This is a genomic window from Mesorhizobium sp. B2-4-3 (assembly GCF_006442815.1).
Taxonomy (GTDB): domain Bacteria; phylum Pseudomonadota; class Alphaproteobacteria; order Rhizobiales; family Rhizobiaceae; genus Mesorhizobium.
On the sequence record NZ_VFVL01000017.1, the window covers coordinates 1 to 57,671 of the forward strand.

At 64.0% G+C, this 57,671-nt stretch carries 43 protein-coding genes and 1 tRNA gene (1 of these 44 running past the window's edge); 28 read left to right on the top strand and 16 right to left on the bottom strand.

Translation table 11 applies throughout. The features are described from left to right. Nucleotides 1–247 precede the first annotated feature (247 nt). From FJ956_RS17080 to FJ956_RS17100, 5 genes are all read left to right on the top strand, one after another. Complete coding sequence (locus FJ956_RS17080) at nt 248–2,740, top strand: glycosyltransferase (protein WP_140676727.1); 2,493 nt, start codon at nt 248–250, stop codon at nt 2,738–2,740. 61 nt (nt 2,741–2,801) lie between these two features. After that, a complete protein-coding gene (locus tag FJ956_RS17085; RefSeq protein WP_140676730.1) occupies nt 2,802–3,926 on the top strand; it encodes a glycosyltransferase family 1 protein in 1,125 nt (374 codons plus the stop codon). Beyond that, a complete protein-coding gene (locus FJ956_RS17090) occupies nt 3,923–5,041 on the top strand; it encodes a glycosyltransferase (RefSeq protein ID WP_140676734.1) in 1,119 nt (372 codons plus the stop codon). Before FJ956_RS17085 ends, FJ956_RS17090 begins: the two co-directional genes overlap by 4 nt. A gap of 258 nt (nt 5,042–5,299) precedes the next feature. Further along, entirely contained in the window at nt 5,300–7,333 is a 2,034-nt protein-coding gene (locus FJ956_RS17095; RefSeq protein WP_181170184.1) for a nucleoside-diphosphate sugar epimerase/dehydratase, read from the top strand. Nucleotides 7,334–7,564: 231 nt separating this feature from the next. Next, nucleotides 7,565–8,095: a sugar transferase gene (locus FJ956_RS17100; RefSeq protein WP_140676737.1), complete on the top strand. Its 531-nt coding sequence runs from the start codon at nt 7,565–7,567 to the stop codon at nt 8,093–8,095. A 19-nt stretch (nt 8,096–8,114) separates the two neighbouring features. Here the strand turns inward: FJ956_RS17100 and FJ956_RS17105 are convergent, their stop codons facing one another. After that, on the bottom strand, nt 8,115–9,086 hold the full coding sequence (locus FJ956_RS17105) for an NAD-dependent epimerase/dehydratase family protein (protein WP_140676740.1): 972 nt from the start codon (nt 9,084–9,086) through the stop codon (nt 8,115–8,117). Then, a complete protein-coding gene (locus tag FJ956_RS17110; RefSeq protein ID WP_140676743.1) occupies nt 9,083–10,375 on the bottom strand; it encodes an O-antigen ligase family protein in 1,293 nt (430 codons plus the stop codon). The genes FJ956_RS17105 and FJ956_RS17110 overlap by 4 nt, the downstream gene beginning before the upstream one ends. A 457-nt stretch (nt 10,376–10,832) precedes the next feature. On the opposite strand from FJ956_RS17110, the gene cysD reads away from it, so the two are divergent. The 3 genes from cysD to cysQ are packed head-to-tail and all read left to right on the top strand — an operon-like array spanning nt 10,833 to nt 14,468. After that, nucleotides 10,833–11,738 (top strand): sulfate adenylyltransferase subunit CysD, encoded by a 906-nt coding sequence (cysD, locus tag FJ956_RS17115; RefSeq protein ID WP_246672055.1) that lies wholly within the window; start codon nt 10,833–10,835, stop codon nt 11,736–11,738. Nucleotides 11,739–11,740: 2 nt separating this feature from the next. Then, nucleotides 11,741–13,678, top strand: coding sequence for a sulfate adenylyltransferase subunit CysN (gene cysN / locus FJ956_RS17120; protein ID WP_140676750.1), 1,938 nt, complete (start codon nt 11,741–11,743; stop codon nt 13,676–13,678). A gap of 10 nt (nt 13,679–13,688) precedes the next feature. Then, the gene (cysQ, locus tag FJ956_RS17125) at nt 13,689–14,468 is read left to right on the top strand and encodes a 3'(2'),5'-bisphosphate nucleotidase CysQ (protein WP_181170189.1); all 780 of its coding nucleotides are present in this window, start codon (nt 13,689–13,691) and stop codon (nt 14,466–14,468) included. 99 nt (nt 14,469–14,567) lie between these two features. Here cysQ and FJ956_RS17130 read toward each other — a convergent pair whose 3' ends face one another. The 4 genes from FJ956_RS17130 to FJ956_RS17145 all read right to left on the bottom strand — a co-directional run bounded on the left by FJ956_RS17130 (nt 14,568) and on the right by FJ956_RS17145 (nt 18,607). Next, nucleotides 14,568–15,710: a DegT/DnrJ/EryC1/StrS aminotransferase family protein gene (locus FJ956_RS17130; RefSeq protein WP_140676755.1), complete on the bottom strand. Its 1,143-nt coding sequence runs from the start codon at nt 15,708–15,710 to the stop codon at nt 14,568–14,570. Between the two features lie 305 nt (nt 15,711–16,015). After that, nucleotides 16,016–16,939, bottom strand: a complete 924-nt coding sequence (locus tag FJ956_RS17135; protein WP_140676758.1) for a carbohydrate kinase — start codon at nt 16,937–16,939, stop codon at nt 16,016–16,018. Beyond that, entirely contained in the window at nt 16,936–17,382 is a 447-nt protein-coding gene (locus tag FJ956_RS17140; protein ID WP_140676761.1) for an RbsD/FucU domain-containing protein, read from the bottom strand. Before FJ956_RS17140 ends, FJ956_RS17135 begins: the two co-directional genes overlap by 4 nt. Nucleotide 17,383: 1 nt before the next feature. Continuing rightward, entirely contained in the window at nt 17,384–18,607 is a 1,224-nt protein-coding gene (locus tag FJ956_RS17145) for an ROK family transcriptional regulator (RefSeq protein WP_140676764.1), read from the bottom strand. 268 nt (nt 18,608–18,875) lie between these two features. Between FJ956_RS17145 and FJ956_RS17150 the strand changes: the two genes are divergently transcribed. From FJ956_RS17150 to FJ956_RS17195, 10 genes are all read left to right on the top strand, one after another. Continuing rightward, nucleotides 18,876–19,853 carry a sugar ABC transporter substrate-binding protein gene (locus FJ956_RS17150; protein ID WP_167448946.1) on the top strand — a complete coding sequence of 326 codons (978 nt, stop codon included), beginning with the start codon at nt 18,876–18,878 and terminating at the stop codon, nt 19,851–19,853. Nucleotides 19,854–20,015: 162 nt separating this feature from the next. After that, entirely contained in the window at nt 20,016–21,077 is a 1,062-nt protein-coding gene (locus FJ956_RS17155) for an ABC transporter permease (protein ID WP_140676767.1), read from the top strand. Between the two features lie 2 nt (nt 21,078–21,079). Then, nucleotides 21,080–21,862: an ATP-binding cassette domain-containing protein gene (locus FJ956_RS17160; protein WP_181170185.1), complete on the top strand. Its 783-nt coding sequence runs from the start codon at nt 21,080–21,082 to the stop codon at nt 21,860–21,862. 142 nt (nt 21,863–22,004) lie between these two features. Then, nucleotides 22,005–24,467, top strand: a complete 2,463-nt coding sequence (locus tag FJ956_RS17165) for a glycogen/starch/alpha-glucan phosphorylase (protein ID WP_140676770.1) — start codon at nt 22,005–22,007, stop codon at nt 24,465–24,467. Nucleotides 24,468–24,586: 119 nt separating this feature from the next. Then, entirely contained in the window at nt 24,587–26,800 is a 2,214-nt protein-coding gene (gene glgB / locus FJ956_RS17170; RefSeq protein WP_140676773.1) for a 1,4-alpha-glucan branching protein GlgB, read from the top strand. Nucleotides 26,801–26,863: 63 nt separating this feature from the next. Then, nucleotides 26,864–28,132: a glucose-1-phosphate adenylyltransferase gene (gene glgC / locus FJ956_RS17175; RefSeq protein ID WP_140676776.1), complete on the top strand. Its 1,269-nt coding sequence runs from the start codon at nt 26,864–26,866 to the stop codon at nt 28,130–28,132. Nucleotides 28,133–28,350: 218 nt separating this feature from the next. Further along, a complete protein-coding gene (gene glgA, locus FJ956_RS17180) occupies nt 28,351–29,796 on the top strand; it encodes a glycogen synthase GlgA (RefSeq protein WP_140676779.1) in 1,446 nt (481 codons plus the stop codon). Between the two features lie 3 nt (nt 29,797–29,799). Continuing rightward, on the top strand, nt 29,800–31,428 hold the full coding sequence (locus tag FJ956_RS17185) for an alpha-D-glucose phosphate-specific phosphoglucomutase (RefSeq protein ID WP_140676783.1): 1,629 nt from the start codon (nt 29,800–29,802) through the stop codon (nt 31,426–31,428). A gap of 196 nt (nt 31,429–31,624) precedes the next feature. Further along, a complete protein-coding gene (gene glgX, locus FJ956_RS17190) occupies nt 31,625–33,622 on the top strand; it encodes a glycogen debranching protein GlgX (protein ID WP_140676787.1) in 1,998 nt (665 codons plus the stop codon). Continuing rightward, a complete protein-coding gene (locus FJ956_RS17195) occupies nt 33,622–35,277 on the top strand; it encodes an alpha-glucosidase family protein (protein WP_140676790.1) in 1,656 nt (551 codons plus the stop codon). Before glgX ends, FJ956_RS17195 begins: the two co-directional genes overlap by 1 nt. A gap of 8 nt (nt 35,278–35,285) precedes the next feature. Here FJ956_RS17195 and FJ956_RS17200 read toward each other — a convergent pair whose 3' ends face one another. Together FJ956_RS17200 and FJ956_RS17205 are read right to left on the bottom strand one after the other, a co-directional pair. Then, on the bottom strand, nt 35,286–37,016 hold the full coding sequence (locus FJ956_RS17200) for a pilus assembly protein TadG-related protein (protein ID WP_140676793.1): 1,731 nt from the start codon (nt 37,014–37,016) through the stop codon (nt 35,286–35,288). Between the two features lie 122 nt (nt 37,017–37,138). After that, nucleotides 37,139–37,504 (bottom strand): TadE/TadG family type IV pilus assembly protein, encoded by a 366-nt coding sequence (locus FJ956_RS17205; RefSeq protein ID WP_246672056.1) that lies wholly within the window; start codon nt 37,502–37,504, stop codon nt 37,139–37,141. Nucleotides 37,505–37,879: 375 nt separating this feature from the next. Here FJ956_RS17205 and FJ956_RS17210 point away from each other — a divergent pair, with 375 nt between their 5' ends. From FJ956_RS17210 to FJ956_RS17225, 4 genes are all read left to right on the top strand, one after another. Next, entirely contained in the window at nt 37,880–39,472 is a 1,593-nt protein-coding gene (locus tag FJ956_RS17210) for a peptide ABC transporter substrate-binding protein (protein WP_140676796.1), read from the top strand. Nucleotides 39,473–39,646: 174 nt separating this feature from the next. After that, complete coding sequence (locus tag FJ956_RS17215; protein ID WP_140676799.1) at nt 39,647–40,570, top strand: ABC transporter permease subunit; 924 nt, start codon at nt 39,647–39,649, stop codon at nt 40,568–40,570. Then, a complete protein-coding gene (locus FJ956_RS17220; RefSeq protein WP_140781977.1) occupies nt 40,563–41,687 on the top strand; it encodes an ABC transporter permease subunit in 1,125 nt (374 codons plus the stop codon). The genes FJ956_RS17215 and FJ956_RS17220 overlap by 8 nt, the downstream gene beginning before the upstream one ends. Before the next feature lies 1 nt (nt 41,688). Continuing rightward, nucleotides 41,689–43,305, top strand: coding sequence for an ABC transporter ATP-binding protein (locus FJ956_RS17225; protein ID WP_140676802.1), 1,617 nt, complete (start codon nt 41,689–41,691; stop codon nt 43,303–43,305). A 27-nt stretch (nt 43,306–43,332) separates the two neighbouring features. Here FJ956_RS17225 and FJ956_RS17230 read toward each other — a convergent pair whose 3' ends face one another. Continuing rightward, nucleotides 43,333–43,668, bottom strand: a complete 336-nt coding sequence (locus FJ956_RS17230) for a hypothetical protein (RefSeq protein WP_140676805.1) — start codon at nt 43,666–43,668, stop codon at nt 43,333–43,335. Between the two features lie 213 nt (nt 43,669–43,881). Here FJ956_RS17230 and FJ956_RS17235 point away from each other — a divergent pair, with 213 nt between their 5' ends. Both FJ956_RS17235 and FJ956_RS17240 read left to right on the top strand, forming a co-directional pair. Further along, on the top strand, nt 43,882–44,175 hold the full coding sequence (locus FJ956_RS17235; RefSeq protein WP_140676974.1) for a type II toxin-antitoxin system ParD family antitoxin: 294 nt from the start codon (nt 43,882–43,884) through the stop codon (nt 44,173–44,175). A gap of 4 nt (nt 44,176–44,179) precedes the next feature. After that, entirely contained in the window at nt 44,180–44,545 is a 366-nt protein-coding gene (locus FJ956_RS17240; protein WP_140676808.1) for a type II toxin-antitoxin system RelE/ParE family toxin, read from the top strand. A gap of 59 nt (nt 44,546–44,604) precedes the next feature. Here the strand turns inward: FJ956_RS17240 and FJ956_RS17245 are convergent. Continuing rightward, a tRNA-Pro gene (locus FJ956_RS17245) sits at nt 44,605–44,681 on the bottom strand. 191 nt (nt 44,682–44,872) lie between these two features. Here FJ956_RS17245 and FJ956_RS17250 point away from each other — a divergent pair. Beyond that, nucleotides 44,873–47,110 (top strand): mannose-1-phosphate guanylyltransferase/mannose-6-phosphate isomerase, encoded by a 2,238-nt coding sequence (locus FJ956_RS17250; protein WP_140676811.1) that lies wholly within the window; start codon nt 44,873–44,875, stop codon nt 47,108–47,110. A 228-nt stretch (nt 47,111–47,338) separates the two neighbouring features. Here the strand turns inward: FJ956_RS17250 and betB are convergent, their stop codons facing one another. Genes betB through betI form a run of 5 tightly spaced genes read right to left on the bottom strand, consistent with a single transcriptional unit; the run spans nt 47,339 to nt 53,631 of the window. Then, nucleotides 47,339–48,802, bottom strand: a complete 1,464-nt coding sequence (gene betB, locus FJ956_RS17255) for a betaine-aldehyde dehydrogenase (protein WP_140676814.1) — start codon at nt 48,800–48,802, stop codon at nt 47,339–47,341. Between the two features lie 49 nt (nt 48,803–48,851). Next, complete coding sequence (gene betA / locus FJ956_RS17260; protein WP_140676817.1) at nt 48,852–50,504, bottom strand: choline dehydrogenase; 1,653 nt, start codon at nt 50,502–50,504, stop codon at nt 48,852–48,854. 3 nt (nt 50,505–50,507) lie between these two features. Then, the gene (locus FJ956_RS17265; protein ID WP_181170186.1) at nt 50,508–51,518 is read right to left on the bottom strand and encodes a threonine/serine dehydratase; all 1,011 of its coding nucleotides are present in this window, start codon (nt 51,516–51,518) and stop codon (nt 50,508–50,510) included. Continuing rightward, complete coding sequence (betC, locus tag FJ956_RS17270) at nt 51,515–53,044, bottom strand: choline-sulfatase (protein ID WP_140676820.1); 1,530 nt, start codon at nt 53,042–53,044, stop codon at nt 51,515–51,517. The genes FJ956_RS17265 and betC overlap by 4 nt, the downstream gene beginning before the upstream one ends. Further along, nucleotides 53,041–53,631 (bottom strand): transcriptional regulator BetI, encoded by a 591-nt coding sequence (gene betI / locus FJ956_RS17275; RefSeq protein ID WP_140676824.1) that lies wholly within the window; start codon nt 53,629–53,631, stop codon nt 53,041–53,043. Before betI ends, betC begins: the two co-directional genes overlap by 4 nt. 189 nt (nt 53,632–53,820) lie before the next feature. On the opposite strand from betI, the gene FJ956_RS17280 reads away from it, so the two are divergent. The 3 genes from FJ956_RS17280 (at nt 53,821) to FJ956_RS17290 (ending at nt 56,957) form a co-directional block, all read left to right on the top strand. Next, the gene (locus FJ956_RS17280) at nt 53,821–54,987 is read left to right on the top strand and encodes an acetyl-CoA acetyltransferase (protein WP_140676827.1); all 1,167 of its coding nucleotides are present in this window, start codon (nt 53,821–53,823) and stop codon (nt 54,985–54,987) included. 53 nt (nt 54,988–55,040) lie between these two features. Next, nucleotides 55,041–56,045, top strand: a complete 1,005-nt coding sequence (locus tag FJ956_RS17285) for an asparaginase (RefSeq protein ID WP_140676830.1) — start codon at nt 55,041–55,043, stop codon at nt 56,043–56,045. A gap of 99 nt (nt 56,046–56,144) precedes the next feature. After that, on the top strand, nt 56,145–56,957 hold the full coding sequence (locus tag FJ956_RS17290) for a class I SAM-dependent methyltransferase (RefSeq protein ID WP_140676833.1): 813 nt from the start codon (nt 56,145–56,147) through the stop codon (nt 56,955–56,957). Here the strand turns inward: FJ956_RS17290 and FJ956_RS17295 are convergent. Further along, nucleotides 56,954–57,671: the 3' portion of a TIGR03808 family TAT-translocated repetitive protein gene (locus FJ956_RS17295; RefSeq protein WP_140676837.1), read on the bottom strand. The gene runs 659 nt beyond the window's last position; only the last 718 of its 1,377 coding nucleotides appear in the window; the start codon falls outside the window, past its right edge; its stop codon occupies nt 56,954–56,956. The two genes, FJ956_RS17290 and FJ956_RS17295, sit on opposite strands and share 4 nt — an antisense overlap.

A 57,671-nucleotide genomic window follows, 5' to 3' on the forward strand; every position in this document is an offset into this window, starting at 1 on the left:
TCGAAACTTATCGCAATACGGACTTTTGCCCGCGAAACCGAAAGCCTCCCCAAAACAAAGGTTTGGGCAACTGTCTCCGGACTCACAGATGGAAACGAAAACGCAGTCATTGACTAAGAGAAAATATCTATCTCTTTATCGGCCCATGTCCCTTATGCGCGCCGTCCCCTTGGCATTCAAAACCGCCCATTTGACAATTGATGGTGCGCTGCAATACCAGACACCGCCCCCTTAGAATCGGAAGCGGATGAAAAAGAAGCGCATTTTCTGGCTGGGCATGCATCAGGTGCTCTCGCAGACCGAACTCCCCCGCCTGCGGGCTCTCGGCTACGAGGTTTTCAACCCGCCTTATCTGAGCGACGTCTACGATCAATCCGCCGTCTACGATTGGGTTGCGCCCGACTCCAGTCTGCCGAACGAGGCCCTGGAGATCCTGGCAAGGACCAACTTCTTTTATGATGAGATTCCGCCAGAGGCAGCGGAGGTTCTGAATGCATATTTCGACGCCGCGATTGTAACGATCAATCCGCTATGGCTGGCCCATTTCCTGAAAGCCTATCATGGCAGGGTTATCTATCGCACATATGGCCAGCCTCACAGTCTGTCGGATGAACTGGCCAATTTGGGAGCGCTGCCGCTCATCACCGAGCGGAACGACTTCTGGTTCATGCCGAACACCGAAAAGGTGACCGATATAGAGGACGATTGGCTGCGATCACGCATGATGATCGTTCCCTACTGCCTCACGCCGGACGTCGTCGATCGACGAGACACGTGGGATCCCGAAGCGTCGGGGGCTGAACTGGGATTGCTCTGCCCGAGGGTTGCGGACATTCCTTACTACACCACCAATTACCGCCACCTGAAGCGCTATTTCCCTGCGAAGGGTTACAGGATCTTCGGCGCACAGAACGTGCCTGTCCGCGATGAGCAGGTGATAGGCACGGTCGAACGATCCGAGTTCATCAGACGGTTATCCCAGATGCGCGGCTTTGCCTATCACTATGAGGAGCCTACCGTTTGCTATCTGCCACCCATAGAGTTCATGACACTTGGCGGCCCGGTGATCTTCAAAAAGGCATCCCTGCTTTCCCGGTATTTCCCAGCCGATGCACCCGGCAGGACCGACAGCATCGAAGAGCTGGTGAAGCGGTCGGAGCAGTTGCGGAAGGGCGACCGTGCTCTCTCTCGCGAACTCATCGAAAGTCAGGCCGAGGTCCGGAAACTGTACCAGCCGGAATATGTGTGGCCCATTTTCGACGAGGCTATAACGAGGGTGCTCGGCGATGCGGGAACGAACCAGGCGCCTGAGTTGATTTATACGCCAACGGTAAAAATGGAGGCACCGGCAGCCGAAACCGTTCTTGTAGCCTTTCATGGTTTTGGGCCGCTCGTTGTTCACCAAAACGGCGAATACCACTGTGCGGAGGGGATCGCGCGGGTCATCCGCCAAGTCATTCGTGCGCTGGCCGACCTTGGATTCAGGGTCGTCGTCACGAGCCGGAAAGAAGACGTCGGTCGCATCCATGGCTTCCTCAATTCCGCCGCCGGCCGCAATCTGAAGATCATGGTGATTGACAAGGACGTTCCCGTCGGAAGCGGAGCGATGACGGCGATAGGACGCCTTCGCCAGATTGCCCGGACGCGACCATTTTCAGCCAATATCGACCATCTCAAAGGGCTTGGCCGAGCAAGAGATATCAAGAACATGCCCCGTGCGCTGGCATCAACAGCAGCGGTAGCAATTTTCAAGGCACTGCGCAGAGTGGAGCAACAGGTCGATAATTTCAAACTTGCGAATGGCGCCACGCCACGTGCCGAATATGTTGACCTGATAAATGCAGACACGAATATCGACCATGTGCTGATATCGCACTACTACATGTTTCCCGAGCTTGCTCACCTGGAGGGCAAGAACGTCGTGTTATATCTTCCTGACTATATGCCCCATTTCTACAAAGCCTCGATTGAGATGGGTGCTACACGGCAATCGGCCATGGTCGGCAGAAAGATGGTCGCCAAGGCCCGACGCATTCTGACGAACTCCGCATTTACGGCATCGTATCTGCCGAAGACCACGTTGGCCGCACGCCCGGAAAACATCGTGCCCGTTCCCCTGCCATACCTGAACGGCGACCCAGGCAACGCGGAGGCGCCCGGCCGGCTCGGGGTACTGCCAAAGTACTACGCATTTTACCCCACTCGAGATCGGCCTTCAAAGCGGCTCGCGGACTTCGCAAGAACTGTGGCGATTGTTAACGAGCGACTGAAGGCAGCCGGGAGCGAGGACCGGCTCATTGGACTTCTGACCACCCCGTTAACAGGCAAGTCGGCGGCTGGGGCGGAAGAGCATCTGGTTTCGTTGCCCGAGATCACGGACGTGGAACTCGGATATCTTTATAAGAACGCGCTCTGCCTGTTGTTCACGTCTGAGATGGAGGGGAACTTCCCGACCCAGATAACTGAAGCGTTGCATCTGGGCGTGCCGGTGGTCGCGACGAATATCCCGCTCATTACATTGGAGCTTGGAGAAGCATCTGATTGCCTGGATCTGGTCGATGTCGGCGACTGCGAGGGGTTCGCGAACCGAGTGGTGTCGATCCTTGAAGATCACGCAGCGGCAGTGCTGCGACAGAAGGAGGCCCAGGAAACCGCGTCCCGGAAATTCGCCTATGATAACTTCAAATACGGATTGTCTGAGTTGTTCAGGCGAGTCCCTGTCGCGAACGATCGCCGTTGATATGCCCAGCTAGCGGCCGTCCTTCGGTCCCGCCAAGAAAGACGAAATTCCGGAGACGCGGTTGAAAATTGCCATCGACGGCAGAAACCTCGCATCGGCCACCGACGGCATCGGCCGGTTCGTCTACAATGCGGTCAAGGCTCTGGCGGCGCAGGGCGCCGATGTGGTGGTCTACGCGCCTGACGTGGTCAGCGAAAGCTACGACATTCCGCCTGGTGTTTCCGTACGGTCTGCTGGCTTCAAGGGACCTCTCGCCAGGACCCTCTGGGGGCAGTCGCGGCTGCCTTCCCTGGCACGGCGCGACCGGGTGGAGGTCCTCTGGGGGCCTTCGCATCGGCTGCCCTTCGTTCTCGATGGCCGCATCGCGCGTGTTGTCACTATCCACGATCTCGTCTGGTTGCACACGCCTGAAACCATGCGAGCCAGGACTTTGATCGGCGAGCGCCTCCTGATGAAACCCGCTTTGCGAAAGGCTGACATCGTGGTCGCGGATTCGACGGCTACGGCAAGCGCGTTGACGGTCGAGTTTCCCTGGCTGAAATCGCCAATCAGGATGGTCTTTCCCGGCACGGCTACCCTGCCGGTTCCCGGCGATGTTTCGAGCCTTGGGCCGCTCGGCATCACCAGGCCCTACGCGCTTTTTGTCGGCACGCTCGAGCCGCGGAAGAATCTCGCCAATCTGATAAGGGCCTATGGCCTGCTTTCGGCCGACGCCTGTGCGGGCTGCGACCTGGTCATCGTCGGCGGCAAGGGATGGAAACAGACGGATCTGGCCGATCTCGTGCGCGCCGGTGGGCTCGAGGCGAATATCAGGTTTACCGGCTTCGTCGACGATGCCGTGCTCGCCACGCTTTACGCGAATTGCCTGTTCCTGGCGATGCCGTCGCTCTATGAGGGGTTCGGCTTTCCGATCGTCGAGGCCCACTCCTTCGGCAAGCCGGTGCTGACGTCGAACACATCCTCAATGCCTGAAGTCGCCGGAGACAGTGCCGTCCTTGTCGACCCGAACGACCCGGCGGGGATCGCCGCGGCATTCGGCCGGCTGTGTATGGATGCCGAGTTCCGCAACCGGATCGCCGCCGGCGCGCGGAGCAATGCCGGGCGCTTCACCTGGGAAAATCACGCCAAGGGCATGCTGCAGATTTTCGAAGAGGCCATACGGCAAAGACGAAAGACCGACGCGTGAAAGTCCTGCATTTCTTCAAGACATACTGGCCCGATACGTTCGGCGGGGTGGAACGGACGATCCATGCCATCGCCCAAAGCACGGCTGCCTATGGCATCGAAACCGAAGTGCTGTCGTTGAGCCCGACACCAGAGGAAAACACCCGACGCCTTGACGGACATATGGCCGTGAAGGCCAGGCTCGATTTCGAGCTGGCGTCGACCGGATTCTCGCGCGAAGCCTTTCGCAAGTTCCATGTGCTCGCCGGAGGAGCCGACCTGGTCCACTACCATTTCCCCTGGCCGTTCATGGATATCGTCCATTTCCAATCCGGCCACGGCAAGCCGGCCGTCGTCACCTATCACTCCGACATCGTCAAACAGCGGCTCATCCTGCCCCTCTACCGGCCCTTGATGATGCGCTTCCTCGGGGCTGTCGACGCGATCGTGGCGACATCGCCGAACTACCTCGAGTCAAGTCCTGTTCTCAGGACATTCAAGGCCAAATCGAAGGTCATCCCCATCGGCATCGACGAGAGCGCCTATCCGACGCCAAGCGAGGCCGATGACGCCTGGTGCCGATCGATGGTCGCACGGCCCTTCGTGCTGTTCGTCGGCGTCCTGCGCTACTACAAGGGGCTGGATGTCCTGATCCATGCAGCCGGCAAGACGCGGTGCAAGATCGTCATTGCCGGCTCGGGCCCGGTCGAGCGCGAACTTGAACAACAGGCAGAGACGCTGGGCCGTGATAACGTGATTTTCCTTGGCGAGGTAGCCGAGCCGCGCAAGATGGCGCTTCTCCGCAACTGCCTCGGCTTTGTCTTTCCTTCGAATCAGAGATCGGAGGCCTACGGTCTTTCGCTTGCCGAGGCCGCCATGTGCGGCAAGCCGATGATTTCTTGCGAAATCGGCACGGGCACAAGCTATGTTAACGAGGCTGGCCGGACCGGGCTGGTCGTGCCCCCATCGGACCCGGTACAGCTTGCCGAAGCGATCAACCGGCTGGTCGAGCAGCCGACCGAGGCGGCCAACTGGGGACGAGCCGCGCGCGAGCGCTACGTTCGCCTGTTCACCGCCGACAGGATGGGGAAATCCTATGCCGAACTCTATCGCCAGCTCGAGAACCGCAAAGGTTGAACGGCAAGGCCGAGCATCGTCTGCCCGGTTCAATGAAGAGCCCGGCATTTTACTGTCGCACTATCGCCCGCTGAGCTCATGACACTTGGCGGATCGGCACTTCGCCAAAAAAACTCTGGCTCTCCCGCTCGCTCCGCGCTAAGGCGATGACCGGGTGACGGGGTTGGGGATTTTGCAATCTAGCGTGGTGGCGGACGATGGTCGGTCCGGCGCGGTTCTGGTATGCATGTCCCCACGCCTGGAGTTCAGTACTGCCCAATGACCGCCTATGTAGAAGCCGTATCGGAACTCAGACCGAGGATGCGGCGCGCCATCATCATGGTCCAGGATCTCGTCATGGTCCTGGTCGCGGTGGCTCTTAGCCTGACCCTGTCGCAGTCGCGGCTGTCGTTCGACGCGTTCTCCTCCGGCGGGCTGGCCTGCTGGGCGCTCATCGTGCTCATCGCCCATCTTTTGTTCCGCACTTGCGGTCTTTACAACACCGTCTGGCGCTTTGCCTCCACGCCCGACTTCTTCAACATCCTCAAGGGCTGCGGCAGCCTGACGGTGGTCCTCTATCTGGCCTCGCTTGGCTTCCGCTTCTTCTTTCAGCCTGTCATGGGCCTCAACGAGCGCCAGTTCATCGTCTTCTTCCTGGTCTCCTTCACCATCATCTCGGCGCCCAGGCTCTATTATCGCTTCCTGCGCGACGGCGCGAGCTGGCGCATCCTGCGCCGTGCTGCAGGCGATGCCTCGACCAAGCAGGCGCTGTTCATCGGCCGGCTGGGCGAGGCGGACCTGATCGTCCGCTTCACCCGCACGGCCATGCCTGCCGAATACGCCATCGCCGGCATCATGGCCACCGAGAGCGACGCGCCGCTCGGCACGCAGATCCAGGGCGTTCCGGTCGTGGCGCTGCGGCCGCGCCTGGTCGAGGTGCTGGAGGAATATGTCAAGGGCACGGAAAACCTCGACCTCCTGATCTTCGGCCAAGGGGTCGAGCGCGAGATCGAGGACTATGCCGAGCTGGTGCGCGTCGCCCGCCACAGCGGCATCGCCGTCGTCCAGTTTTCCGGCCTGTCGGAACTGGGGCAGGGAGGCAAGCTGGTTCTCGATGCCGTCGAGATGGAAACCATCATGCGCCGTTCGGCGGTCGCCACCGACATCACGCGCATCGGCGCCTTCGTCGGCGGCAAGCGCGTGATGGTCACCGGCGGCGCCGGCTCCATCGGCCGCGTGCTGGTCAAGCGCGCGCTGGAGCTGGGCGCCGAGGCGGTGCTGGTGGCCGACAATTCCGAGTTCGGCATTTTCCAGCTCGATCAGCAGACCGAAGACGGCGACCGCGACCGGCTGACCAGCCGCATCGTCGACGTCACCGACCGGCCTCTCATGACGCGCCTCGTCAGCGAGTTCAAACCCGCGATCATCTTCCATGCCGCGGCGCTGAAGCACGTGCCGCTGCTGGAGGAGAACTGGGAAGCGGCGATCGAGACGAATGTCTTCGGCACGCTCGCCTGCGCCGAGATCGCCGCCGAATGCGGGGTGCCGCAGTTCCTGCTGATTTCCAGCGACAAGGCCGTCGACCCGACTTCGGTGCTGGGCGTCACCAAGCGGGCGGCCGAACAGGTCGTCTCCTCGCTGCATGAAACCCAGGCGGCGGCGTCGCCGCCGCGTGCCGGCGCGGCGAACGGCCATGCCGGCGCCGCCGATTTGCGTCATTCGGGCACGAAATTCGTCGCCGTGCGCTTCGGCAACGTCTTCGGCTCCAACGGCTCGGTGGCGACCATCTTCCAGGCGCAGATCGAGGCCGGCGGGCCGGTGACCATCACCGACCGGCGCATGACCCGCTATTTCATGACCGTGGCCGAGGCTGTCGACCTCGTCATCATGTCGGCCGCCGATGCCGAGCAGCGCCGGGGCGCGGATGACTACGCCATCTACATGCTCGACATGGGCAAGCCCGTGCAGATCCTCGAAGTCGCCGAAACCATGATCCGCATGGCTGGCAAAAGCCCCTACACCGATATTCCGATCCGCTTCACCGGCATCAGGCCCGGCGAGAAGCTGCACGAGACGCTGCACGCCGAGAACGAGGAAGTGGTCAAGCTCGACATCGCCAAGATCTTCGGCCTCAGGACCGGCGTCATCGAATGGCCGAAGATCGAGGCGGCCCTGCCCGCGCTGGTGGCCGCGATGCACGATCGCGACAAGGCGGCAGCCCTTGCCATACTGGCCGGGCTCTACCGGGCGGAAGAAGACATGGGCGGCCTGCGCGAAGAGGCGGCGCCGAAAACGGCCGGGCAGGTCGGCTAAGCATGTCTCCCGAAAGTGGAAACCGGTTTCGGGATAAAGACATGCATAAAATCAAAGACTTAAAGCGCATAATGCGCTTTAAGCCTGTGCCGGGTGCCCGCAATTGGCCATTGAAGCCTGCTCAAACGCCCGCACTTGAATGGTTCTGAAGCCGTGACCAGACAAGATCAGAGTGTGGCCGTTCTCACGGGCATCATGGATGTCGCTTTCCTTTGGCGACGGATCTGAGCCATGACCGCGAAGCGCGCGCTCGACCTCGCGGTCGCTGTTCCGATGCTGGTGGCGGCGGCTCCCGTCCTGCTTGTCGCGTTGCTGGCAATCCGGGCGACGTCGCCCGGCCCGGCCATCTTCTCGCAGACCCGCGTCGGCCGGGGAGGGGCCCTCTTTGCCTGCCGCAAATTGCGCACGATGTATCGCGCAACGCCTTCCTTGCCCACGCACGAAGCGCCGGCCGGTTCGGTCACCGCGGTCGGCAAGGTGCTGCGGGCAACCAAGATCGACGAATTGCCGCAGCTCTGGAACGTGCTCAAGGGCGAGATGAGCCTTGTCGGCCCTCGTCCATGCCTGCCGACGCAGACGGAACTGATCGAACGGCGCAGGGAATTGGGCGTGCTCACCGCACTTCCAGGCATCACAGGGCTCGCGCAGATCAAGGGGATCGACATGTCCGATCCAAGACTTTGCGCGGAAACCGACGCGGCCTACATCAATGCCGCCTCGACCGGCCTGGACCTCAAGATATTGCTGGGCACGCTCTTTTGAAGCGCTTGTGGACGCAAAGCTACGGCGAAGGCGCCGAGCCTGGCCGCTTTACGGAATCGCTCCGGCCGGCCTGCCGCGCCAGTTCCTCAAGCCGGCCGAGCGTGTCGGTTTCCGGCATCCAGCCCTCCGAAGCCAGCAGGGACGGGTCACAGATCTGCGTCGCAATGAAGGCTTGCCATGACGCCTGCCGGCCAACCAACGTGGCCAGCAGCCGCAGCGGCCTGGCCGGCATGGGGAAAAGCCGGGCCGGCCGGCCATATCCGCGCCGGAACGCGGTGATGATTTCGGCCATCGCAACCGGCGAAGCATCGCTGAGCACATAGATCGGGCGCGGCGGCGCGGCTCGGATCAGAAGATGCATCACGGCGCCGGCCACGGCGTCTTGCGAGGCGAGCGAGCGAACCGCTGTCAGGGCGGCTGCTGGCAGCGGCAGGCCGGTGGCCGCGAGCCGCGCCAGCCCGCGCAGATTTCCCTTCATGCCTTCGCCATAGACCGGCGGCAGCCGCAGCGCCGTCGCTCCGGCGCGCCCAGCCGCTGCGAAAGCCTCCAGCGTTTTGATCTCGCCTTCGCGCTTGGAACGCCCATAGGCGCCTTGCGGGGCAGGGGGCGTGGCCTCGTCGATGGTGCCGCTGAAACCGGCGCCCACCACGGCGCGGATCGAGGAGAGATAGATGAAGCGCCCGGCGGAGCGCGCGGCCGCCGCCTGGGCGAGCCGTCCGGTCAGCATCGCATTGACGGCCTGGAAGTCGGCCTCGCCGGCGTTGCGGTCATTGTTGAGCGCCGCGCAGTAGACGACATGCGTCACCTCGCGCATCAGCGTCAGGAAGGCTTCGTCTGGCGCATCGGCGGCGGGCAGCGCGACGGCATCGTCCACGCCCGCCAGCCGTTGCGGCAGGCGGGATGCGATCCGTATGCCGAATCCGGCCTCGCGCAACCGGCTGACGACCCGGCGTCCAATGAAGCCTGTCGCGCCAGTGACCAGGACCTTCATGGTTGCGGGCAGGCGTCCCGCGCCGCCGCAGGCGCGCTTTTCGCGGTTGGCGCCACCGTCCGCCCGGATGCAAGGTAGGTCCCCGAGATCAGGAACACCATCAGCGTTGCGTCGAGGATGTCGTGGCCGACCAGGATGCCGGCCATTCCGCCGGTGAGATAGGTGATGACCGCGACAAGGACCATCGTCGCGCCGAACCGCTCCACCGGATCGACGCTGAGGCGCAGCGCCCGTGCCGCGTTCCAGGCGGCGACGACGAAAATCGACGCCAGGGCCAGCGCCCCCAGCAGGCCGGCCTGGACCAGCGCGGTCAGGAAGCCATTGTGAAAATGGCTGAAACCCGCGCTTAGGCCGAACTGCTCGTGAAAACCCTGCTTCATGAGCGCCCGGCTCGCCGAGATGCCATGGCCGAAAATCGGCATCTCGCGAAACGCGGCAAAGCCGATTTCCCACATCGCCACGCGCAGGCCGAGCGCCGTCGAATGGTCGCCATTGGCGTTCAGTGCATCCCAGTCGCTGACCAAGAAGTCGGTTCTATCCAGCACGGCGCGGGAGCCGATGGCGGCGATCACAAGGGCGACCACGACGCCGATCGCCACGAAGCGTGCCAGGCTGGCGCCGGTGTACCGGCGGCGGTTGATGAGAAGCACGACGATGCTGGCGATCGGCACGGCCACCCAGATCATGCGCGACCCCGAATAGACAATCGCAATGGCTCCGGCGATCGCCGCCATGACCAGCAGCTTCCAGCGTTTCTCGATGCCCGACAGCGCGCCGGCAAGGCATGTCATGACAGCAAGGCACGTAACGGTCGCGAAGACGATCGGATTGCCGGCGCCGCCCTCCGCCCTCACACCGAGCCGATGATACTGGAACACGGCCATCGCCAGCGCGCCGAAGCAGGCCGCGGTGCTGGCCAGAATGGCGATGCGTGCCAGCGCGCTCTTCTTGGTGATGCTCCAGGTCGAATAGGAGATGGGGAACAGCAGGAAGGTGATCAGCGGCAGGAAAAACCGCAAATCGGCGGCCAGCGTGCCGTTAACGATCGAAGCCAGAACCATGGCCGCGCAATAGGCATAGATCGCCACCGTGATGGCGAGCACCGGCCGGTCGATGTTGAAGCGCCGACGTTTCGCAGCCAGAAGCATCGCGGACCACACACCACCGGCATTGAAGGTGATGCTGACCAGCGATCCAAGCACCGGCGGCGAGAAAAAGCAGACGATCGAGAAATAGATGTTGATCTGTGCGGGCGTGAGGTGGCGCCGGAGCGTTGTAAACGGGTTCAAATGCTTGCTTCGCAATTTTCCAGGTTGCGCCCGGATCCATGGAGCCAGCCAGAGGCCGCCTCGCCGATCTCCGTTTGCCGCGCCTTGCCCGTTCCCCGAGCCCGTATAGCGGCTGGCGCCGCTCCGCGATAGTGCGGTCGACGATGTTGCGGCAGAAATCCCCGATCCGGCGAGGATCGGGGAGCTCCGGAATTCCCCTGACGCCACGGTCTTTCCTCGCTTCCGCGTTTTCGATGGCTCCGGGCAGGATTTTTCCGCTTTGCCGGCCGTGCTTGGAAAATTCGTTCCCTAATCACCTCGCGCCGCGCGGGTCTTGCATTGTTATCGGCGGCGCCGATCTGTTAGAACGCCCGCACGAAACAGTTTGTCCGAAGTGAAATTTGCGCCCGGGCGGCATGGAATTGCGCCTGCAATGCAAGTTTTCCGCTCCACGGCACGAGAGAACGCTCGACGCTCCATGAATATCGCGCTCACGCATCTGCAGCGGCTCGAGGCCGAATCCATCCACATCTTCCGCGAGGTCGCGGCATCTTTCTCCAAGCCGGTGATGCTCTATTCGGTCGGCAAGGATTCGTCCGTGCTGATGCATCTGGCGATGAAGGCCTTCTATCCGGCCAAGCCGCCTTTCCCGTTCCTGCATGTCGACACCACCTGGAAGTTCCGCGAGATGATCGCCTTTCGCGATCAGATGGCGCAGAAGCTTGGCTTCGACCTCCTGGTCCACGTCAATGAGGATGGCGTGCGCGAGGGCATCAACCCCTTCGATCATGGCTCCAACACCCACACCCATGTGATGAAGACGGTCGCGTTGCGCCAGGCGCTCGACAAATACGGCTTCGATGCCGCATTCGGCGGCGCCCGCCGCGACGAGGAGAAGTCGCGCGCCAAGGAGCGCATCTTTTCCTTCCGCAACGCCCAGCACGCCTGGGACCCGAAGAACCAGCGGCCCGAAATGTGGAAGGTCTTCAACACCCGCATCGCGCCGGGTGAGTCGATCCGCGTCTTCCCCCTGTCCAACTGGACCGAGCTCGATATCTGGCAGTACATCCTGCAGGAGGACATCCCGATCGTGCCGCTCTATTTCGCCAAGGAGCGGCCGGTGGTCGAGCGCGACGGCATGCTGATCATGAAGGACGATGACCGCATGCAGCTGCGCCCCGGCGAGGCGATCGAGGACCGGCTCGTGCGCTTCCGCACGCTGGGCTGCTACCCGCTGACCGGCGCGATCGAGTCCGACGCCGACACGCTGGAGGCCATCGTCGGCGAGATGCTGACTGCTCGCACCTCCGAGCGCCAGGGCCGCCTCATCGACCGCGACGAGGCAGGTTCCATGGAAAAGAAGAAGCGCGAGGGCTATTTCTGATAATGCGCCACATCATGGCCAAGAGCCTCGCCCCGACCGATTCGTTTCGCGACTACATGGCCGCGCAGGAGAAGAAGTCGCTGCTGCGCTTTCTCACCTGCGGCTCGGTCGACGACGGCAAGTCGACGCTGATCGGCCGCCTGCTCTCCGACACCAAGCAGATCTTCGAGGACCAGCTTGCAACGCTCGAAAAGGATTCGCGCAAGCACGGCACCACCGGCGACGACATCGACTTCGCGCTGCTGGTCGACGGACTGGAAGCTGAGCGCGAGCAAGGCATCACCATCGATGTCGCCTATCGCTTCTTCGCCACGCCGAAGCGCAAGTTCATCGTCGCCGACACGCCCGGTCATGAGCAGTACACGCGCAACATGGCGACGGGCGCCTCGACCGCCGATCTCGCCATCGTGCTGATCGATGCGCGCCAGGGCGTGCTTCGCCAGACCAGGCGTCATTCGATCATCGCTTCGCTGCTCGGCATCCGGCACATCGTGCTTGCGGTCAACAAGATCGACCTGGTCGACTTCGACGAGACCATTTTCGACCGGATTGTCATCGACTACGCCGAGTTCGCCAAGGAGCTCGGCTTCGTCAGTGTCGCGCCGATCCCGATGTCGGCGCGCTTCGGCGACAACGTCACCAGCCGCTCGGAGCGCACGCCCTGGTATTCCGGGCCGTCGCTGATCGAGCATCTCGAAACCGTGTCGGTCGACGAGGCCGCCGTCGAGCTGCCTTTCCGCTTCCCGGTCCAGTATGTGAACCGCCCAAACCTCGATTTCCGCGGCTTCGCCGGCACCATCGCCTCGGGTGTGGTCTCGCAGGGAGACGAGGTCGTCGTCGCCAAGTCGGGCAAGGCGTCCCGGGTCAAGCGCATCGTCGCGCAAGGCGGCGATCTCGAGCAGGCGGTCGCCGGCCAGGCGATCACGCTCGTTCTCGAGGACGAGGTAGAGGTGTCGCGCGGCAACCTGCTGGTGTCGCCGGCCGCGCGCCCGCAGGTCGCCGATCAGTTCGCCGCCAACATCGTCTGGTTCGACGAGCAGGCGCTGCTGCCCGGCCGCTCCTACGTCCTGCGCACCGAAACCGATCAGGTCAGCGCCACCGTCACCGAGCTGAAATACCGGGTCAACGTCAACGATTTCGCGCATGAGGCGGCGAAGTCGCTCGACATCAACGAGGTCGGCGTCTGCAACCTCTCGACCCGCGCGCCGATCGCCTTCGATCCGTTCGCCGAGAATCGCACCACCGGCGCCTTCATCCTGATCGACCGCATCACCAACGCCAGCGTCGGCGCCGGCATGATCCTGCATTCGCTGCGCCGTGCCGAAAACATCCACTGGCAGTCGCTCGACGTCGGCAAGCGCGGCCGTTCCGACCTGAAGAACCAGCGTCCGGCCGTGTTCTGGTTCACCGGGCTGTCCGGCTCAGGCAAGTCGACCATCGCCAACCTGTTCGAGAAGAAGCTGTTCGCGTCCGGGCGCCACACCTACATCCTCGACGGCGACAATGTCCGCCACGGCCTCAACCGTGATCTCGGCTTCACCGATGCTGACCGCGTCGAAAACATCCGCCGCGTCGCCGAGGTGGCGAAGCTGATGGCCGATGCCGGCCTGATCGTCATCGTCTCCTTCATCTCGCCCTTCGCCGCCGAGCGGCGCGTGGCGCGCGAGTTGATGGCCGAGGGCGAGTTCGTCGAGGTGTTTGTCGACACGCCGTTCGAGGAATGCGCAAGGCGCGATCCAAAGGGCCTTTACGCGCGCGCCTTGAGTGGCGAGATCAAGAATTTCACCGGCGTCGATTCTCCCTACGAGGCGCCGCAGAACCCGGAAATCCACCTGAAGACTCTCGGCAGGAGCCCGCAGGAGATGGCGGAAGCCCTGGAACACTGGCTGACCGAGCGCGACATTGCCGAGGAGCAGTACGACAATGGCGGCGGTATCTGACGACGAGGCGATGCTCGGCGTCTTCGAGCGCCTGGCGCTCGAGGCCGGGCGCGAGGTGATGCGCGTCTTCCACGTGGGCTGCGCCGTCGACAGCAAGGCCGACTCTTCACCGGTGACGGAAGCCGACCGCGAAAGCGAGAAGATCATCCTCGCCGGCCTGCGCGCCGCCTATCCGGAAATCCCTTGCGTGGCCGAGGAGGAGGTCGCGGCGGGCATCGCAACGCCCGATCTCGACGGCGCTTTCTTCCTGATCGATCCGCTCGACGGCACCAAGGAATTCGTCAACCGTCGCACCGATTTCACCGTCAATATCGCGCTGGTCCGCCATGGCGTTCCGGAAGTCGGCGTCGTTTTCGCGCCGTGCACGGGACGCTTTTTCTCCGGGCGACCCGGCAAGGCCGAGGCGCTCGAGGTCGACGCCGATTATCGCATCGCCGGCCGCCGGCCGATCACGGTGCGGCAAGGCGGCTCGCCGCTCGCCGTCGTCGCCAGCCGCTCGCACAACACGCCGGAAACCGACGCCTTCATCCGCGACCTCGGCGCCGCCGAGATCGTCTCGATCGGCTCGTCGCTGAAATTCTGCCTGCTCGCCGCGGCGGAAGCCGACGTCTATCCGCGCTTCGGCCGCACCATGGAATGGGATACGGCGGCGGGCGACGCGGTGCTGCGCGCCGCCGGCGGCATGACACGCACCCTGGACGGCGAGCCGCTCGTCTACGGCAAGCGCAACCAGGCGAGCGACAGCGATTTCGCCAACCCGCATTTCGTCGCAACGGGAAAGAGCGCGTAGTCAGCGTCGCTGCTTAGAAACTTCGATATGCCGGCAGGACAGAGGGGGCGCGAAGGATCGCGACCTCTCCATCTAGCCTTGAAGGCTTATAATCCGCGCTTACGCCGCCACAACATGCGCCGAGTTCGAGCCGATATAATTGCGGATCGTCTCGATAATCCGATCCTGATCTGCCTCGCTCAAATAGGCGTGCATCGGCAGGCAGAGGATCTGCTTCGGCAATGCCTCCGAGACGGCGAGGCCGGTCGGCGTGCGCGGATAATCCTTGTAGGCGACCTGCTCGTGCAGCGGCTTCACGTAATAGATCACCGACGGGATGCCTTTTTCGCCGAGATGGGCCTTGAGCCCGTCGCGCTTCGGCGTCTCGATGGCGTACTGCGCCCAGGCCGAGCGGCCGTGGCCGAGATTGCGCGAGGCCTTGACGATATCGCCGAGGCCCTTGGCATAGCGGTCGGCGACCACCTGGCGCGCCACCATCTCATCCTCGAGGATGGCGAGCTTTTCGATCAGGATCGCCGCCTGCAGCGTGTCGAGGCGCGAATTGATGCCGACGCGGACATTGTCGTATTGCGTCTCGCCCTTGCCGTGGAAGGCGAAGGAGCGGAGCTTGTCGGCCAGTAGGCCGTCATTGGTGAACATGGCGCCGCCGTCGCCGTAGCAGCCAAGCGGCTTGGCAGGGTAAAAACTGGTCGAGCCGACATGGCCGAAAGCGCCGCACATCTTGGCGTCGGCGGAACCGCCCATCGACTGCGCGGCGTCCTCGATCACCAGGAGGTTCTCGCGCTTTGCGATCGCCATGATCGCCTCATAGTCGGCGGCAAGGCCGAACAGGTCGACGGGAATGATCGCCCTCGGCTTCAGCCTTCCTTCCTTCTTGATCATCTCGATCGCCGCCTCGAGGCTGGCGATATCGATGTTGTAGGTGTCGCGGTCGACGTCGACGAAGACGGGCTCGGCCTTGGTCAGCGCCACCACCTCGGCGGTGGCTGCGAAGGTGAAACTCGGCACGAACACGGCATCGCCCGGGCCGATGCCGGCGGCAAACAGCGGCAGAAGCAGCGCGTCGGTGCCGTTGGCGCAGGCGACCACATGCTTGACGCCGATATAGGCCGCCAGCTTGTTCTCGAATTCGGTGACCTGCGGGCCGAGGATATAGCGGCCTTCCTCGACGACTTTGTCGATAGCGACCTTCAGCCGGTCGCGGATACGTTCGCGCTGCGCGCCAAGATCGATGAACTGCATGTCGGCCTCAATGGGTTCACAAATTCTTGGAGCGTACTTCTGTGCGGCCGGCCGGACGCACGTCGCTCCAATAAAACCGGCCCGCTGGTAACAGACTTGAACCGGCTGAGAAAGCCGGCGGCGGCCGGTGCAAATTGCCTATGTGTCGCAGCGTGTTACCGATTTTGCCGGCGCAATGCCCGAAAAAGCCGGAAATCCGAGCTTTGAGAGGTGTTTTCCGGCCTCTCCTATTGCGTCGTTCCACCGATGGGAAACATAAAGTGATCGGCCGCGAAGGGCGGGCTCACGTCCGTCATCGCGCCGGATCAGGCGATTTCGTGCCGCCAGGGCGGATTGGCGCCGGCCCGCGAAACCGTTACCGCCGCCGCGCTGGCGCCAAGTTCCAGCGCCTTGCGGATCGCTTCTTCCGGAAGGTTACCGATCGCCGCCTTGGTGAGCAGACCCTGCTCATGCAGGGAGGCCAGGATGCCGGCATTGAAGGTATCGCCGGCACCGACCGTGTCGACCACCTTCACCTTCTGCGGCATGACCGTGACCTTGTGTTCCCTGCTGTAGCCGACGGCGCCTTCGCTGCCATGGGTGACGACGATCAGGCTGGGCCCGCGATCCAGCCAGTTGCGCACGACATCCTCGTGCGAGCCGGCCTCGTCGAACCATTTGAGGTCCTCGTCCGAGAGTTTCACGATGTCGGCCATCGCCATCATCTCGCGGATGCGCCGCAGATGCTTCGCCTTGTCGGGGATGAAATTCGGCCGGATGTTGGGGTCGAGCATCATGACGCGGCTTTGGTGCTCGCGTCGCATGAATTCCTCATAGGCCGAGCCCGCCGGCTCAGAGATCAGGCTGATGGCGCCGAACAGCATCGCCTCGATTTCGGCGCCGAGCTTCGGCAGGTCCTCGACGGTCAGCATGCGCCCGGCGGTGTTCTCGTCATAGAAGGTGTAGGTCGCCTGGCCGTTGGTGAGCCGCACGAAGGCGAGCGTGGTCGGACGCGGCGAGGTGTGCGCATAGGTGGAGCTCACCTTGCTGGCGCCGAGCGCCTCGCGGAACTGGCCGCCGAACAGGTCGGAGGAGAGGCCGGAGAAGAAGCCTGCCGGAGCGCCGAGCCGGCCGAGCGCGATCGCCGAGTTGAACACCGCGCCGCCGACATAGGGCGCGAAGGCGGCTTCGCCCTCTGTCGTGGTGCGCGGCAGCATGTCGATCAGGGCTTCGCCACAGCAAAGGATCATGTCGTCTTGGTCTCCGGCGGATGGATCACGCCCTTGCGGATGATGATGTTGGCAAAGAGCCTGGGTTCGCTGGTCGCCACGATGGCGTGCGCGGCCTTGACGCGTGCATAGAAGTCGGGCCCGGCCAGCGCAACCACCTTGTGGCCCGGCGCGCGCCTGGCGCAAACTGCTTCCATCTCATGATGCACGGCGTCGGCCAGCGCCGGGTCGCCCTTCACCGAGGCACGGAACAAAGCCTCCGGCACCGCCTCATCCACCGGCAGCACGCTGAGCACGGCGTCGAGGACGGCTATGACGTGGTGGCCGTCCGCGCGGATCAGCCGCCGCGCCTGTTCCTCGGCCGGATAATTGCCGTCGACGATCGCGATCTCGTCGCCGTGGCCCATTGCCCTGAGCGTCGCCAGGAACTGGGGCCCGAGCAGCGACGGGATGCCGATCAGCATGTCAGGCGCCCCCTGACGTGTTCGGTCCGATCAGGAAGCGCTCGGAGAGCGGCAGGCTGGCGCCACCCATGGCGCGTGCGTGGATGCCGACCGTTCCCTCGCGCACGACCGGCAGTTTCAGTCCTTCGGCATCGATGCGGGCGGTCGCTTCCGTGACGGCATCGACCAGCCGGCGCCGCACATCGAGCGGCATCCAGCCGTCGATAACCGCCGCTTCGAAATCGATGACCGACGAGGCAGCGACAATGGCATAGGCGAGCGCCCGCGAGGCGCTGGCGATCCACTCGTCGAGATCGGCGCCGATCTCGCCCCATTCCTGCGGCGAGGTCCACAGATAGGTGCCGTCGATGCCCTTGGCGGAGAGCGCCCTTTCCAGCATCGCGATCGAGGCGACGTCGATGAGCTGCGTCGGCTTGCCGTCCGGCCCGGGCACCGGCATCGAGCCCAGCGCGCCTGCGTTGCCGTTCGGCCCGCTATAGAGGCGGCCGTTGAGCACGATGCCGCCGCCGGCGAAGGCGCCGATGTAGAAATAGACGAAATCACGTGCTCCGCCCGCTCGTCCGAAGACGAGCTCCGCGCCGCAGGCCGAGGTCGCGTCGTTCTGCAGGTAGACGGGGAACTCGCACTGCCCCTGGATGTCTGCGCGGATGTCGCGATGGCGCCATTCGTCCATGATCTCGCGCGGCGCGCCGGCCGTGTCTGCCCAGTTCCATAGCTCGAACGGCATGGCGATGCCGAGCCCGGCAATGCGCTTGTCCTGCGCCGGCGTCAGCTCGCCGCGCATCGTCTTGATGCCGGCGGTGACGAACTCGACGGTCTCGCGCGGTGCGGGATAACGGTAGGAATGCTGCAGCATGGCGCGCACATTGCCGAGGAAGTCTATCAGCACGAGCTCGGCCGAGCGCCGGCCGATCTTGAGGCCGATGAAAAACGCGCCTTCCGGATTGAGCGCCATCGGGATCGAAGGTTGGCCGATCTTGCCGCGCATCGGCGCCTGACGCACGAGCAGCTTGTCTTCCTCGAGCTCGCGCATGATCACCGACACTGTCTGGGCAGACAGCCCGGTCATGCGCGCGATGTCGGATTTGGCCAGGCTGCCATGCTGGCGCACCAGGGACAGCACGAGCCGCTCATTGTGGTCGCGCATGCCGCTCTGGTTGGTGCCGCGATGCAGCCGGCTTTCCAAAGCCTCGGGCGAACCGTGCCTCGCAATGCCGGTCTCCACCCTGTTCCTCCCGTCTGTTTCCCCGCGATGCTTTTCGTTCAGAATGAGTGAACAGCGCAAGAGTGTCAATAATAAATAAGAGTGATTTAATTATTGACAGCCGTTACGGACTGGTGTCTTTTGAGCTGGCGTCCACGCTGGGAGAAATGGTTGGATGCGCTTGAGACGCCGGGTGGCCGGCGTCCGAAACAGTTCTATTGGGAGGAAAATCGTGACCAAGAAATCACTGCTGAAGTCCACCGTGTTCGCGGCTGCCGGCCTGGGTCTGATGGCGTTCGCTTCGTCGGCATCGGCCGCCGGCGTCGGCGCCTGCCTGATCACCAAGACCGACACCAATCCTTTCTTTGTGAAGATGAAGGAGGGCGCGACCGCCAAGGCCAAGGAACTCGGCGTTGACCTCAAGACCTATGCTGGCAAGATCGACGGCGACAGCGAAAGCCAGGTGGCGGCAATCGAAAGCTGCATCGCCGACGGCGCCAAGGGTATCCTGATCACGGCCTCCGACACCAAGGGCATCGTGCCGACGGTGAAGAAGGCGCGCGACGCCGGCCTGCTGGTGATCGCCCTCGACACGCCGCTCGATCCGATCGATGCCGCCGACGCCACCTTCGCCACGGACAATCTCGAAGCCGGCAAGCTGATCGGCGCCTGGGCCGCCGCCACGCTCGGCGACAAGGCCAAGGACGCCAAGATCGGCTTCCTCGATCTGACCCCCTCGCAGCCGACCGTCGACGTGCTGCGCGACCAGGGCTTCATGATGGGCTACGGCATCGACGTGAAGGACCCCAACAAGATCGGAGATGAAACCGATCCGCGCATCGTCGGCCATGACGTGACCAACGGCAACGAGGAGGGCGGCCGCAAGGCGATGGAGAACCTTCTGCAGAAGGACAACACCATCAACGTCATCCACACCATCAACGAGCCGGCAGCTGTCGGCGCCTATCAGGCGCTCAAGGCCGTCGGCCTCGAGAAGCAGGTGCTGATCGTGTCGGTCGACGGCGGCTGCCCGGGCGTGAAGTCGGTCACCGAAGGCGTCATCGGCGCCACCTCGCAGCAATATCCGCTGCAGATGGCGGCGCTCGGCATCGAGGCGATCGCCGCTTTCGCCAAGGACGGCACCAAGCCGAAGCCGACCGAAGGCAAGAACTTCTTCGACACCGGCGTCAATCTCGTGACCGACAAGCCGGCCAACGGCGTCAAGTCGATCGACACCAAGGAAGGCCTGGCCAAGTGCTGGGGCTGATGCTCTGAGAGGTCCACAAACCGTGCGGCTGGGGGCTTGATCCCCGGCCGCTTCGGGTGGACGATGCGCTTTCGTCAAAGCGCGAAATCCTGGCGACAAGACCGGAATAGGCGTCGACGGCGTGTGCGGCAATGAGAAGGCCGCACACAGACGGGAGGACATATGTCTCAGATACAGGAATTCGAGAAGGTACTAACGGGAAGCGACACCAGCGTCGCCGCCTTTGACGAGCACAAATCGGCCGTCAAGCGCGCCCAGCATTTCCTGCACTCCACGCCGGCGGCGGTGCCGCTGATCGTGCTGGTTCTGTCGATCATCATCTTCGGCATCGCCATCGGCGGACGTTTCTTTTCGTCCTACACGCTGACGCTTATCCTGCAGCAGATCGCCATTGTCGGCATCCTCGGCGCCGCGCAGACACTGGTCATTCTGACCGCGGGCATCGACCTCTCGATCGGCGTCATCATGGTGATTTCGGCCGTGATCATGGGCAATTGCGCGGTGACCTACGGGATGCCGGCCATCCTGGCCGTGGCGATAGGGCTTGCCGCCGGTGGCGCCTGCGGGCTGCTCAACGGCCTGCTTGTCGCCTACATGAAGCTGCCTCCCTTCATCGTCACGCTCGGCACCTGGAATATCGTCATGGCCACGAATTTCATCTATTCGGCCAATGAGACGATCCGCGACACCGACGTCGACGTGCAGGCGCCGTTGCTGCATCTGTTCGCGGTGAGCTTCAGGATCGGCTCGGCCGTGCTGACGCTTGGCGTCATTGCCATGGTCCTGCTGGTGGCTCTCCTGTGGTACGTGCTCAACCACACCGCATGGGGCCGGCATGTCTACGCCGTCGGCGACGATCAGGAGGCCGCGAAACTGTCGGGCATCCAGACCAAGAAGGTGCTGATGACCGTCTATGCCCTTGCCGGGCTGATCGCCGCTTTCGCTGCCTGGGTCTCGATCGGCCGTAACGGCTCGATCTCGCCGTCCGCGGCTGTCACCGACTACAATCTGCAGGCCATCACCGCGACGGTGATCGGCGGTATTTCTCTGTTCGGCGGGCGCGGCTCGATCCTCGGCACGCTGTTCGGCGCCATGATCGTCGGCGTCGTCTCGATGGGCCTCAACATGCTGGGCGCCGATCCGCAATGGAAGGTTCTGCTCACCGGCGTGCTGATCATCGGCGCCGTGGCGATCGATCAATGGATCAGAAAGGTTTCGGCATAGTCATGACCCAGGAACCCATCCTCACTGCGCGCGGCCTGGTCAAGCGCTATGGCCGCGTCACCGCCCTCGACAACGCCGATTTCGATCTCTATCCGGGCGAAATCCTCGCCGTCATCGGCGACAACGGCGCGGGCAAATCATCGCTCATCAAGGCGATTTCCGGTGCGGCCGTGCCCGACGAAGGTGAAATCCGGCTTGAAGGCAAACACGTTGCCTTCAAGTCGCCGATGGAGGCGCGCGAGGCCGGAATCGAGACCGTCTACCAGAACCTCGCGCTGTCGCCGGCGCTGTCGATCGCCGATAACATGTTTCTCGGCCGCGAGATACGCAAGCCAGGTCCGCTTGGCAACTGGCTGCGCATGCTCGACCGCCCGGCAATGGAGAAGCGCGCGCGCGACAAGCTGACGGAGCTCGGCCTGATGACCATCCAGAACATCAGCCAGGCGGTGGAAACGCTTTCGGGCGGCCAGCGCCAGGGCGTGGCGGTGGCGCGTGCTGCCGCCTTCGGCTCGAAAGTCGTGATCATGGACGAGCCGACGGCCGCCCTTGGCGTGAAGGAAAGCCGCCGCGTGCTGGAGCTGATCCTGGACGTCAAGAAGCGCGGCCTGCCGATCGTTTTGATCTCGCACAACATGCCGCATGTCTTCGAGGTGGCGGACCGCATCCACATCCATCGGCTTGGAAGGCGTCTGTGCGTCGTCGATCCCAAGCAGATTTCCATGTCGGATGCGGTGGCGCTGATGACCGGCGCCAAGAAGCCGCCGGAGGACGCGCTGGCGGCCTGATCCCCACGGCATGTCCCTATTGCCGCAGGCCGGCTGATGGGTCGATCGAGTAAATCGATTGAACCTATGCTGCAATGCACTAGGATAGGCTGGGAGGAACGGCGAAAGCCGCTATGATCAGGCCAGCTGAACGAGACGCGAAATGACATCCGCCATGACGATCGAAGTCCCTGTTCTTGACAATCCCGATCCCAAGACGCTCGCCGAGGAAGTCCTGCTGTCGCTCAAATACCGGGTCGGCAAGGACACCACCGTCGCCACGCCCTACGACTGGCTGACGGCCTCGATCAAGGTGGTGCGCGACCGCGTCGTCGACCACTGGATGCAGGCGACCAAGGAAGCCTACGACCAGCAGGAAAAACGCGTCTATTACCTCTCGCTCGAATTCCTGATCGGGCGCCTGATGCGCGACGCCTTCTCCAATCTCGGCCTGATGGAGAACATGCGTGAGGCGCTGTCCTCGCTCGGCGTCGACCTCGACCTGATCGCGGGGCTCGAACCGGACGCCGCACTCGGCAATGGCGGCCTCGGCCGTCTCGCCGCCTGCTTCATGGAAAGCATGGCGACCGTCGACATCCCCGCCCATGGCTACGGCATCCGCTACGCCAACGGCATGTTCCGCCAGGAAATCCACGGCGGCTGGCAGGTCGAGCTGCCGGAGACCTGGCTCGATCACGGCAATCCCTGGGAGTTCGAACGGCGCGAGCGTTCCTTCGAGGTCGGTTTCGGCGGCTCGGTGGAATCGATCACCTCGAAGGACGGCCGGCTCGAACGCCACGTCTGGAAGCCGACCGAACATGTGCTGGCCGTTGCCTACGACACGCCCGTCGCCGGCTGGCATGCCAGGCGCGTCAACACGCTGAGACTCTGGTCCGGCATGCCGATCGACCCGATCCTGCTCGACAAGTTCAACGCCGGCGACCACATCGGCGCGCTCGCCGAAAGCAACAAGGCCGACGCGCTGTCGCGCGTGCTCTATCCGGCCGATTCCCACATGGCCGGGCAGGAGCTGAGGCTGCGGCAGGAGTATTTCTTCTCCACCGCCTCGCTGCAGGATATCGTGCAGCGTCATCTCAGCCAGTATGGCGACCTGAAATCGCTGCCCGACAAGGCGGCGATCCACCTCAACGACACCCATCCCGCGGTCGCCGTGCCGGAGCTGATGCGGCTCCTGATGGACGCCCACGGCATGGACTTCGACCAGGCCTGGGACATCACCAAGCGCACCTTCGGCTACACCAACCACACGCTGTTGCCCGAGGCGCTGGAAAGCTGGCCGGTGCCGCTGTTCGAACGTCTGCTGCCGCGCCACATGCAGATCGTCTATGCCATCAATGCGCAGGTGCTGCTCGAGGCCCGCGCCGCCAACCAGTTCTCGGGCGATCAGATCGCCCGCATCTCGCTGATCCAGGAAAATGGCGACCGCCGCGTGCGCATGGGCAATCTGGCCTTCGTCGGCTCGCATTCGATCAACGGCGTCTCGGCCCTGCACACCGAGCTGATGAAGGAGACGGTGTTCGCCGATCTCCACAAGCTCTATCCCGACCGCATAAACAACAAGACCAACGGCATCACGCCCAGGCGCTGGCTGATCCAGTGCAATCCGGGCCTGACCTCGCTTGCCCGCGAGGCGATCGGCGACCGCTTCATGGACGACATCGAGGCGATCAAGGATCTCGATCCGCTCGCCGACGACGCTGCTTTCCGCGAAAAATTCGCCGCCGTGAAGCGGCAGAACAAGGTGAAGCTCGCCAATCTGATCGCCGACCGGCTCGGCATTAGGCTCGACCCCTCGGCGCTGTTCGATATCCAGGTCAAGCGCATCCACGAATACAAGCGCCAGCTCCTCAACATCCTCGAGGCGATAGCGCTTTACGACCAGATACGCTCGCATCCCGAGCGGGACTGGATGCCGCGCGTCAAGATCTTCGGCGGCAAGGCGGCGCCGAGCTACCACAACGCCAAGCTGATCATCAAGCTGGCCAACGACGTCGCGAAAGTCATCAACGGCGATCCGTCGGTGCGCGGCCTGCTGAAGGTGGTGTTCGTGCCGAACTACAATGTCAGCCTGGCCGAAATGCTGATGCCCGCCGCCGATCTTTCCGAGCAGATCTCGACCGCCGGGATGGAAGCATCCGGCACCGGCAACATGAAGTTCGGCATGAACGGCGCGCTCACCATCGGCACGCTCGACGGCGCCAATGTCGAGATGAAGGAACATGTCGGCGACGACAACATCTTCATCTTCGGCCTCACCACCGCCGAGGTCGCTGATCGGCGCAACAATGGCTACAACCCGCGCGGCATCATCGAGGCGTCCCCTGAATTGTCGCAGGCCGTCGCGGCGATCTCGTCCGGCGTCTTCTCGCCCGACGATCCCAATCGCTATCGCGACCTCATGAACGGGCTCTACAGCAGCGACTGGTTCATGGTGGCGGCCGACTTCGATTCCTACGCCGGCTGCCAGCGCGAGGTGGACCGCGTCTGGCGCGACAGCCCCGATTGGAACGCGCGCGCCATCCACAACGTTGCCCGCATGGGCTGGTTCTCGTCCGATCGCACGATCCGCCAATATGCGAAAGAAATCTGGAACGTACCCGTCTGATATGATTGCATGAGATCACGAACAATGTGGTGTCGTGCATGTCGCCCAAAAGTGCGTAGCGGTTTTGGGGCAACGACATGCACAAAACAAAATAATTCCCGGGGAGGGAACACCGCCTGATGAGGAAGCCGCGCGCGACCGCTGCGACAAGCGGGCCGGACGGACTGGCGCCAGCCGGCGATGTCGCGGCGATTGTCGCCGGAACGCATGGCGATCCTTTCTCGGTCCTGGGCGTGCAGGAAGCCGGCAAAGGCTTCGTCGCCCGCTGCTTCGTGCCCAACGCCGAAGTCGTCACCGCCTATACGCTGACCGGCAAGGAGGTCGGCGAGCTCTCCCGCCGCGACATCGCCGGCTTCTTCGAGGGCAAGGTCTCGATCCGCAAGCGCCAGCCGCTGCGCTATCACGCCAGCAACGCCGGCGGCGACTGGTGGCTGACCGATCCCTATTCCTTCGGCCCGGTGCTCGGTCCGATGGACGACTATTACATGGCCGAAGGCTCGCATCTCAGGCTCTTCGACAAGCTCGGCGCCCACATCGTCGAACACGAGGGCGCCACCGGCGTGCATTTCGCCGTCTGGGCGCCCAACGCCAGGCGCGTCTCCGTGGTCGGCGCCTTCAACGACTGGGACGGCCGCCGACACACCATGCGCGACCGCAAGGACACCGGCATCTGGGAATTGTTCATTCCTGATCTCGGCGCGGGCCAGCCCTACAAGTTCGAGATCATCGGGCCCGACGGCGTGCGCCTGCCGCTCAAGGCTGATCCGTTCGCCTTCGAGTCGGAACTGCGCCCGGCGACCGCCTCGGTGACGGCGCCGCCGATTGCGCATCAGTGGGGCGACGAGGCGCATCGCGGCTACTGGCGCAAGGCCGATCCCAGGCGCGAGGCGATCTCGATCTACGAGGTCCATGCCGGCTCCTGGCAACGCCGCGACGACGGCACGTTCCTGTCCTGGGACGAGTTGGCCGCGCGGCTCATCCCATACGTGGTCGACACCGGCTTCACCCACATCGAGTTCCTGCCGATCTCGGAGCACCCTTACGATCCGTCCTGGGGCTACCAGACCACCGGCCTTTACGCGCCGTCGGCTCGCTTCGGCGACCCCGACGGCTTCGCCCGCTTCGTCGACGGGGCGCACCGCGCCGGCATCGGCGTCATTCTCGACTGGGTGCCGGCGCATTTCCCGGTCGACGAGCACGGGCTGGTGAAATTCGACGGCACCGCGCTCTACGAGCATGCCGATCCGCGCCAGGGTTTCCATCCCGACTGGAACACGGCCATCTACAATTTCGGCCGCCGCGAGGTGGTGTCGTTCCTCGTCAACAACGCGCTGTTCTGGGCCGAGAAGTACCATGTCGACGGCCTGCGCGTCGACGCGGTCGCCTCGATGCTCTACCTCGACTATTCGCGCAAGGCCGGCGAGTGGATCCCCAACGAGAAGGGCGGGCGCGAGAACCTGCAGGCTGTCTCCTTCCTGCAGAAGATGAACAAGGAGCTTTACGGCCACCACCCCGGCGTGATGACGATCGCCGAGGAATCGACCTCATGGCCGAAAGTGTCGCGTCCCGTGCATGAAGGCGGCCTCGGCTTCGGCTTCAAGTGGAACATGGGCTTCATGCACGACACGCTGGAGTATCTCTCCAAGGAGCCGATCTTCCGCAAGCACCACCACAACGACATCACCTTCGGCCTGGTCTACGCTTTCTCGGAAAATTTCGTGCTGCCGCTTTCGCATGACGAGGTCGTGCACGGCAAAGGCACGCTGCTCCACAAGATGGCGGGCGACGACTGGCAGAAATTCGCCACGCTGCGCGCCTACTACGCCTTCATGTGGGGCTATCCCGGCAAGAAGCTCCTGTTCATGGGCCAGGAATTCGCCCAGCGCCGCGAGTGGAGCGAGGAACGCGCGCTCGACTGGGACCTGCTCGAATTCGCGCCGCATCGCGGCGTCTGGCAGGCGGTGCGGGATTTGAACTACCTCTACCGTTCGCGCCCGGCGCTGCATGCGCGCGACTGCGAGCCGGAGGGCTTCTCCTGGCTGATCGTCGACGACCGCGACAATTCGGTCTTCGCCTGGCTGCGCAGCGCGCCGGACGGCAATTCGATCGCCGTCATCTCCAATTTCACGCCGGTGCCGCGCGAGAACTATCGCGTGCCGCTGCCGAAGGCGGGAAAATGGCGCGAAATCATCAATACCGATGCCGAGGTCTATGGCGGCTCCGGCATGGGCAATCGCGGCGTGGTCGAGGCGAGCGGGGAAGGGGGAGGCATATCGGCGACGATGCTCTTGCCGCCGCTGTCGACGATCATGCTGGAATTCGTCGCGGATTGAAGCAGATGATGTCTCATCCTGCTCTTGCAACGGTCCGGGCAGCTTGTTTGGGAGGGTAACAAAATGGCAGAGATCAAAAGAACCCAGCCGCTGGCGCGCGATGCCATGGCCTATGTGCTGGCCGGCGGCCGCGGCAGCCGCCTCAGGGAACTGACAGACCGGCGCGCCAAGCCCGCCGTCTATTTCGGCGGCAAGACGCGCATCATCGATTTCGCCCTCTCCAATGCGCTCAACTCCGGCATCCGCCGCCTCGGCGTCGCCACCCAGTACAAGGCGCACTCGCTGATCCGCCACCTGCAGCGCGGCTGGAACTTCCTGCGGCCCGAGCGAAACGAAAGCTTCGACATCCTGCCGGCATCGCAGCGCGTCTCGGAAACCCAGTGGTATGAAGGCACGGCCGACGCGGTCTACCAGAACATCGACATCATCGAGGCCTACGGCCCCGAATACATGGTCATCCTGGCCGGCGACCACATCTACAAGATGGATTACGAGCTGATGCTGCGCCAGCATGTCGACGCCGGCGCCGACGTCACCGTCGGCTGCCTGGAAGTGCCGCGCATGGAGGCGACCGGCTTCGGCGTCATGCATGTCGACAAGAAGGACAACATCATCGCCTTCGTCGAAAAGCCGGCCGATCCGCCCGGCATCCCGGACAAGCCGGAATTCGCGCTGGCCTCAATGGGCATCTACGTCTTCAAGACCAAGTTCCTGATGGAGCAGCTGCGCCGCGACGCCGCCGAGCCCGGCTCCAGCCGCGACTTCGGCAAGGACATCATCCCCTATATCGTCCAGCACGGTAAGGCGATTGCCCACCGCTTCGCAAAGTCCTGCGTGCGCTCCTCGCATGAGGCAGAACCCTATTGGCGCGACGTCGGAACGGTGGACGCCTATTGGGAAGCCAATATCGACCTCACCGACATCACGCCCGAGCTCGACCTCTACGACCGCGACTGGCCGATCTGGACCTATGCCGAATTGAAGCCGCCGGCAAAGTTCGTGCATGACGAGGACGGCCGCCGCGGCGAGGCGATCTCCTCGCTGGTCTCCGGCGATTGCATCGTCTCCGGCGCCTCGCTTCGCCGCAGCCTGATCTTCACCGGCGCGCGCATCAATTCCTATTCCAAGCTCGAGGAGGTGGTGATGCTGCCCGACGTCCAGGTCGGCCGCAACGCGCATCTCAAGCGCGTCGTCATCGATCACGGCGTCCAGATTCCGGAGGGACTGGTGGTGGGCGAGGACCCGGCGCTCGACGCCAAGCGTTTTCGCGTATCGGAGAAGGGCATCTGCCTGATCACGCAGGATATGATCAACAAGTTGTCGACCCCGTAGGGTCGATCAACAAGCTGTCTACCTGATAAGGTTGATCAGCCTGTCAACCTGATAAGGTTGATCAGCCGTCGTCCTAGTAGGGTCGATCGGCAAGCTGTCGGGTCGATCGGCAAGCTGTCGGGTCGATCAGCAAGCTGACGGGGTCGATCAGCAAGCTGACGACTGGATCAACAGATTGTCACTTTGACCTGTCACGTTGAGATCGGAATGTGGAGCGCATGCAGGTTCTGTCGGTCACGCCCGAAATCTTTCCGCTGATCAAGACCGGCGGGCTTGCCGACGTGACCGGCGCCCTGCCGATCGCGCTTGCCGGCAAGGGCGTTGCGATGCGCACGCTGGTTCCTGGCTATCCCGTGGTGATGGCGGCCTTCGCCAAGAAGAAACCCGTCTACCAATATCCGCTGCTACAGGGCGGCAAAGCTTCGATCCATGCCGTCAAGATCGGCGATCTCGACCTCTTCGTTTTGGACGCGCCGCATCTCTTCGATCGCCAGGGCGGCCCTTACGGCACCGCTTCCGGCGCCGACTGGCCGGACAACTGGCGTCGCTTCGCCGCGCTCAGCCAGGCCGGCGGCGACATTGCCGGCGGCGCGATCTCCGGTTACCAGCCCGACATCGTTCATGCCCATGACTGGCAGTCGGCGATGACGCTTGCCTATATGCGCTACGGCAAGGCGGTCGGCGTGCCGTCGCTGATCACTGTGCACAACCTCGCCTTCCAGGGCCAGTTCGGCGCCGGCATCTTCGGCGAGCTCGGCCTGCCGAGCGTGGCGATGCAGCTCGACGGCGTCGAATATTATGGCGGCGTCGGCTTTCTCAAGGCCGGCCTGCAAGCCGCTTGGGCCATCACCACGGTCAGCCCGACCTACGCGCAGGAAATCCGCTTGCCCGAATTCGGCATGGGTCTCGACGGGCTGATCAACATGCGCTCCACCGACCTCTATGGCATCGTCAACGGCATCGACGTCGACATCTGGAATCCCCAGACCGACAAGCATCTGGTCGCCAATTATTCGACCGAGACGCTTGCGGCGCGGGCCAAGAACCGCAAGGCGGTCGAAGAGCGCTTCGGCCTGGAGGCGGATGGCAGCCCGATCGTCTGCGTCGTCAGCCGGCTGACCTGGCAGAAGGGCATGGACATTCTGGCCGCGGTCGTCGACGGCATTGTCGCCGCCGGCGCGCGGCTGGCGATCCTCGGCTCGGGCGACGCCGGCCTCGAAGGCACGCTGCTTGCCGCCGCCGCCCGTCATCGCGGCCGCGTCGGCGTCGTCGTCGGTTACGATGAAGGCCTTTCGCACGTCATGCAGGGCGGCTGCGATGCCATCGTCATCCCCTCGCGCTTCGAGCCCTGCGGCCTGACCCAGCTCTATGGCCTGCGCTATGGCTGCGTGCCGGTCGTCGCCCGTACCGGCGGTTTGGCCGACACCATCATCGACGCCAATGAAGCCGCCTTGTCGGCCGGCGTCGCCACCGGCTTCCAGTTCGCGCCCAACAATGGCGGCGCGATGCTGCATGCTATCCAGCGGCTGGTCGAGCAGCATGCGCGGCCGGCGACCTGGGCCTCGATCCAGCGCCAAGGCATGAAGGCCGATGTCTCCTGGGACAAGAGCGCCGAAAAATACGTCGAACTCTATCGCTTGCTGCTTTCGAAAAGGGCTGCCTGAGGCATGATCAAAACCGTCCCGACCAAACCCTACACCGACCAGAAGCCAGGCACCTCCGGCCTGCGCAAGAAAGTGCCGGTCTTCCAGCAGGAGCACTATGCCGAGAACTTCATCCAGTCGATCTTCGACGCGCTGGACGGTTTTCAAGGCAAGACGCTGGTGATCGGCGGCGACGGCCGCTTCTACAACCGCGAGGTCATCCAGAAAGCCATCGCGATTGCCGCCGGCAACGGCTTCGGCAAGGTGATGGTCGGGCAGGGCGGTATCCTGTCGACCCCCGCCGCCTCCAACATCATCCGCAAATACAAGACCTTCGGCGGCATCATCCTGTCGGCCAGCCACAATCCCGGCGGCCCGCACGAGGATTTCGGCATCAAGTACAATGCCGGCAATGGCGGCCCGGCACCGGAAAAGATCACCGACGCGATCTTTGCCAAGTCGAAGGAGATCAAGAGCTTCAAGATCGCCGATATCGGCGCCATCGACATCGACACCATCGGCACCGTCAAGGCCGGCGGCATGACGGTCGAGATATTCGATCCGGTCAAGGACTATGCCGAACTGATGGAAAGCCTGTTCGACTTCGATGCGCTGAAGAAGCTCTTCAAGTCGGGCTTCCGCATGCGTTTCGACGCCATGCACGCGGTGACCGGCCCCTATGCCAAGGAGATACTCGAACGCCGGCTCGGCGCGCCCGACGGCACCTGCCGCAACTTCAAGCCGCTTCCCGACTTCGGCGGCCATCACCCGGATCCGAACCTGGTGCATGCAAAGCACCTCTATGACGAGATGATGGGGCCGGACGCGCCGGATTTCGGCGCGGCTTCGGACGGCGACGGCGACCGCAACCTGATCATCGGCAGGGGCATCTTCGTCACGCCGTCGGATTCGGTGGCGATGCTTGCCGCCAATGCCAGACTGGCGCCGGGCTACAAGGACGGCCTGAAAGGCATCGCCCGCTCGATGCCGACCAGCGGCGCCGCCGACCGCGTCGCTGAAAAGCTCGGCATCGGCATCTACGAGACGCCGACCGGATGGAAGTTCTTCGGCAACCTGCTCGACGCCGGCATGGCGACCATTTGCGGCGAGGAAAGCGCTGGCACCGGCTCCAACCATGTGCGCGAGAAGGACGGTCTGTGGGCCGTGCTCTTGTGGCTCAACATCCTCGCCGCGCGCGGCGAGAGCTGCAAGCAGATCGTCACCGAGCATTGGGCGACCTACGGCCGCAACTACTATTCGCGCCACGACTATGAGGAGGTCGAGAGCGACCGCGCCAACGCGCTTGTCGACGAACTGCGTGCCAAGCTCGGCTCGCTGCCCGGCACCGGCGTGCGCGGCCTCAAGATCGCCAAGGCCGACGATTTTGCCTATCACGATCCGGTCGACGGCTCGGTCAGCGAGCACCAGGGCATACGAATCCTGTTCGAAGGCGGTTCGCGCGTCGTGCTGCGCCTCTCCGGCACCGGCACGTCAGGGGCGACGCTGCGCCTCTATATCGAGCGCTACGAGCCGGACAAGGCGAGGCACGACCTCGACACGCAGGAAGCGCTCGCCGATCTCATCGCTGCCGCCGACGACATCGCCGGCATCAAGAGCCACACCGGCCGCAACAAGCCGAGCGTGATTACTTGAGGGTGGTGTCGCGCGCCTTCACCTTCTCCCCTTGTGGGAGAAGGTGTCGCCGAAGGCGACGGATGAGGGGTGCTCCAGCTTGGCGAAAACCGGCGCTCACATCGCCGGCGCCTCGTTTCTTCCAACACCCCTCATCCGTCTCGGCGCTGCGCGCCGATCCACCTTCTCCCACAAGGGGAGAAGGAGAGGCGCCCGCATGACCCTCGGCGCCACCGTCAACCCCGAAGGCATCCGCTTCGCCGTCTGGTCCTCATCGGCGCGGCGCCTGTGGGTCTCGCTCTTCGACGACACCGGCACGCTTGAAACCGACCGGCTGGAACTCAAGCCGGAAGGCGAGGGCGTGCATGCGCTCCTTGTCCCTGGCCTTGGGGAGGGCACGCGTTACGGCTTTCGCGCCGACGGCGACTATGCGCCGGAGCGCGGCCTGTGGTTCGATCCGAACAAGCTTCTCACCGACCCCTATGCCGTCGAGCTGGACCGTCCATACCAATACCATTGGCGGCTCGCAGCCAAGCGCAACGAAAGCGCCGACACCGCCTCGCTGATGCCGAAGGCGGTAGCGCGGTTCCTGCCCAAGCCGGTGCTGCCCCAGCCGCCGCTGTTCCAGCCCGGCGGCTTGATCTACGAGCTCAACGTCCGCTCCTTCACCAGGCTGCATCCGGACGTGCCGGAAGCGCAGCGCGGCACAATCGCGGCGCTCGCTCATCCGGCTGTCGTCGAGCACCTGAAGCGTCTAGGTGTGTCAGCTGTCGAGTTGATGCCGGTAACCGCGTCGATCGACGAGCGGCACCTGCCGCCATTGGGGCTGAGCAACGCCTGGGGCTACAATCCCGTCACCTTCATGGCGCTCGATCCGCATCGCGCGCCCGGCGGCCTCGAGGAATTGCGCGATACCGTCGCCGCGTTGCGCAAGGCAGGCATCGGCACCGTCCTCGACCTCGTCTTCAACCACACCGGCGAAAGCGACCGGCTCGGGCCGACGCTGTCGCTGCGCGGACTGGATGCGATAGGCTACTACCGGCATCAGCCGGACGGCAGCCTGGTCAACGACACCGGCACCGGCAATACCGTCGCCTGCGACCATCCGGTGATGCGTGAGATGGTGCTCGACACGCTGCGCCACTTCGTCCGCTTCGCCGGCGTCGACGGCTTCCGCTTCGATCTGGCGCCGGTGCTCGGCCGCGTCGACGGCGCCTTCGAGCCGGACGCGCCGCTGCTTCAGGCCATCGCCGGCGATCCCGGGCTCGCCGATCGCGTGCTGATCGCCGAGCCCTGGGACATCGGTCCGAACGGCTACCAGCTCGGCAATTTCCATCCGCCATATCTGGAATGGAACGACCGTTACCGCGACGATGTTAGGCGCTTCTGGCGCGGCGATACGGGCGCGATCGGCGCTTTGGCCACCCGGCTTGCGGGTTCCTCCGATGTCTTCGGCATGGCAGGCCGGTCGACGACCCGCAGCGTTAACTTCATCGCCGCGCATGACGGCATGACGCTGGCCGACATCGTCGCCTATGAGCGCAAGCACAACGAGGCCAATGGCGAGCACAACCGCGACGGCCATAACGACAATTTGTCCTGGAACAACGGCGCCGAAGGCGAGACGGGCGACGCGGCGATTGCCAAGGCGCGCTTCGACGACCAGCGCGCGCTGCTCGCCACGCTCTTTGCCTCGCGCGGCACTATCATGCTGACTGCCGGCGACGAGTTCGGCCGCACGCAAAAAGGCAACAACAACGCCTATGCGCAGGACAATGCCATCACCTGGCTCGACTGGGCTGGCCGCGACCGGGCGCTGGAGCAATACGCATCGTCGCTCGCCACGCTGCGCCGAGGCTTTCCTGCGCTGGCGGATACGCACTTCCTGACCGGCGAGCCTGCCGACGGATCGGAAATCCCCGACGTGGCCTGGCTGACCGAGACCGGCGCGCCGCTCGGCGAGGCCGACTGGAACGATCCCGGACGGCATCGCCTCGTCATGCTGCTTGGCGATAGCGGCGGCTGGCGCCTGGCAGTGGTGATCAACGGCGACCGCCGCCAATGTGTCTTCAGCCTGCCGGCGCGGGATGGATTTGAATGGCGCCCGGCAATCGAGACGCAGCCGGTCGATCTGGCGCGGCCGCTGCCCGGTCGCAGCGTCGGTTTCATGATCGAGCGGCGAGCCGCTAAATCGCGCAGCAGGAAAGGTTCGTGATGGCTGGCGACAATCCAGAGCAAGGCGCCGAATGGTGGCGCGGCTGCGTCATCTATCAGGTTTATCCGCGCTCCTTCCAGGATACGAGCGGCGACGGCAGCGGTGATTTGAAGGGCATCGCCGCGCGGCTCGCCCATATCGCTTCGCTCGGCGTCGACGCGGTCTGGCTGTCACCCTTCTTCAAGTCGCCGATGGCCGACATGGGCTACGACGTGTCCGACTACCGCGACGTCGATCCGATGTTCGGGACGCTGGAGGATTTCGACGCGCTGGTCGCCGAGGCGCATCGGCTCGGCCTGAAGCTCATCATCGACCAGGTGATCTCGCATTCTTCCGACAAGCATGAATGGTTCGTCGAAAGCCGGGCCAGCCGCGACAATGCCAAGGCCGACTGGTATGTCTGGGCCGACGCCAGGCCGGATGGCAACGCCCCCAACAACTGGCTGTCGGTCTTCGGCGGCCCGTCCTGGGAGTGGGACGCCACCCGCCGGCAGTATTACATGCACAATTTCCTCGCCGCGCAGCCGGATTTGAACTTCCACAATCCGCAGGTCCAGGACGCGCTGCTCGACACCGTGCGCTTCTGGCTGGAGCGCGGCGTCGATGGCTTTCGGCTGGATACGGTCAACTACTATGTCCATGACCGCTGGCTGCGCGACAACCCGCCCTTGGCATCAAGCGTCGCCGGCACCAACGGTTCGACCAGCACCTATGCCTTCCAGGAGCATCTTTTCGACAAGACGCGGCCCGAAAACCTCGACTTCCTGAAACGCTTCCGCGCGTTGCTCGACGAATATCCCGACCGCGCCGCGGTTGGCGAGGTCGGCGACGAGGAGCGTTCCTTGCAGACGCTCGCCGCCTATGTATCCGGCGGCGACAAACTGCAGATGTGCTACACGTTCGACCTGCTCAGCCCGCAATTTTCCGCCGCCCATGTGCGCGGCTGCGTGGAGGCGTTCGAGACGACCGCCCCGGGGGGCTGGGTCTGCTGGGCCTTCTCCAACCATGACGTCGTGCGCCACGTCAGCCGCTGGACACGGCCCAGCGAGAGTCCGGACGCGGTGGCGAAGTTCTCGATCGCGCTATTGTCATGCCTGCGTGGGTCGATCTGCCTGTACCAGGGCGAGGAGCTTGGGCTCGAGGAGGCCGAGCTTGCCTATGTGGATCTGCGCGATCCGCTGGGCATCCGCTTCTGGCCGGGCGTGAAGGGCAGGGACGGCTGCCGCACGCCGATGGTGTGGCAGGCGGAGGCGGACAATGCCGGCTTCTCCACCGGCAAGCCTTGGCTGCCGGTGCCGCAGGCGCATCGTGTGCGTGCGGTCGATGTCCAGCATGGCGAGGAGCGGTCGGTGCTTGCCGCCTATCGGTCGATCCTTGCCTTGCGCAAGAGCCATCCGGCACTGATCCAAGGCTCGATCCGCTTTCTTGATGCCGAAGGCGATGTGCTTGCTTTCCTCCGTGAGCGCGACGGCGAAAGACTGCTTTGCGTTTTCAATTTCTCGACCGAGGCAACAGGCTGGGCGCTGCCCACGGAGATTGGCGAGGCCGAGATAACGGCATTTGACGTTGACGCCGCAGGCGTTCTTACCGGCGTTGTTGAGGACAGCGTGCTGGTGCTGCCGCCTCTGGGCAGTTTCGTCGGCAGGATTGGCTGACGGCTGATCTACTGCACCAGCACCGAGCGGCCGCAGGTCGCGCCGGTCACGCGCACGTCTGCCTCGCCGACATGGACGCCCAGAGCTCCAAGCACGTTGTAGAGGAGGTCGTCGACCGGCGCGGTCACGCCGTTGAGCAGCGTCGTCACCGCCGGCTTCACCGTGCCGAGCAGGGCGGTCACATCGAGGCCAAGCCCCAGCGCATTGACCGACAGCGACAGGTTGTTGACCAGCGATGTCGTGAGCGACTGCGTCAGGTTCTTCGTCGACACCGTCTTGATCGCCTTGTTGGCGATGTCGGTGGCGTTGTAGGTCAAAGTGGTCGGCGCCATGTTGGTGACCGAAAAGGCCGACGAGCCCGTCACCTGCAGCACCGGAATGAGCAACAGCTTCAGGTCCGCGATATCGGCGCCGGAGAATGACTGCGGCTTGGTGAAATCCGCGAAGCCGCTTGCGCTGCTGTTGGCGAGATGGGCTGAGACAACGCCCGGCTGCGCGGCGATGGAAACCTTGATGCTGGAAGGGCCGGTCGGGCAGCTGATATCGGTCAGCTTGGCCTCCGCATAGGCGACTTCGATATTGAGCGGCAGGTGGACGGCGGCAAGACTGGTGCCGCCGCCGAGATTGGAATTGCCGACGGTGACGTCGGCGTTGAGCTTGATGCGCGTCTGCGCGGTGCGCACCACGGTGCCGGCTTCTCCCACCGCCAGCCAGGCCGAGTTCTGCATCGGCTCGCCGATGGCGATCGCCAGCGTCGTCGATGCCAGTCCCGGGATGGTGGCGCCGAGATTGACCGCGACCTGGTTCGTGCCGTTGGCCAGAGCGGCCGCCGCGGTGAGCATGCTGAGCGCGCTGGCTGTCACGTTGAGCCCGGCCGGCTTTTGCCCGATGCCGAGATCGCCGACGGAGCCGAGATCGACAAGGGTGCTGAGCGGAATCTTGACGGTGTTGGTGGCGCTGGAGGCCATGGTCTGCAGGGCGAGTTTGGCTGTGCGGTCGAGCCCCGGCACATTGGCCATTGCGGTGGCGATCTGGCCGATCGTTGCCTTGGAGGCGAGCACGTCGGAATAGCTGACGCCAGTCAGATGCAATTGCGTGGCCAGCGCATCGGTGAACGAGAGAACATCGATATCGGCCGACACCAGTGAATTGTAATCCATCACGCTGAGCGAGATGTTGCCGCCGAGAAGGCCGCCGAGAAGCGCGTTGAGAATGCCGCCATTGAGGCTGGCAAGCCGCGAGCCGACCGAAAAAGCCGCTTGCGGCTGCGCGCTGGCGATGGCGGTCGTGCCAAGAGTGGGCGGCGACATGATCGAGCCGGCGAAATAGAGCGTGCCCTGCTTCTTCAGCGACACCTGCACGGCATTGTAAGGCAGCTTGCCCGCCTCGAACCGGCTGCCGGCGGCAATGGTGCTGACGCCCGTGTAGCGCCCCGGCACGATCTGGACGACAGCCTTGCTGGCGGTCGGCGCCACGGCGGTCCCCTGTTGCTGCACGGCGACCGAGGTGATGCCGTTGTCGCTGAGCGTCGTCAGCACCGCCTGCTCGGCATTGGTGATGTTCGAGGCCGCGGCGATGGCGGCAAGGTCGATGATCGACTGCGCTGCGCGGCGCTCGTTGTAAAGTGAACCTTCGTCGATCGCGAAGGCGGTCAGCGCCAGCGCCACCGGCGTGCATAGCGCCGTCATGACGGCGAAATTCGCGCTACGGTCGGCGAGCAGTCTCCGCGTCGCCGCCATGAGAGCAATTCCAGGAAAAGTGCGAAGCGGTTTTCCGTCCGGAATTGCGTCACGGAAAACAGATGGAGCGGTTTGGCGTTTCCTGGAAACGATAAATCGCTCCAGCCCCCCCTCGATGGGCATCATATCCCTCCGACACGGATCGTCGATTGGCGCTGGATCGTCGTGTCCGGCAGCGGCAGCGTCTTGAACAGGTTCCAGATCGGCAGGTTACGCGCGTCGTAGGTGACCGAGACGACGAACTGGCTGCCGTCGGCGACGCTGTCCTGTGCGTTGACGGTCAGCTTGTTGGGATCGACGAACGGATAGCCCGAGACGTCATGGGCGATGAAATCGGTGACCAGTGCCTGCCGCTCGGTCTGGTTCAGGCCGGCAATCGCCGTGCGCGCCGCATCGGCCGCGATCTGCTGCACGGAATGGCTGGCGCCGAAATAGACCCCGTATGCAACCATGCCGAGCAGAAGCAGGATGAAGATCGGTGCCAGCATGGCGAATTCGATTGCCGACGTGCCCGTGGCGTCTGTCGGGAAACGAGACCAAGAAACACGGAGTTTTCGGTTTTTCAGCATGATACGGAGAATGCCAAGACCTGCCTGCAAAAACAGAAAACGCCTCGAACAACCGGCAGGTGTGCCAAGTTGAAAGCAAGCTCTAAGCTTTAGGTTTCGCTGTTTTAGCGTGGTGACGCTCACTTTGCGTCAAGCAGGCAATGGTTGAAATAAGATATCGCTCTGTCTAGTCTCCTGCCACCAGCTGCCGGAAGGGACCGGCGGCACGCCTGAAACGGGGCCGTTTCAACGGTCCCGGGGTGTCAAAACTTGAAAAGGCGCGGCTGAGGGGCTGCGCCGACAGGGAGAAACTTCATGCTGAAAAACATGCTGAAGGCGACGGTGTTCGCCACCACCATGGCTCTGGCCACGGGCTCCTTTTACACGCTTGCTTTTGCCGAAACCGTCTACAACCGCGGGTCCGCTGCCGAGGCGGAGACGGTCGATCCGCACAAGACGTCGACGGTCTACGAAGCCGATATTATACGCGACCTGTTCCAGGGTCTCGTCATGCATGACCAGAAGACGAACCTCATTCCGGGCGCCGCCGAAAGCTGGACGGTATCCGATGACGGCACCGTCTACACCTTCAAGCTGCGCAAGGACGGCATGTGGTCGGACGGCACCCCGGTGACGGCGGACGACTTCGTCTATTCGTTCCATCGGTTGGAAGATCCGGCCACCGCTGCAGAATACGCTTCGATGCTCTATCCGGTGAAGGGCGCCGAGGATTTCAACACCAAGAAAGGCAAGGCCGAGGACATGGGCGTGAAGGCGATCGACGCCAACACGCTTGAAGTCACGCTGAAGGCTCCGACGCCCTACTTCCTGGAGATGCTGACCCACCAGGCGACCTATCCGGTCAGCAAGGCCTCCATAGACAAGCTCGGCGCCGACTGGATCAAGCCGGGTAAGCTGGTCTCCAACGGCGCCTATACGCTGGCGGAGTGGGTTCCCAACGACCATATGAAGTTGGTCAAGAACCCGAAATTCTGGGATGCCGCCAGCGTCAAGCTCGACACCGTCAACTATATCCCGACCGAGGACCGCTCCTCGGCGATGAAGCGTTTCGAGGCCGGCGAGCTCGACAGCTACGGCGACCTGCCGACCGAACAGCTCGCCGATCTCAAAACCAAATTCGGTGACCAGGTCCGCGTCGGGCCATATCTCGGCACTTATTATTATGCCATCAAGACCGACAAGGCGCCTTGGGACAATGTCGAGCTCCGCAACGCCATCTCGATGGCGATCGACCGCGACTTCCTCGCCGAGAAGGTCTGGCAGAACTCGATGCTGCCCGGCTATTCGATGGTGCCTCCGGGCATCGAGGGCTACACGCCGGCACTGGCCAAATACGCCGACATGCCGCAGATCGACCGCGAGGACGAGGCCAAGAAGATCCTGGAGAAGCTCGGCTACACGCCCGAGCATCCGTTGAAGATGGAGATCCGCTACAACACCTCGGAGAACCACAAGAACACGGCGGTCGCCATCCAGGAACAGCTGAAGCCGCTCGGCGTCGAGGTGACGCTGCTCAACACCGACACCAAGACCCACTACGGCTTCCTCGAGCAGAAGGGCAATTACGACGTTGCCCGTGCCGCCTGGATCGCCGATTACAAGGATCCCGAGACCTTCCTCGGCATCTCGCGCAAGGCGAGCGGCAACAACTACTCGAGCTACAACAGCCCTGCCTATGAAGCCGCTATGGACAAGGCGGCCGCCGCAGGCGGCAAGCCCGAGGACCGCATGAAGGACCTCGCCGCAGCCGAGCGCATCCTCGTCGACGACGTCGGCGAGATCCCGCTTCTCTACTACAGCTACCATGACATCGTTTCCTCGAAGGTGCATGGCTTCGACGACAATGTGATGGACATTCATCCATCCCGCTTCATCTCCAAGGACTGACAAGAAACCTTGGCCGTGCCGCCGCTCTCATTTCGGGAGCGGCGGTCGCGGTCTGTCGTCGTGCCGGGCCGAAAGTCGGATTGGATTTTCGGGCATGCCGGTGCGAAGATCAGAGATGCCAGCGCGCCACGGTCTCGTCTGGAGAGCTGTCGCCCTGGCTGAAGCGGGGCGCCGATGCTGCGTTATGTCTTCCGGCGGCTGTTGACCGCCATCCCGACGCTGTTCGTCATCGTGACGGTGGCGTTCTTCCTGATCCGCGTCGCCCCTGGCGGCCCGTTCAACCAGGAGCGGGGCCTGAGCCCCGAGATCAGGGCCAATCTCGAAGCCCAGTTTGGCCTCAACGATCCGCTCTGGCTGCAATATGTCCACTATCTCGGCAATCTTTTGCGCGGCAGTTTCGGCCCGAGCTACAACCTGCCGGATTTCACCGTCACCGAGCTCTTCGCCAAGGGCCTGCCGATCTCGATCCAGATCGGCAGTTCCGCGCTTATCCTGGCGCTGCTGCTGGGCTCGATCCTCGGCACCATCGCGGCGCTCAACCAGAACAAAATAGGCGATTATTCGGTGATCGCCTTGGCCACCGCCGGCAGCACCATACCGACCTTCGTCACCGCGCCGTTGATCCAGCTCCTCTTCGGGCTGTCCTGGAAGCTCTTGCCGATCGGCGGCTGGGGCGACGGCGCCTTCATCAACAAGGTCGGTCCGGTGCTGACGCTGGCCTTGCCCCAGATCGCCATCGTCGCCCGCCTGATGCGCGGCTCGATGATCGAGAGCCTCCGTTCGCACCATATCCGCACGGCGCGCGCCCTCGGTCTCTCCGACTGGTCGGTGGTGGTCAAGCACGCGCTGCGCGGCGCCGTGCTGCCGATCGTCTCCTTCAGCGGCCCTGCGGCAGCGGCGCTGCTCACCGGTTCGATCATCGTCGAGACGATCTTCTCCATCCCCGGGGTCGGCCGCTACTTCGTCGATGCAGCCCTCAACCGCGACTATACGCTGGTCATGGGAACCGTGGTGGTGATCGCGCTCTTCACCATCGTCTTCAACCTGATCGTAGACCTGCTCTATGCGGTCGTCGACCCGAGGGTGCGCTATGACTGACCTCGCCGTCGCCGTGCCCGAGCCGATCGTCGGCCGCTCGCTCTGGGGCAATGCCTGGGCGCGGCTCAAGCGCAACCGCGCCGCGATGCTCAGCCTCTATTACCTGGCCTTCATCGCCGTCACCAGCATTTGCGGCCCGTGGGTCGTGCCGCATGAATACACCACCATCTATGGCGACTATGTGCGCATGCCGCCGAGCCTTTCGGCCTATCCGAAACCCGACATGATCCAAGGTGCGCTGGGCGACGCCATCAAACGCATGCGCGCCGACATCAAGGAATGGCACCAGGACGGCAATCGCGTCACCGTAACCGTCACCTCGACCAAGCCGATCGACGACCGCAACATCCGCTATCTCGACCGCTCCGACGCCTTCGACGACACCAGGATCGAGAACAAGTCGCCCGACGGTCTCGAAGTGACGATGAGCTCGGCCGTGAAGCAGCAATATTTCTTCTTCGGCACCGACAACACCGGCCGCGACCTGCTCTCGCGCACGCTGATGGCCGGGCGTATATCCTTAGCCATCGGCCTGCTCGCCGGCGTCGTCGCCGGCGTCATCGGCGTCATCTATGGCGCGGCCGCGGGCTTTGCCGGCGGCCGCGTCGACGAGGTGATGATGCGCATCGTCGACGTGCTCTATTCGCTGCCCTTCATCTTCTTCGTCATCATGCTGGTGGTGTTTTTCGGCCGCAACTTCGTGCTGATGTTTCTGGCGGTGGGCGCCGTGCTGTGGCTCGACATGGCGCGCATCGTGCGCGGCCAGGCGCTGTCGATCCGCAGGCAGGAATATGTCCAGGCGGCGGAAGCCATGGGCGTCGGCCAGCGCGGCATCCTGTTGCGCCATGTCATCCCCAACCTGCTCGGGCCGGTGGTCATCTACATGACGCTGCTGGTGCCGCAGGTGATCATCCTGGAGAGCTTCCTCTCCTTTCTCGGTCTCGGCGTGCAGGAGCCGATGACGAGCTGGGGCGTGCTGATCTCGGTCGGCGCCAAGAATATCGGCTACGCCAACTGGCTGCTGCTGTTCCCGGCCTTCTTCCTCGTCTCGACGCTGTTTGCGCTGAACTTCGTCGGCGACGGCCTGCGCGACGCCCTTGACCCGAAGGACCGTTGACATGGCCACCGAAACGATCCTCAGCGTCAAGGACCTGCGCGTCCGCTTCCAGACGCTCGACGGCACGGTCGAAGCGGTCAAAGGCATCAACATCAAGGTCAATGCCGGCGAGACGGTCGCTGTCGTCGGCGAATCCGGTTCCGGCAAGAGCCAGACGATGATGGCGGCGATGAGTCTGCTTTCCTCCAATGGCGAGGCGACCGGACAGGTCGACTACCGCGGTCGCAATCTCCTGACGATGTCAAAGAGCGAGCTGAACCAGGTGCGCGGCCGCAAGATCAGCATGATCTTCCAGGAGCCGATGACCTCGCTCGACCCGCTCTACACCATCGGCAACCAGCTGATCGAGCCGATCCGCCGGCATCGCGGGCTTTCTGCGACGGCCGCACGGGAGGAAGCGCTGAAGCTCCTGAGGCTGGTGCATATTCCCGATCCCGAACGGCGGATGAAATCCTATCCGCACGAGATGTCGGGCGGCCAGCGCCAGCGCGTCATGATCGCCATGGCCTTGGCCAACGATCCGGACATCCTGATCGCCGACGAGCCGACGACGGCGCTCGACGTCACCATCCAGGCGCAGATCCTGATGCTGCTTGCCGAGCTGCAGCGCAAGCTCGGCATGGCCATCGTCTTCATCACCCACGATCTAGGCATCGTGCGGCGCTTCGCCGATCGCGTCTATGTCATGCGCCAGGGCGAGGTGGTGGAGGAGGGCGCGGCGGAAGCGCTCTTCGCCAACCCGCAACACGCCTACACCAAGATGCTGCTCGCGGCCGAGCCTACCGGCACCAAAGCGGCGCCGCCGGCCAATTCGCCGGTGCTGCTCGAAGGCCGCAATGTCGAGGTGGTGTTCAAGATCGGCGGCGGCTTCTTCGGCGGCGAGCCGCTGATGCTGCGGGCGGTGGACAAGATCTCGGTCCGGCTGAAGCGCAACCAGACGATCGGCATCGTCGGCGAGTCCGGCTCAGGCAAGTCGACGCTCGGCCGCGCGCTGCTCAGGCTCTTGCCCAGCGACGGCGTGATCCGCTTCGGCGAGCGCGATATTTCCGAAGCCGACCGCCAGGCGATGCGGCCGCTCAGGCGCGAATTGCAGCTCGTCTTCCAGGATCCGTTCGGTTCGCTGTCGCCGCGCATGACCGTCGGTCAGATCGTTACCGAGGGCCTTTTGGTGCACGAGCCCTCGCTCACGGGCAAGCAGCGCGACCAGCGCGCCGTCGAGGCGCTGCGCGAGGTCGGCCTCGATCCCAACGCGCGCAACCGCTACCCGCACGAATTCTCCGGCGGCCAGCGCCAGCGCATCGCCATTGCCCGCGCCATGATCCTGAAGCCGAAAGTGGTGGTGCTGGACGAACCGACCTCGGCGCTCGACCGCTCCGTGCAGAAGCAGATCGTCGAGCTGTTGCGCAAGCTGCAGGCGGATCATGAGCTGTCCTACCTCTTCATCAGCCATGACCTCGCGGTGGTCCGCGCCATGGCCGACTACATCATCGTCATGAAGCAGGGAAAGATCGTCGAGGAAGGCCCGACGCAAGAGATCTTCGACAATCCGCGCGAAGCCTATACGCAGACGCTGATGAACGCGGCGATCGATACGGCACGGTTCCGCATGAGCGCTTGAAACCGGGTAGGCTTGGCCTCGCTCGCCTCACTGCGAGGATGGGCACCTCTGCCTCCGCGTGGCGACGATCGCCTGCTGTTGTTGCTGCAGCCTGTCGATCCGGGCGGTTTCGCGATTGGCGACCACCGTCTTCACGCGCTCGCCGCCAAGCAGCCACGTCGGCACGCTCGTGTTGGCGACCTTGCCGCGGGCTATTGCGGTGCGTGAAATATCGGTCGCGGTGTCGCCGACCGCACTGTTGAGCTCGGGGCAGTTCATTTTTTCGTATTTCGCCGGGCTGATCGACGCTGTGGTCGACGAACAGCCTGCCGCGAACAGGAGGAACACGAGTGTCGGTGCAATGGCCGTCGGCGTGAACTTCATACGCTCAACCCTGGTTCGCCGTCTTACAGTCCCGCGCATCTCGAAAGCATTGCGGGGTGCCATTAGGCCAAACTGAGAAACTGTTGTCGAGCGTTGTCGCGCGATTCTGTTTTCGAAGGTCAGGCCATCCTTCGACGGTGCTGACCGCAATAAATATTGGCATAATATGCCATGTCCCTATATCGTTCCTGTTGAATTGGAGCTGGTATGGCGATGCCGACACGCAATGTTGTCCTGACGGAACACCTCGAAGAGGTGATCGACCGACTGGTGAAAACCGGGCGTTATCAGAACGCCAGCGAGGTGTTGCGTGATGGCTTGCGGCTGATCGAGCAGCGCGAGGCGAGGGAGATGGCAAAGCTGGCTGCGCTCAGGGAGGCCGCCAACATCGGTTTCCACGACATTGAGCAAGGCCGTTTCGAGGATGTTGCTGAAGACGGCGTCGAAAAATTTATGGACGGCCTGGGGCAACAGGCAAGCTTACGCGCGAAAAAAACCGGCTTGTAAGGCCATGGTCCTATACCGGCTTTCCGCGGCCGCGAAGGAAGACATCGTTCAAATACTCGCTTACACGGAAGTCAATTTCGGCGAGATTGCGCGTGTCCGATACGAACGGCTGCTGATCGTGGCCCTGCGCGACATTGCCGCCGACCCCGAACGGGTGGGCAGCATCGATCGTGCGGAACTGGGAAACAAGATCCGCAGCTATCACCAGCGTTATAGTCGGGACCGCGCACGGACCGAGCATGGCATTGTGCTACGACCGCGCCATTTCCTGCTCTATCGGATGATGCGCCAGGTCATCGGAATTGGCCGCGTTCTCCACGACGCGATGGAACTACAGCGTCATCTGCCGAAGAGCTACGGCGACGATTGACGCCAGCCCTGATTTCAGGCGGGTAGCAATTTCGGGAAAAGCCAAGTGCTTGTTTTTTCTGGTCGGAGTGGCAGGATTTGAACCTGCGACCCCCTCGTCCCGAACGAGGTGCGCTACCAGACTGCGCTACACTCCGTGACCAGACCGCGGGCTTATAGCTGCCGCTTTCCGATCCTGCAAGCGGCAATGGCAGTCCTTCTGTCGCATTTCCTTTCTTTCGCGAAGCTTGCCCGAATGGCATAGGATTTGGTTGTGAGGTAAAGGTGGGCTTAAAGGCTTTTGTCGTAAGTCCGACCCATCGGAGCCGGACTTTTGACAGGGTCGTTCATGAGCCAGCGCATCGTCAGTTTCGTCATGAGCGGCGGCGTCGGGTCGCGGCTGTGGCCGCTGTCGCGCGAGGACAACCCCAAGCAGTTCCACGACTTCTCCGGCGACGGCTCGATGTTGGCCAAGACCTTGCGCCGGCTGGCGGCGCGCCCGCAAGGCGGGACGCCGATTTTCCTGATCGCTGCGGAGCGTCACGCCGACCGCGTCCATGCCGACCTTGCCGGCCTCGATCTGGCCGGCGGCGGACCGCTGTTCGAGCCGACAGGCCGCAACACCGCGGCGGCAGTGGCGCTTGCCAGCTTGCGCACGCTCTCCGAATATGGCGACGAGCTGGTGCTGGTGGTGCCGTCCGACCACGAAATATCGACGCCTCGTCAGTTCTGGCAAAGTATCGAGGCGGGCGCCGGCGCGGCAAATGCCGGCCGGCTCGTGGTGTTCGGCCTGAAACCGACACAGCCCGAGACCGGCTATGGCTATATCGAGGTCGGGGCCGGCAAGGACGCCGTCTTCGACGTCTCGCGCTTCGTCGAGAAGCCGGATCTCGCCACCGCGCAGGCCTATGTCGACGCCGGCAGCTTCTACTGGAACACCGGCATCTTCCTGTTCCGCGCCGGCGCCATGCGCGACGCTTTCGCGGCCCATGAGCCGAAAATCTGGGAGGCGACGGAAGCCGCCTACAAGGCTGCGACCAGCGATCTGTCCGGCCTCTATATGCCCCTGGAACTTTATTCCGCGATCCCGTCGACCTCGATCGACTACGCCATCATGGAACGCGCGAAAGACATCGCCATGGTGCCCGCCGGCTTCCGCTGGAACGATCTCGGCTCCTGGCAGTCGCTGCTCGATGTCGGCCCGTCGGACAAGGACGGCAACGTCGTCGTCGGGGACGTCGTCGCCATCGATTGCGAGAACTCCTATATCCGCAGCGAGGGGCGCCTGCTGTCGGCGATCGGCATGAAGGACGTGGCCATCGTCTCCACGGCCGACGCCACGTTCGTCGCGCCGGTCAGCCACAGCCAGCACGTCAAGAAGATCGTCGAGCAGTTGGAGAAATCCGGTCGGCTCGAAACAAGGTTCACGCCGGCGCATGACCGCGTCATCGAGAGCGGCGCCTGGCGGCGGCGCGTGCGCCACTGGCTGTTCGAGGAGACGCTGCCGCTATGGTCTACCCTTGGCGTCGACGAGCGCCATGGCGGCTTCCACGAGGCGCTAGGCTTCGACGCCTCGCCGCTGATGAAACCCAAGCGCATGCGCACGCAGGCGCGTCAGGTCTATGCCTTTGCGGTCGCCAAGGAGCGCGGCTGGGACGGCCCGGCGGACACGCTGATTGCGCACGGCATCGACTTCATGGCGGGGCAGGGCCGCACCGACAAGGGCGGCTGGGTGCGCACGCTCAATATCGACGGCTCGGTCGCCGATCCGGTCGAGGATGCCTACGACCATTCCTGCGTGCTTCTGGCGCTGGCGCACGCCCATATGTCGGGCCATCCCGATGCGCTGCGCCTCGGCGAGGAGACGTTTGCCTTCCTCGACGCGCATCTGGAAGATGCCCGCATGACCGGCTTTCTGGAAACCTCCGACGGCGCGGAAGAGCGGCGCTCGAATCCGCATATGCACTTTCTGGAGGCTTTTCTCGCCTGGTATCAGGCGACGGGCGAGCGCGCCTATCTGCGCCGCGCGGCGCGCATCATCGATCTCTTCCGCAGCCATTTCTTCGATGCCGAAAGCTGGACGCTGGGGGAATATTTCGACGAAGGCTGGAAGCCGGCGACGAACGGAAAGGGCAACTGGACCGAGCCCGGCCATCATTTCGAGTGGGCCTCGCTGCTGGTCGATTTCGCCGCCCGCAGCGGCCAGACCGAGCTCGCAGCCTTTGCCCGCAAGCTCTATGCCTCGGCCATTGCCAACGGCCTCAACCGCGCCACCGGCCTCGCCTATGGCGCCGTCTCGCGCCAGGGCCTGCCGCTCGACACGGTCTCGCGAAGCTGGCCGCAGGCCGAGGCGATCAAGGCGGCGATCGCGCTCGACGGGTCTGGCGGGCCGGATCTCAAGCCGGAGATCGAGGCGCGCGTCGGCCGCCTGTTCCGCTGGCACATCGATCCGGCGCCGCTCGGCCTCTGGATCGACCGCATCGACGAGCGCGGCCGCTCACTGGCGAGCGAGGTGCCGGCCAGCATTTTCTATCACCTGGTCTGTGCGCTGACGCAGTATCTGGACGGGACGGCTGAGAAGGGGTGAGGTTGAAGCGAAGCAGACCGTAGGCCTCATTCCTTCGCGCCCCCCTCTGTCCTGCCGGACATCTCCCCCACGAGGGGGGAGATTGGCCATTTCTCCGCTGGCGCTTTTCCTGCGGCAATGGCGATTGGCGAAAGCGGTGGCGGCATCTGATCTCCCCCCATGTGGGGGAGATGTCCGGCAGGACAGAGGGGGGCGCTGTCCCGCCGACGTTCGTGATCTGTCAATCCCTCAATACGGGCTCGCCACGTCCCCCGTCTCGACATAAACCGCCTTCAGCTGCGAATAATGCGCCAGCGCGGCAAGCGAATTCTCGCGGCCGATGCCGGACTGCTTGACGCCGCCGAACGGCATTTCCACCGGTGTCAGATTGTAGGCGTTGATCCAGCAGGTGCCGGCCTGCAATTCGGCGATGACGCGGTGCGCGCGCGGCAGGTCGCGGGTGAACACGCCGGCCGCCAGGCCGAATTCCGTGTCGTTGGCGCGCTCGATCACCTCGTCCTCGCTGTCGAACTTCAAGACGCTCATCACCGGCCCGAAAATCTCCTCGCGCGCGATGCGCATGGTGTCGGTGACGCCTGAGAACACCGTCGGCTCGATGAAGAAGCCGCCGTCGAAACCCTGCAGCGACGGCACGTTGCCGCCGCAGGCGAGGTGAGCTTCGTCCTGCTTGCCGGATTCGATGTAGGAGACGACCTTGTCCTGCTGCGCCTTGTTGACCAGCGGCCCCATCTGCGTTTCGGGATCGAGCGGATCGCCGACGCGGATCTTTTTCGTCCGCTCGACCAGCCGTTCGACGAAGCGATCATGCAGGCCGCTCTGCACGAAGACGCGCGTGCCGTTGGAGCAGATCTGGCCGGTCGAGTAAAAATTGCCGAGCATGGCACCGCCGATGGCGTTCTCGAGGTCGGCGTCGTCGAAGACGATCAGCGGCGACTTGCCGCCGAGCTCCATCGTCGCGTGCTTCATCTTCGAGCCGGCGAGCGACAGCACCTTGCGGCCGGTCGGCACCGAGCCGGTCACCGAGACCTTGGCTACGACATCGTGGCCGACAAGGCCGGCGCCAACATCGCCATAACCTTGCACGACATTGAACAGCCCGTCCGGCAGGCCGGCCTCCGAGTAGATTTCGGCGAGCGCCAGCGCCGAAAGCGGCGTGTTCTCCGACGGCTTGAACACCATGGCGTTGCCCATGGCCAACGCCGGCGCCGACTTCCAGCCGGCGATCTGGATCGGATAATTCCAGGCGCCGATGCCGACGCACACACCGAGCGGCTCGCGCCGCGTGTAGGCAAACGGCCCGCCGAGATCGATCATCTCGCCGTTGAAGGCGGCGACCGCGCCGGCGAAATACTCCAGGCAGTCGGCGGCCGACGGGGCGTCGGCCACCAGCGTTTCCTGGATCGCCTTGCCGGTGTCCAACGTCTCGATACGGGCGAGATCGGCATTGCGCGCGCGCAGGATGTCGGCGGCGCGGCGCAGGATGCGGCCGCGCTCGACCGGCTTCAGCCGTGCCCAGGCGGGCTGCGCGGCGCGTGCGGCCTCGATGGCGAGTTCCAGCACGTTGGGCGTCGCCGAATGCAGCGTGGCGATGGTCTCGCCCGTCGCCGGATAGATCACGGGGAGTGGCGCGCCGCCTTCGTCCTCGATGTAGCGGCCGTTGACGTAATGCGATGCCGTGGGTTGGGCGCGCATGGCTTTCTCCAAGTCTGTTCGCCGAGCGGGCGGTCTGCCCGACAATGCCCTATCGATCCGCCACCTGCCAGCGAGGATTGATCCAGGGCTCCTGGTTGGACGGCGCCAGCGGCGTGCGCCCGAGGATGTGGTCGGACGCCTTCTCGCCGGTCATGATCGACGGCGCGTTGAGATTGCCGTTTGTCACCCGAGGAAAAATCGAGGAGTCGGCGACGCGCAGGCCCTCGACGCCGATCACCCGGCATTCGGGATCGACGACGGCTGTGAGATCGTCCGCGCGACCCATCCGGCAGGTGCCGCAGGGGTGGTAGGCGCTTTCGGCATGGTCGCGAATGAAGGCGTCGAGCTCGTCGTCCGACTGTACGTGGCTGCCCGGTGAAATCTCCTTGCCGCGGAAGCCGTCGAAGGCTTTCTGGCCGAAGATCTCGCGCGTCAGCCGGACGCAGTGGCGGAACTCGCTCCAGTCGTCCGGATGCGACATATAGTTGAAGCGGATCGCCGGCTTCGTCTTCGGATCGGGCGAGCGCAGGCTCACCGACCCGCGCGACTTCGAGCGCATCGGGCCGACATGCGCCTGGAAGCCATGCGACTTCGCCGCCGACTTGCCGTCATAGCGCACCGCCGCCGGGATGAAGTGGTATTGGATGTCCGGGTAGTCCACACCGGCAGCAGAGCGCACGAAGGCCGCCGCCTCGAAATGGTTGGTGGCGCCAAGCCCGGTCTTGAAGAACAACCACTGCGCGCCGATCAATGCCTTGGAGAAAGGATTGAGCACCGAGTTCAGCGTGATCGGCTTGGTCGATTCCTGCTGGATGTAGAGTTCCAGATGATCCTGCAGATTGCGGCCGACGCCCGGCCGGTCGGCGACCACCTGGATGCCGTTTTCCTTGAGATGCGCGCCCGGGCCGATGCCGGACAGCATCAGGATCTTCGGCGAATTGATCGACGACGCCGCGACGATCACCTCACGCCGCGCCTTAACGACCTGAATCTGTTTGTCAGCTTCGATCTCGACGCCGATCGCGCGTTGATTCTCGATCACCACGCGTCGGGCGAAGCCTTTGATCAGACTCACATTCCTGCGTTTGAGAGCCGGCTTCAGATAGGCGTTCGCCGCCGACCAGCGGCGGCCGCCAAGAATGGTTTGTTCCATCGGCCCAAAACCTTCCTGCTTCGAACCGTTATAGTCGTCGGTTAGCTCGAAACCGGCCTGGCGGCCGGCCTCGACGAAGGCGCCGTAGAGCGGATTTCTCCGCGTGCCGCGCTGCACATGCAGCGGCCCGCCGTGACCCCGCCAGCCATCCTCGCCGCCGTCGGAATCCTCCATGCGCTTGAAATAGGGGAGCACGTCGGCGAACGCCCAGCCGGCAGCGCCCTGTTCGGCCCAGTGGTCGAAGTCATGCGCATGTCCGCGCACATAGACCATGCCGTTGATCGAGGAGGAACCGCCGATCACCTTGCCGCGCGGCGTGGCGAGCACGCGCCCGCCGAGATGCGGCTCGGGCTCGCTGGCGAAACCCCAGTCGTACAGGCTCATATTGAGCGGGATCGACAGCGCCGACGGCATCTGGATCAGCGGCCCCATGTCGGTACCGCCGAACTCGATGACGATCACCGAGTGCTTGCCGTCTTCCGACAGCCGGTAGGCCATGGCCGAGCCGGCGGAGCCGGAGCCGATGATGACGAAATCCGCTTCAAGCATTGTTCATATGCGCCCATCGTTCATATGCGAGATGAAATCGGCGAGCGAGACATTGCCGCCGGTTGCAACCACAAGGACGGTTTTTCCCGCCACATCCACCTTGCCGCCGAGCAGTGCCGCGAGCGACGCCGCGCCTGACGGCTCCAGCACCAGCTTCATCCGCTCGAAGGCGATCTTCATCGCCCGCCGCACCGAGGCGTCGTCGACGGTCACGCCGCGCACGCCGGCAGCACTCACCGCCGCGAAGGGCGCGTCGCCGGGTTTTCGGGCCATCAGCCCGTCGCAGATCGATTTCGGCCCGATCGGCATGGTCTCGATCGCGCCATGCGCAAGCGAAGAGCCCATGCCGTTGAAACCCTCCGGCTCGACCGCGATGATTTCGGTCTTGGGCGACACATAGTGGAAGGCAAGCGAGACGCCGCCGATCAGCCCGCCACCACCGACCGAGCAGAACACCAGGTCGGCATGGGCCTTCTCCATTGCCAGCTGTTCCAGCGCCTCCAGCCCGGCGCCGGCCTGGCCCGCGACGATCTCCGGATCGTCGAATGGATGGAGCAAGGTGAGGCGCTCGGTCTCGGCGATCTCGCGCGCCTTGGCGGCCGCGACCTCCTCGCGGGCGCGGTCGCCATGATCGGTCAGCACCACGCGCGCGCCATAACCGGCCGTCGCGTCACGCTTGGCGGCCGGCGCGTCGATCGGCATGACGATCGTGACCGGAATGCCCAGCGCCTGGCCGGCGGCCGCCAGCCCCTGCGCGAAATTGCCGGAGGAATACGCCACCACGCCCTTCTTCGCCTCATCGGGCGACAATCGCCTCAAGCGCCAATAGGCGCCGCGCACCTTGAAGGAGCCGGCCCATTGCAGCGACTCCGGCTTGACGAAGACGCGCGCCGCGCCGGTCTCCTTGGCCAAAGCCGCGGACTCCAAGAGCGGCGTCACTTGCGTGGCCGTCGAGGTGACGGCATAGGCCTGCTTCAGATGATCGAGGGTAGGGACGAGAATGTCTGCCATCATTCGCCTCTCGGATACCGTTTGCTCTCTTCGAGATTGTCGAGGTTCATGTGATTGCGCATGTAGCGTTCCGACGCCTTCTGCAGCGGCTGGAACTCCCACGGGTAGTAAGCGCCGTTGCGCAGCGCCGGGTAGACGACCCAGCGGCGCGCCTGGCTTTCGCGCACGGCGGCGTCGAAGCTTGCCATATCCCAGCGGCCACGGACCTTTTCCATGAAGGTCGAGACCAGATCGGCTTGAGCCGGGTCTGCTGCGAGATTGTCGAGCTCGCGCGGATCGGCATCGAGGTCGAAGAGTTGCGGCGGATCGAGCTCGCAATGGACGAATTTGTATTTGCCCTCGCGGATCGCCACCATGGGTGCGTAGGAGCCTTCGGCCGCATATTCCATCAGCACCGGCGCCGAGCGCTGCTCTCCGCCGGCAAGCGGCAGCAGCGACTGGCCGTCCGTCCAAGGCGCGATCCCGCTCATATCGATGCCGGCGAGGTCGCAGAGCGTCGGCGTCACGTCGAGATTGGAGACAGGCGCCTCGATCAGCCCGGCCTTGATGCCCTTGCCGGCCATCATCAAGGGCACCCGCGCCGCGCCTTCATAGAAGCACATCTTGAACCACAAGCCGCGCTCGCCCAGCATGTCGCCATGGTCGGAGCAGAACATCACGATCGTGTCGTCGGCCATACGGGTGCGCTCCAGCACCGACAGCAATTCGCCGACCTTGTCGTCGAGATAGGAGATGTTGGCGAAATAGCCGCGCCGCGAGCGGCGCACCTGCTCCGGCGTGATATCGAAGCTGTCGTAATCCGATGCCTTGTAGAGCCGCTTCGAATGCGGATCCTGGCTCTCATAGGGGATGAAACCCACCTCCGGCTCCAGCGCCGGGCAATCCTCGTAAAGGTCCCAGTATTTGCGCCGCGCGACATAGGGATCGTGCGGATGGGTGAAGGAAATGGTCAGGCACCAGGGGCGACGTCCGGCGTCGTCGGAAACACGGGCGAACTCATAGAGCTTTTGCGTCGCGTGGAACGCGACTTCGTCGTCATATTCCATCTGGTTGGTGATCTCGGCGGTGCCGGTGCCGGTTACCGAACCCAGATTGTGGTACCACCAGTCGATGCGCTCGCCGGGCTTGCGGTAGTCTGGCGTCCAGCCGAAATCGGCCGGGTAGATGTCGGTGGTGAGCCGCTCCTCGAACCCGTGCAACTGGTCCGGTCCGACGAAATGCATCTTGCCGGAGAGCACCGTGTGATAGCCGGCGCTGCGCAGATGATGCGCGTAGGTCGGGATCGAGGAGGCGAACTCCGCGGCGTTGTCATAGACCTGGGTGCGCGATGGCAGTTGCCCGCTCATGAACGAGGCGCGGCCGGGGGCGCAGAGTGGCGATGCGGTGTAGTTGTTGGCGAAGCGCGCCGAGCGCGCGGCGAGCGCCTTCAGATGCGGTGCATGCAGGAACTCGGCCGGCCCGTCGGGAAATAACGTGCCGTTGAGCTGATCGACCATGACGATCAGGAAATTGGGTCGCCGGGTGGTCAAGGCAGGCTCCGTCCGTTGAGCTTGGTTTCGAGATAGTCTTCCACGAGCGCGATCGCGGTCTGCGCGTCGGGCACGCCGTCCTTCAGCGCGCGGCGGATGTAGAGCCCGTCGATCAGCGCCGCGGTCGCTTCCGCCACGCGGTCGGCCTCGGCCCAAGGCAGGATGCCGGTCAGCCCGCTCATCAGGTTCGAATGCAGTCGTCGTGCATAGATGCGCAGCAGCCGCCGCAGGTCGGAGGACTTCTGCGCCTCGACATAGAAGGCGAGCCAGGCGGCGATGATCTGAGGCTGGAACTGGTCGTCGGAAAAGCTGACGGCGACGACGGCCGAGACGCGCTGGCGCGGCGTCACGGCAAGGCCGAACGCGCGCCTTGTGTCGGTGTTGAGCTCGGCGAGGATGTGCCGCATCGTCGCGAACAGCAACTCGTCCTTGGCGCCGAAATAATGATGCGCCAGCGCCGACGACACGCCGGCGCGGCCGGCGATCTCAGACATCGTCACGTCCAGCGACCCGCGCTCGCCGATCGCCGAGATCGTCGCGTCGATCAGCGCCTTGCGGCGCATGGGCTCCATTCCGATTTTCGGCATCTTGGGGATCCGGTTCGAGCCAAGATTATTTTTTATTGACGCGTCAATCAATAAAAAACTGGCGCTGGGATCAACCGATCGTGTCGTTCTGGACCATGGCATGGGGCTGGAAAACGGTTCATTGTTGAACAATATTGAATCACGTGCCGCGCGCGATCGTGCTAGGTTGCGGCGCAAATGGAGGTTGCCATGACCGCATGCATCGTCGGCTGGGCGCATTCGCGCTTCGGCAAGCTCGAAGGCGAGACGCTGGAAGGCCTGATCACCAAAGTCGCCGTCGAGGCGCTCGACCACGCCGGCATCGGCCCGGACGATGTCGACGAGATCGTGCTTGGCCATTTCAACGCCGGCTTCTCGCCGCAGGATTTTACCGCGAGCCTCGTGCTGCAGGCCGATGACCGGCTGCGCTTCAAGCCGGCGACGCGCGTCGAGAACGCCTGCGCGACCGGTTCGGCCGCCGTCCGGCAAGGCATCCGCGCCATCGACGCCAACGCCGCCCGTGTCGTGCTGGTGGTCGGCGCCGAGCAGATGACGACCACGCCCGGTCCCGAGATCGGCAAGAACCTGCTCAAGGCATCCTACCTGCCGGAAGATGGCGACACGCCAGCCGGCTTTGCCGGCGTCTTCGGCAAGATCGCGCAGGCCTATTTCCAGCGCTACGGCGACCAGTCCGACGCGCTGGCCATGATCGCCGCCAAGAACCACAAAAACGGCGTCGAAAACCCTTACGCCCAGATGCGCAAGGATTTCGGCTATGAGTTCTGCCGCCAGGAAAGCGAGAAGAACCCCTTCGTCGCCGGTCCGCTGAAGCGCACCGATTGCTCGCTGGTTTCGGACGGCGCGGCCGCACTGGTGCTCACCGACACCGCGACGGCACTGAAGATGCGCCGTGCCGTGACCTTCCGCGCCAACGAGCATGTCCAGGACTTCCTGCCGATGTCCAAGCGCGACATTCTCTCGTTCGAGGGCTGCGAGCGTGCCTGGGAGCAGGCGCTGAAGAAGGCCGGGGTCACGCTCGACGACCTTTCCTTCGTCGAGACGCATGACTGCTTCACCATCGCCGAATTGATCGAATATGAGGCGATGGGCCTGGCAAAGCCAGGCGAGGGCGCCAGACTGGCTCTGGACGGCACGACGGCCAAGGACGGCCGCCTGCCGGTCAATCCCTCCGGCGGCCTGAAAGCCAAGGGCCACCCCATCGGCGCCACAGGCGTCTCGATGCATGTGCTGACCGCGATGCAGCTGATGGGCGAGGCTGGTGGCATCCAGGTGCCGGGCGCCAAGCTCGGCGGCATCTTCAACATGGGCGGCGCGGCGGTCGCCAACTACGTTTCCATCCTCGACCGGATCAGGTAGAAGCGGCCCGCATTGAAGCGGCGCGCCCCTTGGGTGCGCGTGCGGGAGGCGACATGACAAATCCGGTTCTGGTCGAGGTCACGCGCGGCGCGGTGGTCGAAAGCGCGCACCGCGGCGCGGTTTCGATCTTCGACGCCGACGGCAAGCCCGTCTGGGAGATCGGCGATACGGAACGCCCCGTGTTCCCGCGCTCGGCGGTGAAAGCAATCCAGGCATTGCCGCTGGTCGAATCGGGTGCCGCCGACGCCTACGGCTTCGGCAACCGCGAGCTGGCGCTGGCCTGCGCCTCGCATTCCGGTGAACCCGCGCATGTCGAGCTGGCGCAAGCGATGCTGGCGAAAGCCGGCCTCGACAAGACGGCGCTCGAATGCGGCGCGCACTGGCCCTCGAGCCACGACGCCACCATCGCGCTCGCCCGCGCCGGCAACGTGCCGGACGCCTTGCACAACAACTGCTCCGGCAAGCATTCCGGCTTCCTTTGCACCTGCGTGCATTCCGGCATTTCCCACGGTGGCTATGTCAGGGCCGGCCACGCTTTGCAGGAGATGGTCCGCGACGCCATGCAATCCGTGACGGGCGCGGCGCATGACGTCGACCATTGCGGCACCGACGGCTGCTCGATCCCGACCTATGCCGTGCCGTTGAAGAATTTTGCCCAGGGCTTTGCCCGCATGGCGACGGGCAGGGGCTTTTCGCCCGAACGCGCCAAGGCGGCGAAGCGGCTGCTCTCGGCTTGCATGGCCGAGCCGTTCCTGGTCGCGGGCACCGGCAAGGCAGATGTCGCGCTGATGCAGGCAGCACCGGGCCGCATCTTCGTCAAGACCGGCGCCGAAGGCGTCTATTGCGCGGCTTTGCCTGAACTTGGCCTCGGCATCGCCTTGAAATGCGATGACGGCGCCGGCAGGGCGGCGGAGGTGATGATCGCCGCCGTGCTGGCAAAGCTGCTGCGCGGCGATGAAGCGCCTGCGACACGGCTCGCCGAACTCGCCCATCCCGCAATCGAAAGCCGCATAGGTGCTAAGGTCGGCTCGCTGCGGCCGACGGCGGCGCTCAAATAGCATGCCGGTTCACTGACGCGCATCTGCCGCGCGAGTGAGACTCCAGACAAGAATTATGTGCTAGTCTCCACACAATCGAACGGGCGCTGGGTGCTGGCTATGCTGGAAGCGGATAAGGTGTTTGCCGGGTCGATCCCGGAAAATTACGATCGTCATATGGTGCCGCTGATTTTCGAGGCCTATGCCGCGGAGACCGCGCGGCGGGCGGCGTCCTTCTCACCCTTGGCCGTTTTGGAAACCGCCGCGGGCACCGGGGCCGTCACTCGCGCGTTAGCGCCAGAACTCTCTCCCGGCGCGAGCTATACCGTGACCGACCTCAACCAGCCGATGCTCGACTACGCGGCTTTGCGCCAGGGGCCCGACAGCCGCATCGCATGGCGGCAGGCGGATGCCCTGAAGCTGCCGTTCGACGATGCGGCCTTCGACCTCGTCTGCTGTCAGTTCGGCGCCATGTTCTTTCCCGACCGTTCCGCTGCCTATCGCGAGGCAAAGCGGGCCCTGAAGCCCGGCGGACATTTCCTGTTCAGCGTCTGGGATCGCATTGAGGAGAATGTATTCGCCGACGACGTGACGAATGCTCTCGCCAGGATCTTTCCGCACGATCCGCCGCGCTTCCTGGCGCGCACGCCGCACGGCTACCACGACAAGGCGCTGATCCGTAGCGATCTGGCTGCCGCGGGTTTCTCCGACGTGGCGATCGATACCATAGCTGGGCAGAGCCGCGCATCCTCGCCACGTGTCCCCGCCGTTGCCTATTGTCAGGGAACCCTGCTTCGCAACGAGATCGAGGCCAGGGAGGCAGGACGATTGGCGTCCGCGACCGACTACGCCGAAGCCGCGATCGCCGACAGACACGGCCGCGGCGAGGTCGCCGCCAAGATCCAGGCGCACATCATCGTGGCCTCGATCTAGCTCACCTTGTTGCGCTCGACGGTGAGATGCGCGTAGCCGGTATCGGTTGACTGGGTGAGGTCCCCGGTCACCGGATCGGCCCAGCGCTGGCCTATGATGGCGCCGTTTTTCGCGCCGTCGATTACATTGTCCGAGATGACGGTGCTGCCGGAACCTTCGACGACCGAGACGACGATGCCGGTGCCGGACTTGCGGATGATGTTTCCGGTTGCCACGACATTGCGCAGATAAGGACCCCAGCCGAGCTGCATGCCGTACAGCGGTGCGTTCTCGACGACATTGCCGGAAACCGTCGTGTCGGCCTCGGCGCTGATGCCAACGCCAAAACCGGGCGGGTCGGCGGTGTAGGGTCCGGTGGTGGAGAGGTTGCGCACGATGTTGTTCGAGCAGACCGCCATGCGGCCGCCTTCGTTGAAATTGACGATCGAGATGCCGTTGGCGGCGCCGTCGACCAGATTGTTGCTGAGGATCGCGCCTTCGAAGGAGAATTCCGAATAGATCCCGGTCTCGCCCGAGCGCGAGCACGTGTTGCCGATGATCTGCAGATTGCTCGAGCTGTTGGCGCGCACCGCGGTGAAGGCGCAGTCGGAGACGACGTTGCCCGAGATGATCACATTGCCGGCGCGGAAAGCATTGATGCCGTTGCCGTTCTGGCCGGTGCCACCGCTGCGCGCGCCGATGCGCTGGACGCGATTACCGCTGACGATGGTGCCG

What these genes read in the sequence shown, in the direction of transcription:
- FJ956_RS17280 (WP_140676827.1), top strand. Translation starts at nt 53,821, where the DNA reads ATGACCGCATGCATCGTCGGCTGGGCGCATTCGCGCTTCGGCAAGCTC.
- FJ956_RS17285 (WP_140676830.1), top strand. Translation starts at nt 55,041, where the DNA reads ATGACAAATCCGGTTCTGGTCGAGGTCACGCGCGGCGCGGTGGTCGAA.
- FJ956_RS17250 (WP_140676811.1), top strand. Translation starts at nt 44,873, where the DNA reads ATGAGCCAGCGCATCGTCAGTTTCGTCATGAGCGGCGGCGTCGGGTCG.
- FJ956_RS17265 (WP_181170186.1), bottom strand. Translation starts at nt 51,518, where the DNA reads ATGATGGCAGACATTCTCGTCCCTACCCTCGATCATCTGAAGCAGGCC.
- betI (WP_140676824.1), bottom strand. Translation starts at nt 53,631, where the DNA reads ATGCCGAAAATCGGAATGGAGCCCATGCGCCGCAAGGCGCTGATCGAC.
- FJ956_RS17205 (WP_246672056.1), bottom strand. Translation starts at nt 37,504, where the DNA reads ATGCTGGCACCGATCTTCATCCTGCTTCTGCTCGGCATGGTTGCATAC.
- glgA (WP_140676779.1), top strand. Translation starts at nt 28,351, where the DNA reads ATGCAGGTTCTGTCGGTCACGCCCGAAATCTTTCCGCTGATCAAGACC.
- FJ956_RS17160 (WP_181170185.1), top strand. Translation starts at nt 21,080, where the DNA reads ATGACCCAGGAACCCATCCTCACTGCGCGCGGCCTGGTCAAGCGCTAT.
- FJ956_RS17080 (WP_140676727.1), top strand. Translation starts at nt 248, where the DNA reads ATGAAAAAGAAGCGCATTTTCTGGCTGGGCATGCATCAGGTGCTCTCG.
- FJ956_RS17210 (WP_140676796.1), top strand. Translation starts at nt 37,880, where the DNA reads ATGCTGAAAAACATGCTGAAGGCGACGGTGTTCGCCACCACCATGGCT.
- cysD (WP_246672055.1), top strand. Translation starts at nt 10,833, where the DNA reads ATGAATATCGCGCTCACGCATCTGCAGCGGCTCGAGGCCGAATCCATC.
- FJ956_RS17130 (WP_140676755.1), bottom strand. Translation starts at nt 15,710, where the DNA reads ATGCAGTTCATCGATCTTGGCGCGCAGCGCGAACGTATCCGCGACCGG.
- FJ956_RS17155 (WP_140676767.1), top strand. Translation starts at nt 20,016, where the DNA reads ATGTCTCAGATACAGGAATTCGAGAAGGTACTAACGGGAAGCGACACC.
- FJ956_RS17215 (WP_140676799.1), top strand. Translation starts at nt 39,647, where the DNA reads ATGCTGCGTTATGTCTTCCGGCGGCTGTTGACCGCCATCCCGACGCTG.
- FJ956_RS17195 (WP_140676790.1), top strand. Translation starts at nt 33,622, where the DNA reads ATGGCTGGCGACAATCCAGAGCAAGGCGCCGAATGGTGGCGCGGCTGC.
- FJ956_RS17100 (WP_140676737.1), top strand. Translation starts at nt 7,565, where the DNA reads ATGACCGCGAAGCGCGCGCTCGACCTCGCGGTCGCTGTTCCGATGCTG.
- cysQ (WP_181170189.1), top strand. Translation starts at nt 13,689, where the DNA reads ATGCTCGGCGTCTTCGAGCGCCTGGCGCTCGAGGCCGGGCGCGAGGTG.
- FJ956_RS17165 (WP_140676770.1), top strand. Translation starts at nt 22,005, where the DNA reads ATGACATCCGCCATGACGATCGAAGTCCCTGTTCTTGACAATCCCGAT.
- FJ956_RS17230 (WP_140676805.1), bottom strand. Translation starts at nt 43,668, where the DNA reads ATGAAGTTCACGCCGACGGCCATTGCACCGACACTCGTGTTCCTCCTG.
- FJ956_RS17135 (WP_140676758.1), bottom strand. Translation starts at nt 16,939, where the DNA reads ATGATCCTTTGCTGTGGCGAAGCCCTGATCGACATGCTGCCGCGCACC.
- betB (WP_140676814.1), bottom strand. Translation starts at nt 48,802, where the DNA reads ATGCGCGCCCAACCCACGGCATCGCATTACGTCAACGGCCGCTACATC.
- FJ956_RS17105 (WP_140676740.1), bottom strand. Translation starts at nt 9,086, where the DNA reads ATGAAGGTCCTGGTCACTGGCGCGACAGGCTTCATTGGACGCCGGGTC.
- FJ956_RS17095 (WP_181170184.1), top strand. Translation starts at nt 5,300, where the DNA reads ATGACCGCCTATGTAGAAGCCGTATCGGAACTCAGACCGAGGATGCGG.
- glgC (WP_140676776.1), top strand. Translation starts at nt 26,864, where the DNA reads ATGGCAGAGATCAAAAGAACCCAGCCGCTGGCGCGCGATGCCATGGCC.
- cysN (WP_140676750.1), top strand. Translation starts at nt 11,741, where the DNA reads ATGCGCCACATCATGGCCAAGAGCCTCGCCCCGACCGATTCGTTTCGC.
- FJ956_RS17235 (WP_140676974.1), top strand. Translation starts at nt 43,882, where the DNA reads ATGCCGACACGCAATGTTGTCCTGACGGAACACCTCGAAGAGGTGATC.
- FJ956_RS17200 (WP_140676793.1), bottom strand. Translation starts at nt 37,016, where the DNA reads ATGGCGGCGACGCGGAGACTGCTCGCCGACCGTAGCGCGAATTTCGCC.
- FJ956_RS17290 (WP_140676833.1), top strand. Translation starts at nt 56,145, where the DNA reads ATGCTGGAAGCGGATAAGGTGTTTGCCGGGTCGATCCCGGAAAATTAC.
- FJ956_RS17140 (WP_140676761.1), bottom strand. Translation starts at nt 17,382, where the DNA reads ATGCTGATCGGCATCCCGTCGCTGCTCGGGCCCCAGTTCCTGGCGACG.
- glgB (WP_140676773.1), top strand. Translation starts at nt 24,587, where the DNA reads ATGAGGAAGCCGCGCGCGACCGCTGCGACAAGCGGGCCGGACGGACTG.
- FJ956_RS17185 (WP_140676783.1), top strand. Translation starts at nt 29,800, where the DNA reads ATGATCAAAACCGTCCCGACCAAACCCTACACCGACCAGAAGCCAGGC.
- FJ956_RS17150 (WP_167448946.1), top strand. Translation starts at nt 18,876, where the DNA reads ATGGCGTTCGCTTCGTCGGCATCGGCCGCCGGCGTCGGCGCCTGCCTG.
- FJ956_RS17240 (WP_140676808.1), top strand. Translation starts at nt 44,180, where the DNA reads ATGGTCCTATACCGGCTTTCCGCGGCCGCGAAGGAAGACATCGTTCAA.
- glgX (WP_140676787.1), top strand. Translation starts at nt 31,625, where the DNA reads ATGACCCTCGGCGCCACCGTCAACCCCGAAGGCATCCGCTTCGCCGTC.
- FJ956_RS17220 (WP_140781977.1), top strand. Translation starts at nt 40,563, where the DNA reads ATGACTGACCTCGCCGTCGCCGTGCCCGAGCCGATCGTCGGCCGCTCG.
- FJ956_RS17225 (WP_140676802.1), top strand. Translation starts at nt 41,689, where the DNA reads ATGGCCACCGAAACGATCCTCAGCGTCAAGGACCTGCGCGTCCGCTTC.
- betA (WP_140676817.1), bottom strand. Translation starts at nt 50,504, where the DNA reads ATGCTTGAAGCGGATTTCGTCATCATCGGCTCCGGCTCCGCCGGCTCG.